General features: G+C 61.4%; 67 protein-coding genes (2 of these 67 cut by a window edge). 41 read left to right on the forward strand and 26 right to left on the reverse strand.

Annotated elements, in window-relative coordinates:
* The 3 genes from rho to hemE form a co-directional block, all read right to left on the reverse strand.
* A protein-coding gene (rho, locus tag ACQY6C_RS05925) for a transcription termination factor Rho (protein WP_427966070.1) crosses the window boundary here: on the reverse strand, window positions 1-155 show its 5' portion. It extends 1111 nt beyond the left edge of the window; 155 of the gene's 1266 nt are visible here — the first part of the coding sequence; the start codon lies at window positions 153-155; the stop codon falls past the left edge of the window.
* 222 nt (window positions 156-377) lie between these two features.
* On the reverse strand, window positions 378-821 hold the full coding sequence (locus ACQY6C_RS05930; protein WP_427966073.1) for a CopD family protein: 444 nt from the start codon (window positions 819-821) through the stop codon (window positions 378-380).
* Window positions 822-862: 41 nt separating this feature from the next.
* Window positions 863-1882, reverse strand: a complete 1020-nt coding sequence (gene hemE, locus ACQY6C_RS05935) for a uroporphyrinogen decarboxylase (RefSeq protein WP_427966076.1) — start codon at window positions 1880-1882, stop codon at window positions 863-865.
* Window positions 1883-2228: 346 nt separating this feature from the next.
* Here hemE and ACQY6C_RS05940 point away from each other — a divergent pair, with 346 nt between their 5' ends.
* From ACQY6C_RS05940 to ACQY6C_RS05985, 10 genes are all read left to right on the forward strand, one after another.
* Entirely contained in the window at window positions 2229-3074 is an 846-nt protein-coding gene (locus ACQY6C_RS05940) for a pyruvate, water dikinase regulatory protein (RefSeq protein ID WP_427966079.1), read from the forward strand.
* Window positions 3071-3655 (forward strand): Maf family protein, encoded by a 585-nt coding sequence (locus ACQY6C_RS05945; RefSeq protein WP_427966082.1) that lies wholly within the window; start codon window positions 3071-3073, stop codon window positions 3653-3655. Before ACQY6C_RS05940 ends, ACQY6C_RS05945 begins: the two co-directional genes overlap by 4 nt.
* A complete protein-coding gene (aroE, locus tag ACQY6C_RS05950) occupies window positions 3649-4509 on the forward strand; it encodes a shikimate dehydrogenase (protein WP_427966364.1) in 861 nt (286 codons plus the stop codon). Before ACQY6C_RS05945 ends, aroE begins: the two co-directional genes overlap by 7 nt.
* Entirely contained in the window at window positions 4506-5099 is a 594-nt protein-coding gene (gene coaE, locus ACQY6C_RS05955; protein WP_427966085.1) for a dephospho-CoA kinase, read from the forward strand. Before aroE ends, coaE begins: the two co-directional genes overlap by 4 nt.
* A gap of 62 nt (window positions 5100-5161) precedes the next feature.
* The gene (dnaQ, locus tag ACQY6C_RS05960; protein WP_427966088.1) at window positions 5162-5860 is read left to right on the forward strand and encodes a DNA polymerase III subunit epsilon; all 699 of its coding nucleotides are present in this window, start codon (window positions 5162-5164) and stop codon (window positions 5858-5860) included.
* Between the two features lie 56 nt (window positions 5861-5916).
* Window positions 5917-6480, forward strand: coding sequence for a ribosome hibernation-promoting factor, HPF/YfiA family (gene hpf / locus ACQY6C_RS05965; RefSeq protein WP_427966091.1), 564 nt, complete (start codon window positions 5917-5919; stop codon window positions 6478-6480).
* Between the two features lie 134 nt (window positions 6481-6614).
* Complete coding sequence (locus ACQY6C_RS05970; RefSeq protein WP_427966094.1) at window positions 6615-7076, forward strand: PTS sugar transporter subunit IIA; 462 nt, start codon at window positions 6615-6617, stop codon at window positions 7074-7076.
* A complete protein-coding gene (locus ACQY6C_RS05975) occupies window positions 7066-7539 on the forward strand; it encodes a PaaI family thioesterase (protein WP_427966097.1) in 474 nt (157 codons plus the stop codon). The genes ACQY6C_RS05970 and ACQY6C_RS05975 overlap by 11 nt, the downstream gene beginning before the upstream one ends.
* Window positions 7540-7542: 3 nt before the next feature.
* A complete protein-coding gene (locus ACQY6C_RS05980) occupies window positions 7543-7878 on the forward strand; it encodes a DUF1491 family protein (RefSeq protein ID WP_427966100.1) in 336 nt (111 codons plus the stop codon).
* Between the two features lie 204 nt (window positions 7879-8082).
* Window positions 8083-8739, forward strand: coding sequence for a cell wall hydrolase (locus tag ACQY6C_RS05985; RefSeq protein WP_427966102.1), 657 nt, complete (start codon window positions 8083-8085; stop codon window positions 8737-8739).
* An 84-nt stretch (window positions 8740-8823) separates the two neighbouring features.
* Here ACQY6C_RS05985 and xth read toward each other — a convergent pair whose 3' ends face one another.
* Genes xth through ACQY6C_RS06000 form a run of 3 tightly spaced genes read right to left on the reverse strand, consistent with a single transcriptional unit; the run spans window position 8824 to window position 10439 of the window.
* Window positions 8824-9609 (reverse strand): exodeoxyribonuclease III, encoded by a 786-nt coding sequence (gene xth, locus ACQY6C_RS05990; protein ID WP_427966105.1) that lies wholly within the window; start codon window positions 9607-9609, stop codon window positions 8824-8826.
* A 37-nt stretch (window positions 9610-9646) separates the two neighbouring features.
* Window positions 9647-9976, reverse strand: a complete 330-nt coding sequence (locus tag ACQY6C_RS05995; protein ID WP_427966108.1) for a HesB/IscA family protein — start codon at window positions 9974-9976, stop codon at window positions 9647-9649.
* 31 nt (window positions 9977-10007) lie between these two features.
* On the reverse strand, window positions 10008-10439 hold the full coding sequence (locus tag ACQY6C_RS06000) for a CBS domain-containing protein (protein WP_427966110.1): 432 nt from the start codon (window positions 10437-10439) through the stop codon (window positions 10008-10010).
* A 123-nt stretch (window positions 10440-10562) separates the two neighbouring features.
* Between ACQY6C_RS06000 and ACQY6C_RS06005 the strand changes: the two genes are divergently transcribed.
* Entirely contained in the window at window positions 10563-10856 is a 294-nt protein-coding gene (locus ACQY6C_RS06005) for a hypothetical protein (protein WP_427966113.1), read from the forward strand.
* Here ACQY6C_RS06005 and ACQY6C_RS06010 read toward each other — a convergent pair.
* Genes ACQY6C_RS06010 through ACQY6C_RS06025 form a run of 4 tightly spaced genes read right to left on the reverse strand, consistent with a single transcriptional unit; the run spans window position 10853 to window position 13915 of the window.
* Window positions 10853-11236 carry a (2Fe-2S) ferredoxin domain-containing protein gene (locus tag ACQY6C_RS06010; RefSeq protein ID WP_427966115.1) on the reverse strand — a complete coding sequence of 128 codons (384 nt, stop codon included), beginning with the start codon at window positions 11234-11236 and terminating at the stop codon, window positions 10853-10855. The genes ACQY6C_RS06005 and ACQY6C_RS06010 overlap by 4 nt on opposite strands.
* Window positions 11237-11293: 57 nt before the next feature.
* Window positions 11294-11806 (reverse strand): DUF2497 domain-containing protein, encoded by a 513-nt coding sequence (locus ACQY6C_RS06015; RefSeq protein ID WP_427966118.1) that lies wholly within the window; start codon window positions 11804-11806, stop codon window positions 11294-11296.
* 40 nt (window positions 11807-11846) lie between these two features.
* The gene (locus tag ACQY6C_RS06020) at window positions 11847-13340 is read right to left on the reverse strand and encodes a TolC family outer membrane protein (RefSeq protein ID WP_427966121.1); all 1494 of its coding nucleotides are present in this window, start codon (window positions 13338-13340) and stop codon (window positions 11847-11849) included.
* A gap of 2 nt (window positions 13341-13342) precedes the next feature.
* Window positions 13343-13915: a protein-L-isoaspartate O-methyltransferase family protein gene (locus ACQY6C_RS06025; protein WP_427966367.1), complete on the reverse strand. Its 573-nt coding sequence runs from the start codon at window positions 13913-13915 to the stop codon at window positions 13343-13345.
* Window positions 13916-14082: 167 nt separating this feature from the next.
* Between ACQY6C_RS06025 and ACQY6C_RS06030 the strand changes: the two genes are divergently transcribed.
* The 3 genes from ACQY6C_RS06030 (at window position 14083) to ACQY6C_RS06040 (ending at window position 17708) form a co-directional block, all read left to right on the forward strand.
* The gene (locus tag ACQY6C_RS06030; protein WP_427966124.1) at window positions 14083-15603 is read left to right on the forward strand and encodes a fumarate hydratase; all 1521 of its coding nucleotides are present in this window, start codon (window positions 14083-14085) and stop codon (window positions 15601-15603) included.
* A 106-nt stretch (window positions 15604-15709) separates the two neighbouring features.
* A complete protein-coding gene (locus tag ACQY6C_RS06035; protein ID WP_427966127.1) occupies window positions 15710-16957 on the forward strand; it encodes a sensor histidine kinase in 1248 nt (415 codons plus the stop codon).
* Entirely contained in the window at window positions 16950-17708 is a 759-nt protein-coding gene (locus tag ACQY6C_RS06040) for a LytR/AlgR family response regulator transcription factor (protein WP_427966130.1), read from the forward strand. Before ACQY6C_RS06035 ends, ACQY6C_RS06040 begins: the two co-directional genes overlap by 8 nt.
* A 160-nt stretch (window positions 17709-17868) precedes the next feature.
* Here ACQY6C_RS06040 and ACQY6C_RS06045 read toward each other — a convergent pair whose 3' ends face one another.
* A complete protein-coding gene (locus ACQY6C_RS06045) occupies window positions 17869-18177 on the reverse strand; it encodes a UrcA family protein (RefSeq protein ID WP_427966133.1) in 309 nt (102 codons plus the stop codon).
* 208 nt (window positions 18178-18385) lie between these two features.
* On the opposite strand from ACQY6C_RS06045, the gene ACQY6C_RS06050 reads away from it, so the two are divergent.
* The 3 genes from ACQY6C_RS06050 to ACQY6C_RS06060 all read left to right on the forward strand — a co-directional run bounded on the left by ACQY6C_RS06050 (window position 18386) and on the right by ACQY6C_RS06060 (window position 19770).
* The gene (locus ACQY6C_RS06050) at window positions 18386-18652 is read left to right on the forward strand and encodes a hypothetical protein (RefSeq protein WP_427966136.1); all 267 of its coding nucleotides are present in this window, start codon (window positions 18386-18388) and stop codon (window positions 18650-18652) included.
* Between the two features lie 65 nt (window positions 18653-18717).
* A complete protein-coding gene (locus ACQY6C_RS06055) occupies window positions 18718-19461 on the forward strand; it encodes a metallophosphoesterase family protein (RefSeq protein ID WP_427966139.1) in 744 nt (247 codons plus the stop codon).
* A gap of 111 nt (window positions 19462-19572) precedes the next feature.
* Window positions 19573-19770: a hypothetical protein gene (locus ACQY6C_RS06060; protein ID WP_427966141.1), complete on the forward strand. Its 198-nt coding sequence runs from the start codon at window positions 19573-19575 to the stop codon at window positions 19768-19770.
* A gap of 86 nt (window positions 19771-19856) precedes the next feature.
* On the opposite strand, the gene rpsI is transcribed toward ACQY6C_RS06060, so the two are convergent.
* The 5 genes from rpsI to ACQY6C_RS06085 form a co-directional block, all read right to left on the reverse strand.
* Window positions 19857-20378, reverse strand: a complete 522-nt coding sequence (rpsI, locus tag ACQY6C_RS06065; protein WP_427966144.1) for a 30S ribosomal protein S9 — start codon at window positions 20376-20378, stop codon at window positions 19857-19859.
* Window positions 20378-20857 (reverse strand): 50S ribosomal protein L13, encoded by a 480-nt coding sequence (gene rplM / locus ACQY6C_RS06070; RefSeq protein ID WP_427966147.1) that lies wholly within the window; start codon window positions 20855-20857, stop codon window positions 20378-20380. The genes rpsI and rplM overlap by 1 nt, the downstream gene beginning before the upstream one ends.
* Before the next feature lie 173 nt (window positions 20858-21030).
* On the reverse strand, window positions 21031-21666 hold the full coding sequence (locus ACQY6C_RS06075) for a hypothetical protein (RefSeq protein ID WP_427966150.1): 636 nt from the start codon (window positions 21664-21666) through the stop codon (window positions 21031-21033).
* A gap of 107 nt (window positions 21667-21773) precedes the next feature.
* Window positions 21774-22094: a divalent-cation tolerance protein CutA gene (gene cutA, locus ACQY6C_RS06080; protein WP_427966153.1), complete on the reverse strand. Its 321-nt coding sequence runs from the start codon at window positions 22092-22094 to the stop codon at window positions 21774-21776.
* On the reverse strand, window positions 22091-23152 hold the full coding sequence (locus tag ACQY6C_RS06085) for a COX15/CtaA family protein (RefSeq protein WP_427966156.1): 1062 nt from the start codon (window positions 23150-23152) through the stop codon (window positions 22091-22093). Before ACQY6C_RS06085 ends, cutA begins: the two co-directional genes overlap by 4 nt.
* Before the next feature lie 126 nt (window positions 23153-23278).
* Here ACQY6C_RS06085 and ACQY6C_RS06090 point away from each other — a divergent pair, with 126 nt between their 5' ends.
* Window positions 23279-23662 (forward strand): MerC domain-containing protein, encoded by a 384-nt coding sequence (locus ACQY6C_RS06090; RefSeq protein WP_427966159.1) that lies wholly within the window; start codon window positions 23279-23281, stop codon window positions 23660-23662.
* Between the two features lie 17 nt (window positions 23663-23679).
* Entirely contained in the window at window positions 23680-24681 is a 1002-nt protein-coding gene (gene thiS, locus ACQY6C_RS06095) for a sulfur carrier protein ThiS (RefSeq protein WP_427966161.1), read from the forward strand.
* On the opposite strand, the gene ACQY6C_RS06100 is transcribed toward thiS, so the two are convergent.
* Entirely contained in the window at window positions 24678-25280 is a 603-nt protein-coding gene (locus tag ACQY6C_RS06100; RefSeq protein WP_427966164.1) for a class I SAM-dependent methyltransferase, read from the reverse strand. The genes thiS and ACQY6C_RS06100 overlap by 4 nt on opposite strands.
* 99 nt (window positions 25281-25379) lie before the next feature.
* On the opposite strand from ACQY6C_RS06100, the gene ACQY6C_RS06105 reads away from it, so the two are divergent.
* Entirely contained in the window at window positions 25380-25907 is a 528-nt protein-coding gene (locus tag ACQY6C_RS06105) for a hypothetical protein (protein WP_427966167.1), read from the forward strand.
* 15 nt (window positions 25908-25922) lie between these two features.
* Here ACQY6C_RS06105 and ACQY6C_RS06110 read toward each other — a convergent pair whose 3' ends face one another.
* Together ACQY6C_RS06110 and ACQY6C_RS06115 are read right to left on the reverse strand one after the other, a co-directional pair.
* A complete protein-coding gene (locus tag ACQY6C_RS06110) occupies window positions 25923-27884 on the reverse strand; it encodes an alpha/beta hydrolase family protein (protein WP_427966170.1) in 1962 nt (653 codons plus the stop codon).
* 85 nt (window positions 27885-27969) lie between these two features.
* Window positions 27970-29772, reverse strand: coding sequence for an AMP-dependent synthetase/ligase (locus ACQY6C_RS06115; protein ID WP_427966172.1), 1803 nt, complete (start codon window positions 29770-29772; stop codon window positions 27970-27972).
* 155 nt (window positions 29773-29927) lie between these two features.
* On the opposite strand from ACQY6C_RS06115, the gene ggt reads away from it, so the two are divergent.
* Window positions 29928-31670, forward strand: coding sequence for a gamma-glutamyltransferase (ggt, locus tag ACQY6C_RS06120; protein WP_427966175.1), 1743 nt, complete (start codon window positions 29928-29930; stop codon window positions 31668-31670).
* Here ggt and ACQY6C_RS06125 read toward each other — a convergent pair.
* Entirely contained in the window at window positions 31667-32719 is a 1053-nt protein-coding gene (locus ACQY6C_RS06125) for a quinone-dependent dihydroorotate dehydrogenase (protein WP_427966178.1), read from the reverse strand. The genes ggt and ACQY6C_RS06125 overlap by 4 nt on opposite strands.
* A 512-nt stretch (window positions 32720-33231) precedes the next feature.
* On the opposite strand from ACQY6C_RS06125, the gene ACQY6C_RS06130 reads away from it, so the two are divergent.
* The 13 genes from ACQY6C_RS06130 to ACQY6C_RS06190 all read left to right on the forward strand — a co-directional run bounded on the left by ACQY6C_RS06130 (window position 33232) and on the right by ACQY6C_RS06190 (window position 42095).
* Entirely contained in the window at window positions 33232-33402 is a 171-nt protein-coding gene (locus tag ACQY6C_RS06130) for a DUF885 family protein (RefSeq protein ID WP_427966181.1), read from the forward strand.
* 24 nt (window positions 33403-33426) lie between these two features.
* The gene (locus tag ACQY6C_RS06135; RefSeq protein WP_427966184.1) at window positions 33427-34368 is read left to right on the forward strand and encodes a helix-turn-helix domain-containing protein; all 942 of its coding nucleotides are present in this window, start codon (window positions 33427-33429) and stop codon (window positions 34366-34368) included.
* Window positions 34361-35263: a helix-turn-helix domain-containing protein gene (locus ACQY6C_RS06140; RefSeq protein ID WP_427966187.1), complete on the forward strand. Its 903-nt coding sequence runs from the start codon at window positions 34361-34363 to the stop codon at window positions 35261-35263. Before ACQY6C_RS06135 ends, ACQY6C_RS06140 begins: the two co-directional genes overlap by 8 nt.
* Window positions 35264-35384: 121 nt before the next feature.
* Window positions 35385-35795, forward strand: coding sequence for an SUF system Fe-S cluster assembly regulator (locus ACQY6C_RS06145; RefSeq protein ID WP_427966190.1), 411 nt, complete (start codon window positions 35385-35387; stop codon window positions 35793-35795).
* Between the two features lie 47 nt (window positions 35796-35842).
* Window positions 35843-37318 (forward strand): Fe-S cluster assembly protein SufB, encoded by a 1476-nt coding sequence (sufB, locus tag ACQY6C_RS06150; RefSeq protein WP_427966370.1) that lies wholly within the window; start codon window positions 35843-35845, stop codon window positions 37316-37318.
* Window positions 37315-37776, forward strand: coding sequence for a hypothetical protein (locus tag ACQY6C_RS06155; RefSeq protein ID WP_427966193.1), 462 nt, complete (start codon window positions 37315-37317; stop codon window positions 37774-37776). The genes sufB and ACQY6C_RS06155 overlap by 4 nt, the downstream gene beginning before the upstream one ends.
* A complete protein-coding gene (locus tag ACQY6C_RS06160; RefSeq protein ID WP_427966196.1) occupies window positions 37769-38278 on the forward strand; it encodes an endonuclease domain-containing protein in 510 nt (169 codons plus the stop codon). Before ACQY6C_RS06155 ends, ACQY6C_RS06160 begins: the two co-directional genes overlap by 8 nt.
* Window positions 38275-38469 carry a hypothetical protein gene (locus ACQY6C_RS06165; RefSeq protein WP_427966199.1) on the forward strand — a complete coding sequence of 65 codons (195 nt, stop codon included), beginning with the start codon at window positions 38275-38277 and terminating at the stop codon, window positions 38467-38469. Before ACQY6C_RS06160 ends, ACQY6C_RS06165 begins: the two co-directional genes overlap by 4 nt.
* 27 nt (window positions 38470-38496) lie before the next feature.
* Window positions 38497-39252: a Fe-S cluster assembly ATPase SufC gene (sufC, locus tag ACQY6C_RS06170; protein ID WP_427966373.1), complete on the forward strand. Its 756-nt coding sequence runs from the start codon at window positions 38497-38499 to the stop codon at window positions 39250-39252.
* A complete protein-coding gene (locus ACQY6C_RS06175) occupies window positions 39249-40022 on the forward strand; it encodes a SufD family Fe-S cluster assembly protein (RefSeq protein ID WP_427966202.1) in 774 nt (257 codons plus the stop codon). The genes sufC and ACQY6C_RS06175 overlap by 4 nt, the downstream gene beginning before the upstream one ends.
* On the forward strand, window positions 40019-41239 hold the full coding sequence (locus tag ACQY6C_RS06180) for a SufS family cysteine desulfurase (protein ID WP_427966205.1): 1221 nt from the start codon (window positions 40019-40021) through the stop codon (window positions 41237-41239). The genes ACQY6C_RS06175 and ACQY6C_RS06180 overlap by 4 nt, the downstream gene beginning before the upstream one ends.
* Window positions 41236-41748, forward strand: a complete 513-nt coding sequence (locus tag ACQY6C_RS06185) for an SUF system Fe-S cluster assembly protein (RefSeq protein WP_427966208.1) — start codon at window positions 41236-41238, stop codon at window positions 41746-41748. The genes ACQY6C_RS06180 and ACQY6C_RS06185 overlap by 4 nt, the downstream gene beginning before the upstream one ends.
* Complete coding sequence (locus ACQY6C_RS06190) at window positions 41745-42095, forward strand: HesB/IscA family protein (protein WP_427966211.1); 351 nt, start codon at window positions 41745-41747, stop codon at window positions 42093-42095. The genes ACQY6C_RS06185 and ACQY6C_RS06190 overlap by 4 nt, the downstream gene beginning before the upstream one ends.
* A gap of 138 nt (window positions 42096-42233) precedes the next feature.
* On the opposite strand, the gene ACQY6C_RS06195 is transcribed toward ACQY6C_RS06190, so the two are convergent.
* The 3 genes from ACQY6C_RS06195 to ACQY6C_RS06205 all read right to left on the reverse strand — a co-directional run bounded on the left by ACQY6C_RS06195 (window position 42234) and on the right by ACQY6C_RS06205 (window position 44386).
* Window positions 42234-43175, reverse strand: coding sequence for a hypothetical protein (locus tag ACQY6C_RS06195; protein WP_427966214.1), 942 nt, complete (start codon window positions 43173-43175; stop codon window positions 42234-42236).
* 91 nt (window positions 43176-43266) lie between these two features.
* Window positions 43267-43707 carry a hypothetical protein gene (locus tag ACQY6C_RS06200; RefSeq protein ID WP_427966216.1) on the reverse strand — a complete coding sequence of 147 codons (441 nt, stop codon included), beginning with the start codon at window positions 43705-43707 and terminating at the stop codon, window positions 43267-43269.
* Window positions 43697-44386, reverse strand: a complete 690-nt coding sequence (locus ACQY6C_RS06205) for an EI24 domain-containing protein (protein ID WP_427966219.1) — start codon at window positions 44384-44386, stop codon at window positions 43697-43699. The genes ACQY6C_RS06200 and ACQY6C_RS06205 overlap by 11 nt, the downstream gene beginning before the upstream one ends.
* A gap of 125 nt (window positions 44387-44511) precedes the next feature.
* Between ACQY6C_RS06205 and ACQY6C_RS06210 the strand changes: the two genes are divergently transcribed.
* Entirely contained in the window at window positions 44512-45507 is a 996-nt protein-coding gene (locus tag ACQY6C_RS06210; RefSeq protein WP_427966222.1) for an adenosine kinase, read from the forward strand.
* A gap of 29 nt (window positions 45508-45536) precedes the next feature.
* On the opposite strand, the gene ACQY6C_RS06215 is transcribed toward ACQY6C_RS06210, so the two are convergent.
* Together ACQY6C_RS06215 and purD are read right to left on the reverse strand one after the other, a co-directional pair.
* Window positions 45537-45905: a c-type cytochrome gene (locus tag ACQY6C_RS06215; protein WP_427966225.1), complete on the reverse strand. Its 369-nt coding sequence runs from the start codon at window positions 45903-45905 to the stop codon at window positions 45537-45539.
* A 66-nt stretch (window positions 45906-45971) separates the two neighbouring features.
* A complete protein-coding gene (purD, locus tag ACQY6C_RS06220; protein WP_427966228.1) occupies window positions 45972-47270 on the reverse strand; it encodes a phosphoribosylamine--glycine ligase in 1299 nt (432 codons plus the stop codon).
* Here purD and xseA point away from each other — a divergent pair.
* Genes xseA through ACQY6C_RS06240 form a run of 4 tightly spaced genes read left to right on the forward strand, consistent with a single transcriptional unit; the run spans window position 47269 to window position 50904 of the window.
* Window positions 47269-48756: an exodeoxyribonuclease VII large subunit gene (gene xseA, locus ACQY6C_RS06225; protein ID WP_427966231.1), complete on the forward strand. Its 1488-nt coding sequence runs from the start codon at window positions 47269-47271 to the stop codon at window positions 48754-48756. The two genes, purD and xseA, sit on opposite strands and share 2 nt — an antisense overlap.
* 36 nt (window positions 48757-48792) lie before the next feature.
* On the forward strand, window positions 48793-48996 hold the full coding sequence (locus tag ACQY6C_RS06230) for a DUF2093 domain-containing protein (protein WP_427966234.1): 204 nt from the start codon (window positions 48793-48795) through the stop codon (window positions 48994-48996).
* Complete coding sequence (locus ACQY6C_RS06235) at window positions 48993-49880, forward strand: M23 family metallopeptidase (RefSeq protein WP_427966236.1); 888 nt, start codon at window positions 48993-48995, stop codon at window positions 49878-49880. The genes ACQY6C_RS06230 and ACQY6C_RS06235 overlap by 4 nt, the downstream gene beginning before the upstream one ends.
* A 34-nt stretch (window positions 49881-49914) precedes the next feature.
* On the forward strand, window positions 49915-50904 hold the full coding sequence (locus tag ACQY6C_RS06240) for an esterase-like activity of phytase family protein (protein WP_427966239.1): 990 nt from the start codon (window positions 49915-49917) through the stop codon (window positions 50902-50904).
* A 69-nt stretch (window positions 50905-50973) separates the two neighbouring features.
* On the opposite strand, the gene rpmB is transcribed toward ACQY6C_RS06240, so the two are convergent.
* Window positions 50974-51261 carry a 50S ribosomal protein L28 gene (gene rpmB / locus ACQY6C_RS06245; protein WP_427966242.1) on the reverse strand — a complete coding sequence of 96 codons (288 nt, stop codon included), beginning with the start codon at window positions 51259-51261 and terminating at the stop codon, window positions 50974-50976.
* A gap of 151 nt (window positions 51262-51412) precedes the next feature.
* Between rpmB and ACQY6C_RS06250 the strand changes: the two genes are divergently transcribed.
* A complete protein-coding gene (locus ACQY6C_RS06250; protein WP_427966245.1) occupies window positions 51413-51880 on the forward strand; it encodes a nucleoside deaminase in 468 nt (155 codons plus the stop codon).
* A 71-nt stretch (window positions 51881-51951) separates the two neighbouring features.
* On the forward strand, window positions 51952-52111 hold the beginning of the coding sequence (locus ACQY6C_RS06255) for a hypothetical protein (protein ID WP_427966248.1). 368 nt of this gene lie beyond the right edge of the window; only the first 160 of its 528 coding nucleotides appear in the window; the start codon lies at window positions 51952-51954; its stop codon lies beyond the right edge, outside the window.

The raw sequence follows: 52111 nt of genomic DNA on the forward strand, positions 1-52111 counted from the left end.
ATCTTGTCTTCATACTCTTCGTCTTCGGCCAGTTCGCGCAGGATGCTGAACAGCAGGTCCTGTCGCCGCATGGTGCTGGCGCCTTCGACGCCCAGTTCTTCGGCCATCGCGACAAGCTCGGCCGGGGTTTTCTGTTTGAGTTCCTTGAGATGCATTTCTTTATTCCGTCTAGGAGATGGCCGGCAGGTCGTTACCTCTGTGGACGAGGCGCCCCAAACGATGTGGTGTCGAAAAGGGCTTGGGCTTGGAGAAAGCAGACCGGGCTACGCAGAAATGCGGAGCCTGAACCGGAATTGGAGTGACAAAATACGGGCCTGCGGCAGCGCCGTCAATCGAAGAGTGAAGTGTTTGACCGAAGCAGCGATGATCCGCGCCGATCAGAAGGGCTTCACCACCACCAGCACCACGATCAGTGCGGCAGCGAGACCCGGCACTTCGTTGAGCAGGCGCAGCGTCTTGCCATCCAGAGAACGCTCACCGCGCGCCAGTTTCTTCGCATAGGATGCGAGCCAGCCGTGATAACCCGAGAGCAACAGCACCAACAGTAACTTGGCGTGAAACCAGCCCTGGCTGAATGCACCGGTCGTCATGGCCAGCGCCAGCCCAAGCACCCAGACTACGATGATCGAGGGCAAAAGGATGATCTTGAGCAGCCGCTGCTCGCGTTCGGTATAGCGCGCCGCCTCTTCCGAACCTTCGGGCGCTTCCTGGTGATAGACGAACAGCCGCGGCAGCATGAACAGGCCCGCCATCCAGAAAATCACGAAGATGATGTGGCCGGCCTTGAGCCAGAGATAGATCATGGCGAGAGCGTCCTGCATTGCTCCGTGCATTTAGGAAGGCCCAGGGCGTTCGTCACCCCCTAACCTCCGCGAACCGTCGCAACCAGCGCCTCGACATGCGCGATGGGCGTATGCTGGCCGATCCCGTGGCCCAGATTGAAGACATGCGGACGCTCAGCAAAGGCGTGCAGGACCTCGCGTGTCCGGTCCACCAGCCGGTCCCCGCCAGCCAGCAGCAAGAGCGGATCGAGATTGCCTTGCACCGGCATCCCTTCGGGCAAGGCTTCATTGGCCCAGACCGGATCGACGGTTTCATCCACACCCACTGCATCGACGCCCGTTTCGCGGGCATAGGCGGGCAATTTCTCGCCCGAACCCTTGGGGAATCCGATCACGGGAACACCGGGATGCGACTCCTTCAGCGCCGCGGCGATGCGGGCATTGGGCGCGATCACCCAGCGCGAGAATTCGTCGGGCGCCAGGCTGCCAGCCCAGCTATCGAACAATTGCACCGCTTCGGCTCCAGCATCGATCTGGCCGCGCAGATAGGTGATCGTCACATCGGCAATCGCATCGATGATTGCCTGGAAAAGCGCGGGATCGCGATAGGCCAAGGCACGCGTCTCATGCTGGTCACGGCTACCTTCGCCAGCGACCATATAGGTCGCGACAGTCCAGGGGCTACCGGCAAAGCCGAGCATGGTCACATCGCTTGCCAGCTGCGAACGGCACAGGCGTACCGTCTCATAGACCGGATCGAAGCGTTCGGGCGCAGCAGTGAAACTCTCAAGCCGCGCGTCGAGCAATCGTGGCGAGAGCTTGGGTCCTTCGCCCGCAAGGAACTCAAGCCCCTGCCCCATGGCATGCGGCACGATCAATATATCGGAGAACAGGATCGCGCCGTCGAAACCGAACCGCCGGATCGGTTGCACAGTAACTTCGGCAGCAGCCTCGCTGTCATAGACGAGATCGAGAAAACCGCCCTTCTCCGCCCGCAAAGCGCGATATTCCGGGAGGTAGCGCCCAGCCTGGCGCATGAGCCACATGGGCACCTTGTCCGATCGCTTTCCTTTCAGCGTTTCGAGGAGCAAGCCAGGCATTCGAAGGGTCCAATCAATAAAATAAGTAAATTTATAGAAGGATGATGGAGTCTGTTGGCCCTGTGGATTTCGGGGACAGCGGCCCTCTGCCCGATTTCTCCCGCGATGCAAAGTACCATGCCTTGACGCGAATCGCCGGATTGCGTGAGTCGAGTCAAACTTATTCGCCTTGTCCCCAGCCTGTCGAAAACCACCCCGCCATGTCGAGAAACACATGGGGGAAAGGGCTGATAGTGGGCATGGCTTTCCTCCCCGAACTTGTCGGCAGGTTTCTCCCGTGGTTTATGCCGGTTGTTCTCCACAGGCGATAAAGGCCAAAACTCCGCAATGAATACATAAGCTCTCCATGTATCGGCTGCACCTCCATCTGGTTTCGGATTCGACCGGCGAAACACTCGAGATGATCGCCAAGGCGGCGCTTGCTCAGTTCGAGGATGCCGACGTCACGCGCCATTTTTGGCCGATGGTGAGATCGCGTCAGCATCTCGACCGGATCGTGCCCGATCTTGCCGCTAACCCCGGCCTCGTTCTTTTCACTCTGGTCAATGCCGAAACGCGCGCTCGGCTGGAAGAACATTGCCGCCAGATTGGCCTGCCCGCAGTGCCTGTGCTCGACGCCGTGACAGAAGCTCTCGAATCGCAATTGGGGCAAGAGGCGCATGGGCGCCCGGGCCGCCAGCACTTGATGGATGAAGCCTATTTCAAGCGTGTCGAAGCGATCCAGTTCACCATCGCGCATGATGATGGCGTGGGCTGGGAGAATTGGGAACAGGCCGACCTGGTGCTTGCTGGCGTGTCGCGCACCTCGAAAACGCCCACCAGCATCTATCTTGCCAATCGCGGCTACAAGACCGCCAATATCCCGATCGTGGTTGAAAGCCCGCCGCCCGAAGCGCTGTTCCGTTTGCGCCGGCCGCTGGTGATCGGGCTGACTACCGCGCCGGAACGTCTGGTGCAGATTCGCCGCAACCGGCTGCTCAGCCTGCATGAGGATACGGAGACCAGCTATGTCGATGACGGGCATGTGCGCGACGAGGTGAAATATGCGCGCCGGATGTTTGCCGACAATGGCTGGCCGGTGATCGATGTGACCCGGCGCTCGATCGAAGAGACGGCTGCTGCTGCGATCCGGCTGCTGAGCCAGCGCGGATCGGATGAGAATCCCTCCTTGCTTGGTTCCAAGCCGATATGATTATCCTGGCGTCAAAATCGCAGTCGCGCCGGGCCATGCTCGACGCGGCAGGCGTGGCCCATGATGCAATCCCTGCAGCGCTGGACGAGCGAGCGGTTGAAAGGGGGCTTGAGGGTTGCGTAGCGGCAGAGGTGGCCGAAGCGCTGGCTGTCGCAAAGGCACAGGCGGTCGCAATGGAACATCCGGGCCGGCTGGTGCTGGGGAGCGACAGCCTGGTGGTGTGCGAGGGTCAGCGTTTCGACAAGCCAGCAAACCGCGCCCAGGCAGCAGAGCATTTGCGCTTCTTCTCCGGCAAGGTGATGGAGCTGCATAGCGCGGCAGCTCTGGTGCGCGATGACACTTGCGAATGGAGCCAGGCCGCACTCGCGCAGCTGCATGTGCGGGAGCTTTCGGAGAGCTTTGTCGAGCATTATCTCGATCATGAATGGCCGGAAGTCGGCCATTGCGTCGGCGTGTTCCGGATCGAAGCCATGGGCGTGCAATTGTTCGAACGAATTGAGGGCGACCAGTTCACCGTGCTCGGCATGCCCTTGCTTCCAGTGCTCGGCGCCTTGCGCGAGCTGGGGGTGCTTGAATCGTGACGCCCTACGCAGAAGTCATCGGCGATCCGATTGCTCAATCGAAATCGCCCGCGATCCATAATTTCTGGCTCGGCAAGCTGGGGATCGAAGCGGAATATCGGGCGTGCCACGTTCCCAGTGACGGACTGGCTGGCTACCTTGCCGAATGCCGTGACGATTCCGATTGGCGTGGCTGCAACGTCACCATGCCGCACAAGCAGGCGGTGATGGAAGCGCTCGATGCGATCGATCCGCTCGCCCGCGCTATCGGTGCAGTCAATACGATCGTTCCACTCGGGGGCGGGGAGCTCAAGGGATACAACACCGATGCCGGGGGTTTTCTCGAACCACTGCGCAAGGAGTTGGAGAAGCAGCACCTTTTCCGCATGGCGCGCGTTCTCGGCACCGGCGGCGCGGCACGGGCGATCATCACTGCGCTTGCCGGCGAAGGCTTCACGCTGGTCCTCGCCGGGCGAAACCCGGAAAAAGCCCGTGCGCTGCTCGATGAACTGGCACCCGATGGCGAGCGTCATGCGATCGACCTCGCCCATTTTGCCGACCCGACCGATTTTGCCTTCGACGACCGCGAGGGCTGCCTCGATCTTGTCGTCAATGCCAGCCCACTCGGCATGGCGGGCCAGCCACCGCTGGAGCTGGACTTCAGCCATGTGCCGCCCGGTTCGATCATCTATGATATCGTCACCTATCCGCTCGAAACTCCGCTGCTTGCTGCCGCCCGCGCCGCAGGATTTGAGACGGTGGACGGGCTCTCCATGCTGATCGGCCAGGCGGCGATCGCTTTCGAAAAGTTCTTTGGAGTCGCTGCACCTCGCAACGATGGGGATCGGGAGTTGCGCGAGATTTTGACGCGATGAGCCATCCCAAGATCCTCGGCCTCACCGGCTCGATCGGCATGGGAAAGTCGACCGTCGCCGACATGTTCGAGCGAGCAGGTGTGCCGGTGTTCGACGCCGATGCCGAAGTGAGGCGAATGCAGGGACCGGGCGGTGTGCTGCTCCCGGCGATCGAAGCGGGTTTTCCCGGATCCACGGGGCCGGACGGAGTGAAGCGCGAGGAACTGGGTGCGCAAGTCTTTGCCGATCCCGCTGCGCTCAAACGTCTGGAGGAGATCGTCCATCCCGCCGTTGCCGCTGAGCGCCAGGCCTTCATGATCGAACACGCTGGCGCGCCGATGGTGGTGTTCGACATACCCCTGCTGTTTGAAAAGGGCGGGTATGAGCAGGTCGATGCGGTGATCGTCGTATCCGCTCCTGCTGAAGTTCAGCGCAAACGGGTGCTTGCGCGCGAAGGAATGACGCCTGACAAATTCGCGCATATCCTCTCGATTCAGGTCCCCGATGCAGAAAAACGCGAGCGTGCCGACTATGTTATCGACACCGGAACCCCACTTGCCGAGACCGAAGCGGCGGTCAAAGAGCTGATCGAGAACCTGCGCGATAAATAATTCATCGGAATCGACCTTTGAATCCCTTGCGCCAAGGCAATTGAAGGCCGATATGGGAATCAATGCGTGAGATCGTGTTCGACACCGAGACCACCGGATTGGATCCCAAGACGGGAGACCGGCTGGTTGAAATCGGATGCATTGAACTCTTCAACAGGGTTCCGACCGGCTCTACCTATCACGCCTATTTCAATCCGCAGCGCGATATGCCCGCCGCCGCTGAAGCGGTGCATGGGCTTTCAAGCGCTTTCCTGGCCGACAAGCCGCTGTTCCCTGAGAAAGCCGCCGAACTGCTCGAGTTCCTGGGCGATTCGCCTTTGGTCGCGCATAATGCCGGGTTCGATTTCGGCTTTCTCAACACAGAGCTGGAACTGGCGTCGATGGAAGCGGTCTGCACCAGCCGCATGGTCGATACCGTTGCCATTGCGCGCAAGAAGCACCCGGGCGCCAAGCTTTCGCTCGACGCCTTGTGTACCCGTTATGGCATCGATCGGAGCCATCGTGTGAAGCACGGCGCGCTGCTCGATGCCGAATTGCTGGCACAGGTCTATGTCGAGCTGACCGGCGGAAGGCAGATCGGACTGGGGCTCGCGGAGGATGATACCGCCACCGAACGCGCCAACGAGGGCGCAAAGGACAAGATCCTCTCTCGCGCGACGGGCGAGCGGCGCGAACCAAGGCCTCACGCGGCGAGCGAGGAAGAACTGCAGCGGCACGCAACATTTATCGGGAAGATCGAGAATCCTCTCTGGAACAACTGAATTTCCGGGCCTGTTTGACTGGCCCGGCAACAACAAGAAGCAAGGAAAGGACCGACATGGATATTCGCGTATCTGGGCATCAGATGGAAACCGGCTCTGCATTGCAGGAGCATGTCGCTGACCGGCTCGGCGGGATCGTCGACAAGTATTTCGACCGTGCCCTATCCTCGCATGTCACCTTTGGCAAAGCGCCCGCAGGGGCATTCAGTTGCGATATCGTCACGCACGTCATGCAGGGCATGATCGTAAAGGCGCAGGCGCAGGCCCACGACGCTCACCAGGCGCTGGACGGCGCGGCGGAGAAGATCGACAAGCAGCTGCGCCGCTACAAGCGCCGGATCCAGGACCGTCACCAGCAATCCACCTATGCGATGCAGCAGGAAGAGGCCGCCTATACGATCTTCGCTGCCGATGAGACGGACGAGGAAGTCACGTCCGACGCTCCGCCGATCATCGCGGAGACGAGCACGGACATCCCCGAAGCGAGCGTGGCCGATGCGGTCATGATGCTGGATTTGCGGGATACACCGGCGCTGTTTTTCAAAAACGCTGGCACTGGGCGCCATAATATGGTTTACCGCCGCGCCGATGGGTCGATCGGGTGGGTCGAACCGAGGTAATGCCTCATGGCTCTCTATGGGCCGGAACGGGAAGGCATCCACAGCGAAAACGCCAGAGACGGCGCCGATTCGAGGCGTTGAAGCCGCTTGTCGCTCACTGCATGTAACTGGAATCAAGATCGAATAAGCTTGCCATGAACGTTAATTTCCAACTGCTACCCGAGGCGGTAAAGACGGCGCGCCTGCAAGCGAAACCTGAAGTGCTGACCAGGATCGCGGAGATCTTTGCCGATATCTACGGCATTGACGCCGAGCGGGCGCTCGATGGATTCGAAGAGCGAGAAGCGCTCGGATCTACCGGGTTCGGGCGGGGAGTCGCCATTCCGCACGCACGATCGGATGAAGTAAAGCGACCTTCGGTGGTCTTGCTCAGGCTCGAAACTCCGGTCGACTTCGATGCTGCCGACGGCATGCCCGTCGACCTGGTGTTCGGTATGCTTTCGCCCGAGAATGCCGGGGCGACCCATCTGCATGCCCTGGCAGCGCTTTCGCGCACGGTTCGCGACGATTCGATCCATGATGCGCTGATGGAAGCGCCCGACAGCGAAGCGATTTACGCGCTTCTCTGCAACCAATTCGAGCGCGATGCCGCCTGAGGCAGGCGAATCGAGTGGTGCGAAGCTCCACTATCGCGCGCTTGAGCGACTTTATGCCTCGGCGCCGATCAACCAATTGTTCGATTCGCAACTGGCGATAACCGGCGAAGGTACTTCGCGCATCACCTTTGAGGTCGACGAGCGCTATCACCACGCCGCCAGCGCGGCCCATGGCACGATCTATTTCAAGATGCTGGATGACGCTGCTTTCTATGCCGCGAATACGCTCGCGACCGACCGCTTCCTGCTTACCACCAGCTTCAACCTTCACTTCACCAAACCCGTGAAAAGCGGGAAAGTGGTGGCGGAAGGCCGCTGGATCAGCGGTAAACGGCGCGTTTTCGTGGCCGATTCGCGGCTGGTCGATGCGGAAGGCGATGAAATCGGTCGGGGGACCGGCACCTTCATGCGCTCGCGAATCCCGCTTTCCAGCCTGCCCGGCTATTCGCCGGGGACGGAATAGGTCTTGGAAGGGCGTCTCCCGGCACATCTTGAGGTTGCCGGCCTGATTCGGATGATTCAGGACAAGGGTGGCTTCGCAACAGTGATTTCGCGCGGCGAAAGGGATGCCGGGACGGTTCTGATCTTAACTATGTATCGTGGCGAAGAGGTTACACTTTTCGAAAGGATGCCTCAATTGGACGGCTCCCGACCGTTTATTGCTGCAAAGCGGCAAAATGATGAAAATAAAGAAGAATTTGGCGAATACCTTGAGCGGAGAAAGCGTCAGGACCCCGATATCTGGATTATCGAGGTAGACATCGCTGATGCAGAACGGTTCATCGCATCCCTGCCGCATTAACTTGACGAAAATGCCTTGATCCCTATGTGCCGCGCCAGCTTCCAGGTGCGCAGGCGGCTCTGCATGGCAATAAGGCCAGAGAGTTAGCACGCAGACGGGGGGCGGCCGGCAGGCCTATAGATGGACCAACCTCTCTAATCGCAACAACCGCGAACAGGTCCCAGCCTGCGTCTGAGCTCGTCAACCGCACGTTTGTACGGGAATATGAGTCGTAAGACCCATAGCATCACTGCTGCTGCGCTTATCGCAGCTACCAGTCTGACTATTGCAAGCGCCGAAACTTCCGGCGCATTCGCCCAGGATTCCGATCTGGGCGAAAGCATGATCGAAATGCAGGCCCAGGCTTCGGCCAATGTGGCGCCGGTGTTCGTTTCAGAAGAAGTGGTCCAGGCCCTGCCGGAAGAACCGGCGGAAGAAGCCGAGACCGTCACCGAAACCTCCGCTGAATCATTGCGCGAACTGGTTGCGCAGACTTCGAAGGATTATGCCCTCAGCGACGAAATGCGTTGCCTGGCAGGTGCAGTCTACTTCGAGTCGCGCGGTGAGCCCCTGGCCGGGCAGCTCGCCGTCGCTCAGGTTATCATCAACCGCACCGAATCGACGCAGTTCCCATCAAGCTATTGCGGCGTAGTCCACCAGCGCGCGCAGTTCTCTTTCGTGAAGAACGGCCACATGCCCAGCATTCGCACCGGTTCTTCCGCGTGGAAGCGGGCCAAGGCGATCGCTCGCATTGCGCATGAAGGTCTGTGGGAATCCGCAGCGCAGGATTCGCTTTATTTCCATGCGAAATATGTGCGTCCGAGCTGGAGCCGCAAGAAAGTCGCCCGCGCGACCATCAGCACGCATATCTTCTATCGATGACATTCGAACGTCGGCCTGACCGGCCGGCATCCAGTCACGCTTGCGGGCGGGGTTTCTCCCGCCCGTTTTTGCATCAAGTGAGCGCTAGTCGCGCAGTCTGACCCAGACGGGAGCATGGTCGCTCGCCTTTTCCCGCCCGCGATGCGTGCGGTCGACACCCACCGCTTCGAGCCTGTCGGCCAATTCGGGCGTCAGAAGGATGTGATCGATCCGGAACCCATGGTCCCTCTGCCATGCGCCTGCCTGATAGTCCCAATAGGTCCACACACCGCCGCGCGGATTGAGCGTGCGCATGGCGTCGGTCCAGCCGTCACCCAGCAGGCGGGCATAGGCATCGCGCGATTCAGGCTGCATCAGTGCATCCTCTTCCATCGCCTTGACTGCCCAGACATCGTCGTCATGCGGGATGACGTTGAAATCGCCCAGCACCGCGCACGGCGTCTCCGACTGCCAGATCTCATTCATGCGAGTGCGCAAGCGCTCCATCCAGGCAAGCTTGTAGTCGAACTTCGGCCCCGGTTGCGGATTGCCGTTGGGCAGATAGATGCAGACGATCCGAACGCCGCCCGCATCGGCTTCGAGATAGCGCGCCTGTTCATCTTCATTGTCGCCAGGAAGGCCACGCAGGACCTCGATAGGTCCGGATAACCCGGCCTTTTCGTCGACCAGGATCGCGACACCATTGAAGCTTTTCTGGCCATGCCAGATGGCCCTGTATCCGATTGCCTCGAATTCATGCGCAGGGAAGTTCTCATCCATGCACTTGATTTCCTGCAGGCAGGCAACTGAAGGGCGCGTTTCCTCCAGCCATTCCTTCAAGCGCGGCAGGCGGGCCTTGATCCCGTTGATGTTGAATGTGGCGATCTTCATCTGGGCTTAGTGCCCCAAGAAAGACGCGGGGTCTAACCTAAATCCCGAAGCTCGATCCGCAGCCGCAACCGGCCGCCGCATTGGGATTTTCTACCCGGAATGCTGCACCGCCCAGCGATTCGACGAAATCGACAATGCTGCCGCCGACCAGATCGAGACTCACGGGGTCGACTACCAGCTTGACGCTATCGGTCTCGCTCACGCTGTCATCGCCTTCTACCGAGGGCGCGAGATCGAATTTGTACTGGAAGCCCGAGCACCCGCCGCCCTCGACCGAAAGACGCAGGATTGCGGGTTTCGCCTGCTTTTCGGCGATCCATGCGACGCGCTTGGCCGCTGCGGGGGTCAGGACTAGGGCTTGTGCCATGGCCCAAATCTAGGAAGTGCAGGCCCGAAGCTCAAGCGGTCTGGATATATTCGCGCATTGCCTCGGCTTCGTGCTGGATCTCGTCGAGCCGGGATTTCACGAGATCCCCGATCGAGATGAAGCCGACCAACTGCTCGTTTTCGACCACGGGCAAGTGGCGGATCCTGCGCCGCGTCATCAGCGAAAGACCTTCCAAAACATTGGTCCGCGGATCGACCGTGATGGGCGGTGCCGTCATCACTTCGCCCAGTGGCCGCGACAGGCAGATGTCACCCTCGTCCGCCAGGCGATAGATTACATCGCGTTCGGAGAAAATGCCGACTACGCGGCCCGCGTCCATGACCGGCAAGGCGCCGATCCTCTTGCTGGCCAGGACCGCTATGGCGTCGCGCATCGTTGCAGAGACATCGCAGGAGATTATCTCTCCCGCACTGCGATTGGCGATGAGCTGCGCAATATCCATGGCGTTCCTCCGGTTTACCGTCCCAAGAATGCCATTCTGCGGGCGAAAAGGCGAGTCGGCAAGTGTGCTCGGTCTGGCGAATCTCCCATTGCAACCACCACGCCGGGGGAGCATGGGGGCGGCATGGTTCCCAAATCACCGCTTGAAGACCCGCAAAGTGCCGCCCATGCCTGGGCCCGCTACCGCCGCCTGATGCGATTTATGTTCGGCGTGACTGTGGGCGTGGTCGCGATTGCCCTGGCGCTGCTCTACAAGACCGAAGGCAGCGTTTCGGTGCATTTCTACATCGCCGTGGCGCTCGGCATCGGTTTCTCGATGCTGCTGATGAGCGCGTTGATGGGGCTGGTATTCCTCTCCAACGGTACCGGTCACGACGCCTCGGTCGACAATCGCCTGCCCAAGAGCGACGAGGACTAATCCTCAGTTTCGGCCTTGAGGCGGTATTCCTCCACCACTTCGCCGCCGATGAGATGCTGCTGGATGATGCGTTCCAGCACTTCTTCATTGGCTGAGTGATACCACACGCGATCGGGCCAGATCAGCGCGATCGGCCCCGAAGCGCAAATCTGCAGGCAATCTGCCTTGGTCCGTTGAACACCGCCGGTTCCATCCGTACGTTTCGGCCCTGCCAGGCCGAGCTGGGTAAGCCGCTTCTTGAGGTATTTCCACGACCGCTCGCCTTGTTCGCGTCGGCAGCACTGCTGCTTTTCGCTCATGGCGCAAAGGAAGATGTGCCGTTCGATAGTCTCGCCGCCGATCTTCGACAATGCGCGTTGGGCGGCTTCGAGCTCTGTCACACGGCTTTCCCTAATGGCCCCATCGCTAAACGATCTGCTGCGCCGGGGCGGGACCTGTCAACGGCGCTTGCCGGCAATCCGCGCAATTTCGGCCTGAACCATCTTCTCGACCATGCCCGGCAGATTCTTGTCGAGCCATTCGGCCAGCATCGGGCGCAGCATGTCGCGCACCAGACCCTCGAGCGAGGTTTCGCCCGAACGCACGATCTGCGGCGGAGCGCCTGGCTCGGAAAGCATGGCTAGTGCAGCGAAATTTTCGCGCATCGAATCGCGTACTGCTTCATTGGTCAGCGGTGCGTCGATCGGGCCGCCTTCGTCTTCGTCCTCGAAACCGTCTGCGTCTTCGTCAAAATCTTCGGCGAACTCCATCTCGCCCAGATCGAGCACTTCATCGTCATCCGGCATACCCGCTGCAGAACCTTCGGAATCGCCGCCCTGTGACGTGCGAATCACGCCTTCGGTCTCACGGCGGCGGCGCATTTCCAGCGCGCTGTCGCGATTGTCGCGCGCGATCACTTTCTTGATCGATTCGAGGATTTCCTCGACGGAAGCTTCGTTTTCCTGCGGCAACGCCCGTGGTCCCCTTGTGCCTGTCGGCTGCGCAGTGACGTCAATCGCCAGTGACGTCAGCCGATTCTTGCTGCACTTCAATTGTCGCGTCGGGGGCCGGGATGTCAACGGTCCTGGTTGAAATGGCTTGCGGTTCAGGGTCGCGATCCCAGTCGAAGATCTTGCCGCGTACCCGTTCATAATTGACCTGCGGGTCATAGAGTGGGCCGCCCGTTTCGAGGTTGAGGTCGCGCGCCTCGGCGCGGCCCATCGCCGCCAGCAGGCTGAATCCCGCGACATAGGCATTGCGCCGTGCTGTCACGAGCTGGACCTGGGCCGAGTTCAGTTCCTGCTCGGCATTGAGCACATCGAGAATCGTCCGATTTCCGATCGAATTCTCTGCCCGCACACCTTCAAGGCTGAGCGCGGCGGCGTCGACCGCAACCTGTGAGCTGGCGATAATGGCATTGGCAGCCTGCCAGCTGGACCAGGCGGCGCGGACCTGGGCGATGACGCTGCGTTCGGTAGCGTTGACCTGCTCCAGCGCGGCGCTTTCGCGGGCATAGGCCTGGCGTTGCTGCGCGGCGGGGCGGCCACCCTGAAACAGCGGGATGGTAAGCTGCACGCCCGCCTGGGCGGTTGTTTCGCTTTGCGAGAAATCGGACGAGATGGGCCCACCAAGCGTGCCGAAATAATCGGTGTAGTCCAGACCGGCGAAGACGCCGAGCGTCGGCAATCTGCCCGACCCGGCAACTTCCGAATCATAATTTGCGGCCTTGGCGCGTTCTTTCGCGGCAATCAGGTCGGGATTGTTCTCGAGCGCACTGACCACCGCTTCGCCAACAGTCTCGGGCAGGCCCGGCAGTGGCGGTGGCGGTTCGAGGTCAGTCGGTGCCCGCCCAACCAGCTCGATATAGGTCTCGCGCGCACCAATCAGATTGGCGCGTGCTCCGCGCAAATCGCCTTCGGCCACCGCGAGGCGCGATTGCGATTGCGCCACATCGGTCCGCGTCAAATCGCCGATCTCGAACCGGTCTGTGGTCGCTTCGAGATTGACCTTGAGGAATGCGACTTGTGCTTGGGAGAGTTCAACCACGGCTTCGGTGCGCAGCACATCCATATAGGCGGCCACGACCTGCGCGAAGATGGCGCTTTCGGTGCCGCGCAGATCGGCCTGACCGGCACCGACGCGCTGCTTGGCGGCCTTGACCGAGTTCTTGACCGACCCGCCCGAATAGATTGGCACCTGAAGATCCGGCCCGATCTGGATCCGTCGTTCGGGCGCAGTGAAGCTGTTAGGCGAATTGCGCAGGAACTCGATATGCTGCGCGGTCGCGCTCGCATTGGGCAGTCCCTGCGACTTCTGGATCGGTACATTTTCGTCCGTGGCGCGCTGCTGCGCACGCGCGGCCTGGAGATTGGGATTGGTGTTGTAGGCGCCGACCAATGCTTCTCGCAGGGTTTCCGCATGTGCCGCCGCTGGCAAACCTGCCAGCATCGTGCCAATGGCGAGCGCGGCCATAAGCCGCCCGGAAATCCCTGCGGTAGCGGCCATGCTCAGAAGTTCCACTCCTTGGGCCGGTCGAACTCGTGGAGCACGGGGATGCCGATTTCGGCCAGTGGCTGTAGTGCTACCTTGCCGGCGACCTTGCGTCCGCTGGCGAGGCGGGTGACGCCGCGCAGCACCAGGCCGGTAACGATCCGGCCATTGTCCCGCAGTAGAGCGGCCAGCCCTTCAGGCAGATGCTCGATCGCGCCTTCGACCAGAATCAGCGAGTAGGACTTGCCAAGGCTCGGCTTGCCTGCCGCTTCTTCCGCGGAGATGCTATCGAGCTGCGCAACCAGCGGGCGCGTCAGTTCGGCCAGGTACGAAGTGCCACCTTCGACCACAAGCACACGGTCGCCTGCGTCCGGCGCGGCTTCGGACAGGATCTTTCCATGCACCAGCGGGGCAGGAAGGAAATGTCCGTCACCTAAAGGCACGGCGCGATCCATATAGGCTACGCTCTTCGCTGCTTCGGGCACGAAGTCCTCGCGCGCGACGGCGCTCATGCGGGAAAGCACGAATGCTTCGTTGACGCCGCTGGTACGCAACTGGCTGTCGATCATGGCTTTTCGGGCTGCTGACATATCACTCACGGTCTTGCTTCCGGGCTGTATTACACTGATAACACACTTGGTCAATCACCTATGGGATCGTGCCCTAGCGATTGCAATGCCAACCGCCAAGCGCTTTGACGCTAGCTCCCGGTCCTGCTTAAGGGACTTCGGATTCGATCGACAGGAGCGCTTCATCGATGAGCGACATGACCACAATTCGCGAAGACGATCTGATTGAGACCGTTGCGGATGCCTTGCAGTACATCTCTTACTACCATCCGATGGATTACATCCAGGCGTTGGGCAAAGCCTATGAGGCGGAACAAGGGCCTGCCGCGAAGGATGCCATCGCGCAGATACTGACCAACAGCCGCATGTGTGCGGAAGGGCACCGGCCGATCTGTCAGGACACGGGCATCGTCAATGTTTTCGTCAAATGGGGGCAGGAATGCCGCCTCGATTCGAAGCGGAGCCTGCAAGAGGTGGTCGATGAAGGCGTACGCCGGGCCTACAACCATCCGGAGAACAAGCTGCGCGCATCGATCCTGGCCGACCCGGCCTTCACCCGCCGCAACACGCGCGACAACACGCCCTGCGTGCTTTCGGTCGAGATGGTGCCTGGCAGCAAGGTCGAAATCGACGTTGCAGCCAAGGGCGGAGGCAGCGAGAACAAGTCCAAGTTCAAGATGATGAACCCCAGCGACAATATCATCGACTGGGTGCTGGAACAGATTCCCTCGATGGGTGCCGGCTGGTGTCCGCCAGGAATGCTGGGAATCGGGATCGGTGGCACGGCGGAGCATTGCGTCAAGCTCGCCAAGCAAAGCCTGATGGATCCGATCGACATGGGTCAGCTCAAGGCGCGCGGAGCCCAGACCGACATCGAGCAGTTGCGGATCGACATCTTCGATGCAGTCAACGCCCAGGGCGTCGGCGCTCAGGGATTGGGCGGTCTGTCGACCGTGCTCGACGTGAAGATCCTGGATTGGCCCTGCCACGCCGCAGGCAAGCCCGTAGCGATGATCCCCAATTGCGCCGCCACCCGCCACGCGCACGTGGTGATGGACGGTTCAGGACCGGCCTATATTCCGCAACCGGACCTCGATCAGTGGCCCAAGGTCGAATGGAAGCCCGATGCGGAAGCGAAGCGGGTCGATCTTGACAATCTGACACCTGAGGAAGTCGCGAGTTGGAAGGCGGGCGATCGCCTGCTGCTCAATGGCGCCATGCTGACGGGGCGCGACGCAGCGCATAAGCGCATCCAGGAAATGCTCGACAAGGGCGAAGAGCTTCCGGTCGAATTCAAGGGACGCGCGATCTACTACGTCGGACCGGTCGATCCGGTGATGGGTGAAGTTGTGGGTCCGGCCGGGCCGACCACCGCCACGCGGATGGACAAGTTCACCGATATGATGCTCGACCTGGGCTTGCTGGCGATGATTGGAAAGGCCGAGCGCGGCCACGATGCGGTCGAAGTCATCAGTCGCTTCAAGGTCGCCTATCTGATGGCGGTGGGCGGTGCAGCCTATCTCGTCAGCCGGGCTATCAAGGAAGCCAAGGTGGTCGGTTTCGAGGATCTTGGAATGGAAGCGATCTATGAGTTCACGGTGAAGGATATGCCGGTAACTGTCGCGGTCGATTCCGAAGGAACCAACGTCCACACCCTCGCTCCGGCACAGTGGAAAGAGCGGATCGCAAGCGATGCGCTGCTGGCTTGAAGCAATTTGCCAAACCTCGTTTGCTCGATGAACTTTCGATGAACGGCAGACCGTGCCCGACGACGGATTCGCCATGTTTGCGCGCGCGCGGTATTCGGCGACCATAATGAATACAAATGCAACCAAACAGGGACGCGATTCGGGTCCGAGCGTTCCATTCCGGACGGTGGTGCTGTCCATATTCGCGCTGTGGCTGGTCTATTTCGCGATCACCACCATGCGCGGCTATATCGTTGGCTTCGAGTTCCAGTACGAGATGCTCTGGCGCCGGGGCGTCGTTTCGCTGGTCGGCGTCGCCATGACAATGGTGCTGTGGCTGCTGATTCGGCTGTTCGACCGCCGGCCTTTCTGGATGCGCGTGATAGTGGTGCTGGTGCTGGCACTGCCGATCGCCGTTCCGATTGCCCAGGTCAACCAATGGGTGTTCGAGGAACTTCAGGCCAAGGAAGAGCAGCGCGTGGGCCGCGAGGCTGGCAGCAATCTGCGCCGCGACGAAGCGGGCAATCTGATTGTCGATGTGCCGGTCAAGCGGGTCCAGAAATTCGAGAATACCGGAGACCTTTTCGCCGAAGAGGACGTGGTTTCCGAAAGCGTGATCGTGGTGCCTGCACCGACAGATCGCGAACAATGGGTCATGATCCTCGACATTGCGCTTGGCCGGTATTTTCTGCTTCTCGCCTGGGCTTCGCTCTATTTCGCCATGCTGGCAGGCTACCAGGCTCGTACCGCGGAGCGGCGAGCCGGTGAATTTCGCAATGCTGCGAAGGCGGCAGAGCTGCGTTCGCTGCGCTACCAGGTCAATCCGCATTTCCTGTTCAACACGCTCAACTCGCTTTCCGCGCTGGTCATGACCGGCAAGGCCGACCGCGCCGAACGCATGATCCAGACGATCTCGCGTTTCTACCGGCATAGCCTGGCCGACGATCCGACTTCGGATGTGCAGTTGCAGCAGGAATTCGACCTGCAGCGGCTCTATCTCGATATCGAATCGGTCCGTTTCCCGGAACGACTGCGCTGTGTATTCGATCTGCCCGAGGAGCTGGTCGATGCCCGCGTGCCGGGCATGATCCTGCAGCCATTGGTCGAGAACTCGGTCAAATATGCGGTTTCGGCATTGAATCGCCCGGTGACCATCACGATTGCTGCACGCGAGGAATTTGACCGGCTTGTGATAAGTGTGAGCGATGACGGCCCAGGCGTCCCGGAAGGTGCCAGCCATGGATTCGGTATTGGCCTGGCCAATGTCAAAGATCGGCTCGAGGCGCGTTTTGGATCGGATGTAGTCTTGACTTCTGCGCCTGTGCCGGGTGGTTACAAGAGTGAGATCCGCATTCCGCTGACACGCAATGGCTGACGACGACACAACAGATTCACCTTTGCGCACTCTGATCGTCGATGACGAACCGCTCGCTGTCGAGCGGATGCAAGTGCTGTGCGCCAATGTTCCCGCCATCAACGTGGTTGGAACCGCCAGCGATGGTGCGGCGGCCTTGCGTCTGGTCGATGCCCTGTCGCCCGATCTGGTCCTGCTCGACATGACCATGCCGGAGATGGACGGATTGGCGGTGGCGCAGGTCCTTGCCGGAAGGGAAAAGGCACCCGCCGTGATCTTCGTGACGGCGCATGAGGATTTCGCGGTCGATGCATTCGACCTTGAAGCGATCGATTACGTGCTGAAACCGGTTGCGGCCGACCGGCTCGAACGGGCGATTGAACGCGCGGTCGCGAGACGCGGCACACGAAGGGAAAGCAGCAGTCAGTGGCTCGAAGAGCTGTGGGTGCCGCATCGCTCCGAACTCCTGCGGATCGATGTGAACGAAGTGGCGCGGATCGATGCAGAGCGTGACTATGTCCGCCTGCATGTCGGCCTGCCGGGGGACGGTGGCCGATCCTATCTGCTGTTGCAGACGATTGCGGGACTGGAAGAACGGCTCGATCCGGCGGAGTTTATCCGTATCCACCGCTCGACCATATTGCGTAAGGAGCGCATTCGTGGCCTGAGGCACGATGGGCTCGGCGTATGGTCGGCGGAACTGGAAGATGGCGAGGCAATGCGTATCGGGCGCACCTACCTCCCCAAAGTGAAGGCCATGGCTGGCCGCTAATCACCCTCCAAGGGACATTCGAGTCACCCAGTTAAGGGACTCGAAATTGGTTTCATATGCAATAAAAAGAAAGGGCGGTCCGGACCCCGGGACTGGGTTGGGTCCGAACCGCCAGATGCACCAGCGCTAAGAGCACCGGGTAACGGTGGCTGATCTTGCGTCAGCCGCCACGTTGTTGGTTGGCAATCAATGTCGCCATTTGCGATTTCGCGGTTGCGCGCGCCTCGGCGAAGCATTGCTTGCTTGCGCGCGACGGAAGCCGGGTTCCGGTGCGCCGCTCATTCAGCTTGCAGATCTGGCTTGCCGCAGCATCGATGCGTCGTTCGAGCTTTTCCTGCCCTTCGGGGGTGTCGAGGTCGAGATCGCGATATTCGATCTTCACTCCGGGCGTTTCCGAGGTGTCAGCGGCAGCGGGGGTAGCGGCCAGCATGAGGCCAAGTGCCGCAGACGTCAGGGTAGTCTTGATCATTGTTTCCTCCATGCGCGACAATCTCCATTCGGGGGGATCGAGATGTTGTCGGCACAGAAATAGCTAGGCCGTTCGGGGGGATACCGCAGCACAGGGTCGACGATTACGAGGAAATGCTCGATCAACGGGCAACCGGTCGGACCGGCGGCATAGACCGCCCGACGAACGACTATTTCCAACCGACGGGCGGCAGCGTAATATTATTGCCATGGCGATCCTGTTCATCTTCTTTCTGGGAATTGGCAATTTCGCCCTGCACAAGGCGGTGTTGGAGAGCGGCCATCCACTGCTGGGCCAGATGCCGTGGTTCGTGCATATGCTTGGCGGGCGCCTGACCATGATCACAGAGTTTCTCGTGCTGCTCGCGGCCATGCTGCTGGCCTATGGCGGTTGGCCGGGTCTGGTGTGGGCCTATCTCGCCTATAGCGCGCTCAACGCCGTCGCCGCCTGGCTGATACTGACCGACCGCGTCTGAATTGGGGCTCGGCAGGGCAAGATAGTTCTTGCCAAGGCCAGGTGATCCCGCTTGGCATTGAGAATATGACGACACGCATCTTCCATCTTAGCGATCCGCATTTCGGAGTCGAAAACCGGCCGGGATTGGCGGAGTTCGCCTCGGCGGTGCGGGCAGAGCGGCCCGATCTGGTGCTGTGCACGGGGGACCTGACACAGCGCGCGACGCACGGCCAGTTTGCCGAGGCAGGCGAATATTTCGCAGGATTGGGCACTCGCGTGGTGCTTTGCGCCGGCAATCACGACATGCCCTATTACAATCTGTGGGAGCGGTTTACCGACCCCTATCGCAGGTTCCGCCAGCTCTATGCGGAAGTGGGAAGCGAATTCGCGTCTGACGATCTCGTGCTTGTCCCGCTCAAGACGACGGTACGCGTGCAGCCGCGCTTTCCCTGGTCGGATGGTTTTGTGAGGGCCGATGCTCTCCAAGCGACGATCCAACACCTGGGCAGGTTGACCGGCGATACGCGTTTGAAGATCGTTACCTGCCACCACCCCCTGCTTCCGGCGCGTGAAGGGGAGCGCAACCCGACGATCGGCGGGAATGACGCCTTTGCCGCGATCGCGGATGCGGGGGCCGATGCAGTCGTCTCGGGCCACGTGCATATTCCCTTCGACCTGCGGCGCAGCGCAAATGGGGCCGCCGTGCGCATGATCGGGGCCGGGACGCTCTCAACGCGGCTGCGCGGCGCGCCAGCGGGCTATAATGTTCTCACATGTTCACGCGACAGCGGTATCGAAGTCGAACAGCGCGTGGTCGGCGAAACCTGATCCGGCGCGCGCCAGCTTATCAGATTCTTAACCGCCATCGGTATAGCGTCACTAAGGAAGTTAACTCAGGAAGCCGACAGCCTTGGGCTGCGGTAGAACGGGGAATGAATCATGGAAGCGATCAAGGCCGCCGGTCTTGGGGGCGTACTTACCTGGGTGATCTCGCTGATCATCGGCTCGCAAGGGTCGCATGGCGGTCAGCTGTCGATTCACCTCATGCATGCCGGGCAGTACCAGGTGTATTGGTCCTGGCCGCTTTTCCTGGCCGCATCCGGCCTGGCTTTCGGCATTATGGTGATGCAGCGCTGAATCTTCGCTGACTGCGAATGCCAGTACATAAGAAAAGGGCGGCCCATTGCAGGCCGCCCTTTCGCATTTGGTTGTAGTCGAAGCGATCAGCGCTTCGAGAACTGGAAGCTGCGGCGTGCCTTGGCGCGGCCGTACTTCTTGCGCTCCACCACGCGGCTGTCGCGAGTGAGGAAGCCGGCGGCCTTGACGGTCGCACGCAGGGCCGGCTCGTATTTCGCCAGCGCCTGGCTGATGCCGTGCTTCACAGCGCCGGCCTGGCCGGACAGTCCGCCACCGCGCACGGTTGCGACGACATCGTACTGGCCCTCACGTTCGGTGATCGCGAAGGGCTGGTTGATGATCAGGCGCAGCGTGGGGCGGGCGAAATAGACGTCCTGCTCCTTGCCGTTCACCGTGACCACGCCCTTGCCCGGCTTCAGCCAGACGCGGGCGACTGCGTCCTTGCGACGGCCGGTTGCATAGGCACGGCCATGCTGGTCCAGCTCCTGCTCGCGCAGCGGGGCAGTGCTTACCGCGATCGTAGCAGCGTCACCTTCGGGTGCGTCGCCGGCGATGTCCTTCAGATCGGCGAGATCCGTGACAGTTTCGGTGTTCTGTTCGTCAGCCATTATGCGGTGACCTTGTTCTTGCGATTCATGGAAGCAACGTCGAGCACCTCGGGCGCCTGGCCGTCATGCGGGTGCTCGGTGCCGGCATAGAGGTGCAGCGCCTTCATCTGCTGGCGCCCCAGCGGGCCGCGCGGGATCATCCGCTCGACCGCCTTTTCCAGCACGCGCTCGGGGAAGCGGCCTTCCAGCACCTTTGCCGGGGTCGTTTCCTTGATGCCGCCGGCATAGCCGGTGTGCTTGTAATACTTCTTGTCGGTCGTCTTCTTGCCGGTGAATTTCACCTTGTCGGCATTGATGACCACGACGTGATCGCCGCAATCGACATGCGGGGTAAAGCTCGGCTTGTGCTTGCCGCGCAGGATGTTGGCAACGATCGTGGCAAGGCGGCCGACGACCAGCCCTTCCGCGTCGATCAGGAGCCACTTCTTTTCGACCTCGGCCGGCTTGATCGACCGGGTCTGCTTGCTGAGCGCCTTCATGGGTACAAAGTCCTAAAATTGAACAGCCGCGACACCCAGTCGCAGCCTACGAATCGCGATGCCGCCGCACGCAGCGGATCGCCGAAGCGCGCGCCATTTGTCGCTTCAGGGCGTTCAAGTCAAGCAAAACCGCGGGTTTCAGCGGAGGTAAAATAATACCGTGGCCCCGTGCGCTAGGTACCGTTGCCGGTGCTTCCGGAGGATTCGACCGGTACCATGCGCCAGATTTCACTGGACACTCTTTCGCTGTTGCCAAGCCGCGTCACGATGTCCCGGCTTGCCCGTTCGAGCCATGATTCTCCGGCCAAAGATGACGAAGCATAGACCAATTCGATTTCGCCAGTTGCACCATCCGGCAGAGCGATATCCCTGTGCTGGCGCATCTCCCTTCCGCTCGGATAGAACAGGTCCGGGGGAAGCGTCTCCAGCAGCGATCCGCCTGCGGCCTGGATCGCGCCGAGGTATTGGACGGCCTCGGATTTCTGCGTCGGCGTCCGGTTCGATTTCGCGATCAGGCCTTCTGCAATCTGCACGGCCTTGGCGATATCGTCAGCATCCTGACCCGAACCTGCGCCGACGATCCGGCCATCTGCAGATAGAAGGATGGGGAACATGCCATTGGTATCGCGCTGCTCCTCCAGTTCGGCGAGCGGTCTCAGCTTCTCGGGAGCGTCGACGCTCGCGCTGGCCTGCTTGCCTTCGACTGCGATTCCGCGCCCGTTCGGGACGAACCGGACCAGCCAGCTCCGCCTGACCACTATAGCCTTGCCATCGGAGAGCTCGCGCCGGATCTCACGGGAAAGCAGCATCGGCCCTTCGGGGAGCGGAACCCCGGGCGCAGCTGCAGCAGGACTGGCTAGGCAGGCTGCAAGCCCTGCCGATCCCAATATTACATTTCGCCTGCTGATCCCGTCCATCATGGCTCCCCTGTGTTGATCCCCGCGAGCCAGTCCCGTGTTGCGCGAGGCGCCGCCTGGCAATCCCATCCCAGAATCGCCGGTGTGTCGTATGGATGCAATGCGCTCAACCGTTCACAAGCCGCCTCCAGCAATGTCTGATCGGTCTTGAAAAGCACCCCAACCTCGCGCGCTTCGCCGCATTCGCCCTTCCAGACGAACAGCGCTTCAACTTCGCCCAAAATGTTGGCGCAGGCAATGAGCTTCTCCTCAAGCATGACCCGGGAGGATTGCCGGGCGCTTTCCCGGTCTGGAAAGGGGCAATAGATCATTGCAGTCATCGGTGCTTGCCTGCGGCATGCATGCCCCAGGCCGTCGCTGCGACCAGCAAGGCGCCGACCAGCTGGTGAGCAACGGCCAGCCACAGCGAAACGCCCGTCATGACCGTCGCTATGCCAAGCAGGATCTGCGTTCCAAATGCGCTGTGGATGGCGATGGAGGCGGGCCGTTCCGATTGCCGCACGCGCCGCGCCAGCCAGATCAGCATCCCTACAACAACCCAGGCCCACCAGCGATGGAGAAAGTGAAGCAGAAAGGGATCATGCGTCATCGCCCAACCCATTCCCTTGCTGGTATCGAACTCAGGGATGAAGCGGCCCTGCATCAGCGGCCAGGTGTCGGATGCAAGCCCTGCGTTGAGCCCGGCAACCCATGCGCCAAACAAGAGCTGCACGAACAGGACCAGCGCCGTGGCCGTGGCGAGTCCGGTCAGCTTCGCGGGCCTCGCTTCCGGATCGCGGGCCAGCATGCGCAGGTCCAGCGCGGTCCAGATCAGGCCACCGAGCGTAAAGAAGGCGGTGAGCAAATGGACCGAAAGCCAGAAATGGCTCACATCGGTCATTTGCCCGCTGAGCCCCGACCGAACCATCAGCCAGCCGAACGTTCCCTGCAGGCCGCCCAGCGCCAATAGCGCGAGCAGGCGGGGCTTGTACCCCGCGGGAATTGCGCCCTTGATCCAGAACCAGGCGAGTGGCAGCGCAAAGGCCATGCCGATCAGCCGCCCGATCAGGCGGTGGAACCACTCCCAGAAGAAGATGAACTTGAAGTCGGACAGCGTCATGCCCGCTGGACCGGATTCATAGATGAACTCGGGCGTCTGGCGGTACAGGTCGAACTCGGCCTGCCATGCCTGATCGTTCAGTGGAGGCAGCACACCCGTCACGGGGTTCCACTGCGTGATGGAAAGCCCGCTTTCGGTCAGCCGCGTTATGCCGCCCACCAAGACGATCAGCACGACCATCGCCGCCACAACGAACAGCCAGTTGGCGATCGCAAGCGGCCTCGTGGTGGGAGGGGGCGCCGGAATGCCGGAGAAATCTGCGTCGCTAGTGGCGTTCATGACTGGGTTAACTGTGCTTCCCAAAGCCAAAGTGCAAGCCAAATCCTGGCCGATTCCAGGCCAAATTCAGGCACTCGGCAGGCAGAGCTTGCATGATGTTACACCGTAACATACATAGCCCTTGCAATGGAAAGCGTTTCCTCCTCGATTCGCGGCGCGCTTGATCGCGCGGGTATCTGGCTCTCGAGCCTGTGCCTGCTGCATTGCCTTGCGAGCATCATCATTGTTTCTGCGCTTGGATTGGGCGGCCAGTTCCTGCTTGCACCGGAGATTCACCGTTACGGCCTGGCCTTCGCCTTGATTATTGCGGCGGTCGCAATCGGATGGGGCGCGCTGAGGCACCGCAAGGCCGCACCCTTTGTAACGGCGATGATGGGCCTCACCTTCATGGGGGGAGCGCTGGCGGTGCCGCATGGCGTGCAAGAGGCGGTATTGACCATTATCGGCGTCACGCTGGTTTCGACCGGACATATACTCAATCTGCGGGCCCACTTGCCTCGCACGCATTGAACGCTATTGCGCGCGGGATGAGCGCAACGATCGAACTGACCGTCAACGGCGAGCAGCGCCGCACTTCCACCTCCACTATTGCGGCCCTGGTGGCCGAGCTGGAGCTCGACCCGGCGAAAGTCGCGGTGGAGCGCAATGGCGAGATCGTGCCGCGGTCCCGGATCGCAGATGCGCCGGTCCAATCGGGAGATGTGCTGGAGATCGTCCACTTTGTAGGGGGCGGCTCCGGCAAGACTGACGATAGCCGGCCAAACGATAGCTGGAGCGTTGCCGGGCGGACCTTCCATTCGCGCCTGATCGTCGGCACTGGCAAATACAAGGATTTTGAACAGAACGCGGCAGCTGTCGAAGCGAGCGGGGCGGAAATCGTCACGGTTGCAGTGCGCCGGGTCAATGTCAGCGATCCCAAGGCGCCGATGCTGACCGACTACATCGATCCGAAGAAGATCACCTACCTGCCCAACACGGCGGGCTGCTTTACCGCGGAAGAGGCGATCCGCACCTTGCGGCTGGCGCGCGAAGCGGGCGGCTGGGATCTGGTCAAGCTGGAAGTGCTAGGCGAAGCGCGCACGCTCTATCCCGACATGCGCGAAACACTGAAAGCGACGGAGATTCTCGCGAACGAAGGCTTCCTGCCGATGGTCTATTGCGTCGATGATCCGATCGCGGCGAAGCAGCTGGAAGAAGCGGGCGCGGTTGCCGTCATGCCGCTGGGCGCGCCGATCGGTTCCGGGCTCGGCATCCAGAACCAGGTGACGATCCGTCTGATCGTCGAAGGCGCCAGCGTGCCTGTGCTGGTGGATGCGGGTGTCGGGACCGCGAGCGATGCGGCGGTCGGCATGGAGCTGGGCTGCGACGGCATATTGATGAACACAGCCATCGCCGAAGCCAGGGACCCGATCCGCATGGCGCGGGCGATGAAGCTGGCGGTCGAGGCCGGGCGCGAAGCCTATCTCGCGGGCCGCATGGGGCGGCGGAAATATGCCGATCCATCGAGTCCGTTGGCTGGATTGATCTAGTCTGCCTTGCGTAGCATGATCATGATGAAGCGCGATTTTCCACCTTCATAACCTCGCCCCTCGCCGGCAAAGGTTTCGATGTCAGACCATGTTCCGGCCGATGCGTAGTAGGCGCGGAGTTCTGCTTCGCTAGGGTAATTGTAATAGCGACCCAATCGATCGCGCCCTTCCCTACTCGCAGTCTTGTAAGTGGCCGCATGCAATCCGCCGGGTTTCAACGCGCGCCAAATTCTTGTCAGTACGCTGGCCAGCCCTTCTCGCGGAACATGGAGGAGGGAATAGGCGGCAACTATCCCGTCATATTTCTCTTCCGCCACCAATTCATCGAATCGCATGATCCTGACGGGGCACCCAAGCCGAGCCTCGGCTTGCGCTGCCATTTCCGGGACCCCGTCGGTCGGTTCGACCTCAAACCCGAGCTCTTGCATGTGTGCGGCATCACGCCCCGACCCGCATCCGAGTTCGAGGATTGACGCGCCAGGAGCCAGCTGTTCGAGGAATGGATCGAGATGCAACCCGATACCGCCGGGCCCTCTTGCGGCATAATCAGGCGCCTCGCCGGCATAAAACGCCAGGGTTTCGGTATCGAACTCGCGCATTCGTTTCACTTGGGTCGATCTCCGCATATTTCCAGCAATGATGGTTACCCGATATTAACCACGCTGCGCGACACTGCTCCCACAACAGGGGGCAAGACAATGGCCGTAACGAACAGTGCATCGATGACGATTTCGGAAATGCGCGAGTTTGCCGGTTTCGAACCGGCCGAGCAGCGCTACATCAAGCGCAGCCTCGACATCGGTCTGGGCCGTCAGGATGCCTTCAAGCTGTGGGCACGCAACGAAGGCGAAAGCGCCGCAATCCGCAGCCAATATGTCGCTTATCAGGAGCTCAAGACCCTGCGCGCAGCGATTCCGCAGGAAACCGCGCTGAGCCAGATCGAAGGCTTCATCGGCAAGCTTACGCGTGTCGCCGCTTTCGACCTCGCGCAAGAACGGATCGAATGCTTCTCTGCCTTCCGCTTCCTCTATGAGCGTTTGCTGGGGGCAGATGTACGGCCCTGGCTGCCGAGCGCGTTCTGCGCTGCTGCCGCGCTGCCGCAGATCCGGCCCGAACGCCGCAAGATCCTGCTCCAGAGCCTGAGTGAAGCTGCCGCGACCGCACCCGGCTGGTCCGATCGTGCACCGAGTTTCTACCCGGAGTTCATCGACGCCGAAGCGGCGTGATTTCGCTCTGCCCGGCTAGTCGGGCGGATTGTGCTTCATCACGAATCCCACGGCCGCCTTTAGCATGGCCTTTCGCGTATCGCTGAGAGAAAGCCAGTGGTCCTCGCCTTTCAGTTCGACAAATTCATAGGGTTTGCCAGCGTCTTTCAGCGCATCGGCCATCTTTTGGCTTTGCTGGTACTCGACCACGGTGTCGTCCCGTCCGTGAATCAGCAGGATTGGTGCATCGGCCCTGTCCGCATTGAAACGAGGTGAGATTTCCCTGTAGCCTGAGCGCGGACCCAACTCCTCTTCGAGCGAGCGCCTGGCAATCTTGCTATTGCCGCGTTCGCGATTCTCGATCCGTGACATTAGGCTGAGATCGGACACACCCGCCACCGATACCGCACATCGATAAAGGCCTTGCTGCAGGGTAACCCCCGCCAATGCAGCATATCCGCCATAACTTGCTCCGACGATACAGGCCCGCTTTGGATCGATGATCCCCTTCTCCGCCAATGCGGCCATCCCGTCCGAAATGTCAGTCTGCATCTTGCGGCCCCATTGGCCATAGCCGGCCTGAATGAAAGGCTCGCCCCGATTGGTCGATCCGCGGAAATTGGGCTGGAAGACGGCAAATCCACGCGAAGCAAAGGCCTGCGCCCACCAGTCGAAGCCTTCCGTATTATGGCTGTGCGGGCCGCCATGCGGGAGCAAAACCAGCGGCAGATTCTTCGCCTCCTTGCCAGGTGGAAGCGTAAGGATGCCATCCATTTCCAACCCGTCATTCGCCTTGTAGGTCACCTTCGAGACTGCGCCAACGGCGTCCGGTCCGATCGCCAGTCTTTCATAGGCGATGGCGTCGGCCCGATTGGTGGTCAAATCGACGGCGAAATAGGTTCCGCTGTCATGGTTTCCATCGGTTCTGACCAGGACGTGGCCGAAGTCTTCCGTCCAGTCGATCATCCGGTTGCGGTAGGTCGCGAAGGCCTGCTTGATCGCCTTGGCGCGTTTGGTTGCGGTTGCATTGAAGAAGAATGGTTCTTCCTGCTCGGTCTCCGTCACATACCCGATCATATGTCCGGTTTTGCGATCCCTGTATATTCTGACGATGTCCACATCGTCATAAATAACTTCGGAAGGACGGGAGCCATCGATGGGAACCTCGTACCAATGCGTTATGTCGGTCGTTTCGTCGCGCGAGCCATAGATGATCGTCGAACCATCCTTGCCGATCGATACCAGGAACACATCGCCCGCCGGGTTCCGGCCCGATGCGATCTTGCCGTTCGGCCCATCGATCGACCAGCGCCCGGAGTTCTTTGAAATATCGAGCGTTGCAATTACCGATCCCGAGGCACCAACCAGCCAGTGGCGTGTAGAGTATTCGGGAGGCCAGGTTGCAACATGTCTACTATCGTTGCTGAGGAGGTCGACCGAGTAGAGCGCAGGCCTGCCGTGCTGGAATTCGTAGCCGGTATTGCTTCGATCCGACCGACGTAGCTCGATAGCGCCGAAGAAAGCGACAGGGCGGCCATCGATCCATCGTGTGCCGTAGTAGCCGAACACCGCGTTCACCAGCGAACGCCGGTCACCGAACACCAGTTGCATTTCGCCGCCCTGCTGCACCGGGATCAGGACGGCCTGATAGAATTCAAACTTGTCCTGGGCGAAATCGTGGCCGAGCTTCTCGGTCGAACTCCGTTGAAGCATGATCAGGTCATCTGTCACGAAATCGAAGCTGCGGACCTTTACGTCGCCCACCGCGATCGACTTCAGCACCTTCTTGTCCGGGCCGACGATCAGGAGTTGCCTCGCACCTTTCGCCGACATGAGAAAGGCGTATCTCTGGCCGGACGGGGAAATGGCTGCATCCTCAACTTCGGGCAGGCTGCCATATGCTTCAAGGGGTGGTGGACTGGCCAGCGAAGGCGTTGCAATTGCACCCAGCAAGGCCATGCTCAGCGCAAGGCTCAGGTTTCGTAGCACGGTGATCATCCAGGCCCCATCCCCATGAAATCTTTGGGAAAGAGACTAGCGACCGACTAGCGAGATGCAAGCGGTGAACTGGCGGGCACCCCGGCTACCCCTTGTAGAGTCCGTCGATCCGGTCCTGGTAACGCCCGCGAATTACATGTCGCCGGATCTTCATGCTCGGCGTCATTTCCTCGTTCTCGATGGCGAAGGCTTCGTCCGCAAAGGCGAACTGGCGCACTTTCTCGACCACTGAGAGATCTTTGTTCACACGGTCTATCGCCGCGCGAATCGCGCTCTTGAACGCGGGCAGGCCCTGCAGCGCCTTGAGGTCGAACTTCTCGTCATTGGCACGCGCCCATTCGAGCGCCCATTCCGCATCGGGAACGATCAGGCCGACGATGTAGGGGCGCTTGTCGCCGGCCACCATGGCCTGCGCAATCTCGGGCTGCAGCGTCAGCATGCCTTCGATCTTCTGCGGCGCCACATTGTCGCCCTTGTCGTTGACGATCATGTCCTTCTTGCGGTCGGTAATGACGATCCGTCCGGCTTCATCGAGATGGCCGATATCGCCCGTGTGGAGCCAGCCGTCCTGAATGGTACGCTCGGTCTCGGCGCGGTTGCGCCAATAGCCACGCATTACAAGTTCGCCGCGGCACAGGATTTCGCCGTCTTCGGCTATCTTGATCTCGACCCCGCGCATTGGCGGCCCGACCGTATCCATCTTGAGCCCGGTCTTGGGCCGGTTGCAACTGATCACCGGGCCGGCCTCGGTCTGGCCATAGCCCTGCAGCATGGTCAGCCCCATGGCTTCGAAGAAGGTCCCGACATCGGGATTGAGCGGTGCGCCGCCCGAGACCATGGCCTTGATCCGCCCGCCAAAGCGCTTGCGGATCTTGGGACGGAGCGTGCGTTCGAGCAGGAAGTTCATCGGCAGGTCGCGCTTGCGTTTCTTGCCGCCGAACCCCTTCTCGCTGATCGTCAGGGCGCGATCCATCAGGTAATTGGCGAAACGGCCCTGCTTTTCGACCTGCTTCATGATGCGCGTGCGCAGCACTTCGAACAGGCGCGGGACGACCACCATGATCGTGGGCCGGACTTCCTCGATATTGCTGGCGAGCTTCTCCAGCCCTTGCGAATAGTAGATTTCCGCACCGACGCTGATCGGCAGGAACTGGCCGCCAGTGTGTTCATAGGCGTGGCTGAGGGGGAGAAAGGACAGGAAGCGCTCGTCCTTGATCCCGAAATCCTCGATCAGAATATCGGCGGCACCCGCGACATTGCACAGAATCGCGCCGTGGTGCTGCATCACCCCGCGCGGCGCCCCGCCCGTGCCACTGGTGTAGATGATACAGGCGGTTTCATCGCGCCCGATGCCGGCCATGCGCGCATCGACTGCTGCCCGCGCGGTGCCGGCATCGCCTTCGAGCATGGCACCCCACCCGTGATAGTCGAAGGTTCCCGACTGGAAGCGGCGCAAATCCTCGATCCCGATGACATGCTCGGCCATGCCCGTCGCCTGAATTGCGGCATGAAGCGGCTTCAACAGTTTCTCGGACGATACGATGATTGCGCGAGCGCCGGAATTGTCGAGGATATGGACGTGATCGCGCTCGGTATTGGTGATGTAGGTCGGCACTGTAATGCAGCCCGCCGCCATGATGGCTAGATCGGCGATGCACCATTCAGGGCGGTTTTCAGATACGAGCGCGACGCGATCGCCTGCTTCAAGTCCAAGCCTGCGCAGGTTTTCGGCCAACAGGCAGACCTGATCCGCCACTTCGTGCCAGCTTTGTGTGACCCATTCATCGCCAAGTTTGCGGCCCAGGAAGGGGGCGTCACCCTTCTTGTCTGCGCAGCTGAGAAACAGCTCGACCAGATTGTTGGCGGAATCGATATCGTGCAGCTGCAAGGCGGCGCTCCTGCTCCCGGGGAGGGCATCTCGTGAAACCCGTTGGAAGGTCTAAGCTGCCTCTGCGCCAGCGGCAAGACGCCTCGTGCCGCCTTGGTGCGAACCGGGCACAGCTGCGTTGCAAGCAGGGCACCGCGACTCTAGAGATAACCAACATGAAATTCCGAACACTTTGGGCAGCCTGCCTCGCTCTCGCGCTCACATCATGTGCGGCAGCCGGGCAAACAGTTGATTCGTCCGAGTCTCCGACCGTTGCAACCGCGTCGGTCGAGCCATTCGTCATTGCAGCAAATCCGCTTGCGGCGAAGGCCGGGATGGATGTGCTGCAACGGGGCGGCAACGCAGCCGATGCTGCGCTGGCCGTCCAGGCGATGCTGTCGCTGGTCGAGCCGCAATCCTCCGGCATGGGAGGCGGGGCCTTCCTCAACTATTTTGACGCGGCCACGGGCAAGATCACGATCTACGACGGGCGCGAGAAAGCTCCGGCACAAGCGAGCCGGACCATGTTCCTCGATTCGGCGGGCCAACCGCTGGCGTTTCGCGATGCCGTGGTCAGCGGCCGGGCAACCGGTGTTCCGGGTGCCGTCGCGGCGCTGGCGCAACTGCACGAGGACCATGGCGCTCTGCCGTGGAATGGGCTGTTCGACGCGGCGATCGAGACCGCAAAAAGCGGCTTTATCATCAGCCCGCGGCTGGGCCGGTTCTTGCAGCGGCCCTTTCCGCAGCTATCTCAGCCCGACGCTGACGCCTATTTTTCGCGCGAGGATGGTACGCGGATGCAGGCGGGCGACCGGCTGACGAACCCGGCCTATGCCGCATTCCTGCGCCGCCTTGCCGATCAGGGTACGGACGCGCTCTATCGCGGGAGCACCGCGGCGCAGATCGTCCAGCGCACGCGCGCTGCGCCGCTCGGCGGTACGATGACGATGGAGGATCTGGCCAGCTATCGTCCGGTCAAGCGCGAGCCGGTTTGCAGGCCTTATCGCGAATGGCAGGTCTGTGCTCCGCCACCGCCGTCGAGCGGAGCGGCTTTCCTCGAACTGCTTGGCCTGCTTGAACGGACCGACATTGCCGAGCGCGGGCCAGGCGATCCACAGGCCTGGTATCTCTTCGCTGAAGCCAGCAGGCTGATGTATGCCGATCGCGATGCCTATTTCGGTGACGGGGATTTCGTCCACGTTCCCGTCGAAGGCCTGCTCGACCCGGCCTATATTGACCGGCGTGCAGCGTTGATCGGCCCGCATGGCGCAGGCAAAGTCACTGCCGGGAAGCCCGAAGGCGCGGACAGGCTGATCGCTGACAAGACAAGGGAGCCAGCAGGCACATCGCATTTCATTGTCCGCGATGCGCATGGAAATGTGCTGTCGATCACCACCACGGTCGAATCGATCTTCGGCAGCGGGAGGATGGTTGACGGGTTCTTCCTCAACAATCAGCTGACCGATTTCTCCTTCAATCCCTATCAGGAGGACGGTCAGCTTGCGTCCAATGCGGTCGCACCGGGCAAAAGGCCACGTTCGTCGATGATGCCTCTGATCCTTCTCGACAGGAATGGAGAATTCGCCGGAGCGATCGGTTCGGCCGGCGGAAGTTCGATACCTGCATATGTCGGCAAGTCGCTGATCGCTTCGCTCGATTGGGGCATGTCGATGCAGGATGCACTGGCACTGCCCAATCTGGTCGCACGAGGTGATGTGGCGAGAGGCGAAGTCGACAAGTTCGATGCCAGCATTCTGGCAGGCCTCGCCCAACGCGGAATCCTATTAAGGCCGGGCCAGGGTGAGGATTCGGGAGTCCACGGCGTCCTTATCCGCGACGGATCGATCGACGGCGGATTCGACCCGCGCCGCGAAGGCGTGGTGCTGGTGAGCCAACCTCCGGCTCTTCCCTTCCCCTAAGTGACTGGGGGTTCGGTCCCGACAGCTTCGGCAATGCTGCTGAAGCCGTCGCGCTCCATCAGTTTCTCGAGCTCGCGCACAATCTGCGCCCCCAACAAGGGGCCTTCATAGACCATCGCGCTATAGAGCTGGATCAGGCTCGCCCCGGCCCTGATGCGCGCCCATGCATCTTCGGCCGAGGATATGCCGCCCACGCCGATCAGTGGCAGGGCGCCGCCTGTGGCCTTGCGAAAATCCCTCAGCCGCTGGTGCGCAAGCGGACGCAGTGGCGCGCCGGACAGACCGCCTGTCTCGCCCGCATGGTGCGATTTCAGCTTCGGGCGCGAAATCGTCGTGTTCGATACGATCAGCGCGCCCAGCTTCCGGTCGATCGCGATTCGCGCGATGGCGTCGATATCGGCGGGCTCCAGATCCGGCGCGACCTTGAGGAAGATCGGCGGAGCATTTTCGCCCATGACCTCGCCCCGCGCTTCGATCACGGCGTCGAGCAGGCCGGTGAGCGCGCCCTCATCCTGGAGTGCGCGCAGACCCGGCGTGTTGGGGCTGGAGATATTGACCGCAAGATAGGTTGCGTGCGGCGCCATCATCCGCGTCATCGCTGCATAGTCGGCCACGCGATCGGATGAATCCTTGTTCGCGCCGATATTGATGCCGAGGACGCCTGGCCTCCCCGCGCGCTTTTCAAGCCGCGCCAGTGCTGCCTGTGCGCCGCCATTGTTGAACCCCATGCGGTTGATGACGCCGCGGTCCTCGACCAGGCGGAACAGCCGCGGCCTGGGATTGCCTGCCTGCGGAAGCGGGGTGATCGATCCGGCCTCAGTGAAGCCGAAGCCCAGCCCCAGCAGCGCATCGGGCACTTCGGCATCCTTGTCGAAGCCGGCAGCCACTCCGACCGGATTGGGGAAGCGAATCCCGGCGACCTCTACAGCGAGCTTGCCCGGTTTCGGCGGCCTGCCGCGCGGCTTCATCCGCAAACCGTCGATCGCGAGCCGATGGCCGGTTTCCGAGTCGAGAGCGAAGAGCGCAGGGCGCAGCAGACGGAAGAACATTGCCCGCGCCTATGCCAAGTGAGCGAACGCCTGTCGAGCGGCGCGCGCCAGGGCCTTGGAAAATCGTTTCATTTCAGTTTTGTGACAGCCATGCTGCTTTTTGTTCCGGCTATGTCGCTTGCATACAATTACTCCCGCGAAGAATCGGCTAGCACACTCCTGCGACCCGAAGGGCTCGGAGCAGCGATGCGAAGAGTTCCTCAACTTCAGAGGGCGGTCTCTTTAAGGGGCCGCCCTTTTTTTATCCGCGTTCCGCGACTAAGGCGACGCATCCCTCTCCTGCTGGAGATATCGATGCGTTTCGAGCGACTTATCCTGACGGGTCATATGGGCGCCAGCCTTGCAGTTGGCGGTTGTGCGACCGCTCAATCGACTGCAAAACCGGGGCCTCCAGCCGACTGGTGCGGAGGCTCCTGCCGAATCACTTGGCACTTTGTTCGGGCGCTGCGAGGCCGCACAACTGGCGCTTTCACCAGAATTGAGGCACTATCGTGGGGTGTGCGATACCGATTATGGCAAGTGGGGCGGCCATTCCGACGAATCGGAGCAGCGCGCGCGGCGAACTCGGGAACAATTTCAATATTCGCGGCTTTCATGATGCAATCCTGAGTTCGGGGCCGGTCCCGCTCGACATCCTCGAAGAGAAGGTCGATGCTTGGAACGCCAAACAGAAGTCGGGGTAGCAAGAACAGAAGGGTCAGGGGGCAATGGCCAAGCGGATGGAAGATGCCGAAGGGCGAACCGGAGGGGGCGGAGAGGCAGGCCTCGCCCTCACGCCGCGTTCGCTGTTCTCGCTCGAATATATCGCGCCGCCGGCGGCGGTGAGCGACTATATTACGACGCTCTACCACTTCCGCTGTGACGAGCCGGAAATACGCGACATCCAACCCGCCGCAGTCGGGCACTTGTCGATCTTCCCATATGGTACCGGCGAGATGCATTTCCGCGACGGCCACGCCGAACCCAGCCATGAAGTCAATCTGATGAGTCCGTTCTCAGTGGCAGCGCCCTTTGTTGTCGATGGACCATTCCACTCGATCGGGGCGGCCCTGTCCGTGCTCGGTTGGGCGGCGCTTACCGGGCGCGATGCGGGCGAATACGGCAATCGCTTCGTCGCTGCATCGGATTGGCTGGGCCCTGAAGCCGCGGATTTGGGCCGCGATTTGTGCGAAGCTTATCGTGCGGGCACCAAGTCCGGTCACGACTGCGCCATGGCGCTGTGCGACTATATCGCGGCAAATGTGAAACCGGTCAGCACCCGCCACATCGAACTCATTCGCACCACCAGCCGCTGGCTCAATACTTCGCTCAACCCTCTGGTTCCGGATTTGATGGCGTCGCTCGCCTATTCCGAACGACAGGTGCAGCGCCTTGTCGAACGCTATTTCGGCCTTCCGCCGCGCGCGTTGGCGCGCAAATATCGCGCCCTGCGCACCGCCGCACTGCTTTCGTTCCCCAAGCTCTCGCCCGAATATGAAGCGGAGCTGGGCGAGGCGTTCTATGACCAGTCGCATATGATCCGCGAAATCCAGCTCTTCGTCGGGCGCACACCTGCAAGGCTCGGTGGCCAAGAGACGCCCTATCTCACCGAAATGCTCACACCCAGGAACCTGCGCGAAATTCGGATGCCGCGTTACCCGGATGAGTGAGCGCGCGCGCCATGCGTTCGAGTTTGTCCCCGCGCCAGAGGATCTCGCGCCTTACCTGAATTCGCTCTACATCCTGCGGATTGCTCCGATCGGTCTTGAGGAGATGCTGCCGGCCTATTCCGGCCAGCTCCTGATCTCGGATGGAGCGTCCGGGAGGATCGATTTCGGCCAGGGATTTGTGGAATCCCCACCCCATGCAGCGGCCGTCGGCCCGCTCAGCCATGCATATCCTCTGAAGATCGACGGCCCTGCCACTTTGCTCGGCGCATCCATGTCTTTCTACGGCTGGGCGGCAATCACTGGCCTGCCTGCTACCCAGTTTGGAGACCGCTTTCTCGATGTGGCGACGGCGTTGGGCCAGGTCGCGAGCGATGCGGCGATGGAGCTTGCCGGCGATCTGCAGGCGGGCAGGATCGAGGCGAGGGCGGGGCTGGACAGGATGGCGGATATACTGCGGCCATGCGCCGCCCCGCTCCCCGAACGACACCGCGAATTGATCGAAGCAGCGTTTGACTGGATCAGCAGCGGTCTCAATCCCCCCACCGCAGAGCTTTATGGCAGGCTGCAATTCTCGAACCGGCAGGTGCAGCGCCTCGTCAAACGGTTCTTTGGCTTGACCCCTTCGCGGCTCAAGCGCCGATACCGCGCCATTCGCGCTGCAACCCTGCTGGCGGATTCGCAACTGGACGAAGCGCTGAGGCTGGAAGTGCTCAATGCCTTTTACGATCAGGCGCATCTGATTCGCGAAATCCGCGAGTTTACCGGCAATACGCCTCGCGTGATTGCCAGCAGCGACGATTCGATCATGCCGGCGACGCTGCGGCAGGACGGATATGGCGCAGTCGATGTGTTTGGCGGTAATGAAGCCAGACAGCTCGCAAAATACCAGGATTGAGCGTCACAGGCGGCCATTAGTTGCTAACGACTCGCAACAAGTGATTTTGCATTGAAATGATCCAAAGTCATGCATAGGTGCAAATCAGACCGATTTCATCTGATTTGAGTTTTAACCGCCGATGCGCCTCTCCAATCTGGCCGATTATGCCGTCGTTACGATGAGCGCCGCCGCGCGCCATTGTGGCGGTGCGCGTACCAGCGCGGCGGAACTGGCGGCCGAAACGGGCCTGCCTGCTCCCACTGTGCAGAAGCTGGTCAGCATGCTCAGCAAGGCGGGGCTGCTTCGCTCCGTGCGCGGGTCTGGCGGCGGATTGCAGCTGGCACGGCCCGCTGCCGCGATCAACGTCGCTGAAATCGTCGAAGCGGTAGAAGGGCCGATTGCGCTGACTCAATGCATGGATGGGCATGATTGCTGCGTCGACCACAATTGTGCGGTCAAGCCGCATTGGCCGGTGATCAACAATGCCCTGCGCGGCGCGCTGGCGGATATCCCGCTGACGCAATTGACCAGGATTGAAGAACCCGCATGAGCGAAGAGATCGACATCCCCAACGCCGATATCCAGGACCATTATGAAATGGACAGGCCTGAAATAGACAAGGATGCGCGCGAAGCCGCTGCCAATGCGGCCGAGTACGAGCATGGCTGGTCTTCCGACATCGAAACCGAATTCGCCGAAAAGGGGCTGTCGGAGGATACGGTCCGTTTCATATCGGCCAAGAAGGGCGAGCCGGAGTGGATGCTCGAATGGCGGCTCAAGGCCTATCGCCATTGGTTGACCATGCCCCAGCCGGACTGGGCGAAGGTCAGTTTCCCGCCGATCGATTATCAGAACGCCTATTATTACGCGGCGCCGAAAAGGAAGCCCAAGCTGGCTTCGCTCGACGAGCTCGATCCCGAGATCAAGGCGGTTTACGACAAGCTCGGGATTCCGATTGCGGAGCAGGAAGTGCTCGCCGGGGTCGAAGGCGCGCGTAAGGTCGCGGTCGATGCCGTGTTTGACAGCGTTTCGGTCGCCACCACCTTCCGCGAAGAGCTGAAGAAGGCGGGCGTGATCTTCCTTTCGATCAGCGAAGCGATCAAGGAACATCCGGAACTGGTGAAGAAGTGGCTCGGCAAGGTCGTGCCGCAGCATGACAACTTCTTCGCTGCGCTCAATTGCGCAGTCTTTTCCGACGGCACTTTCGTTTACGTGCCGGAGGGCGTGCGCTGCCCGATGGAGCTCAGCACCTATTTCCGCATCAATGCCGAAAACACCGGCCAGTTCGAACGCACTCTGATCGTGGCCGAGAAGGGGGCCTATGTCTCCTATCTCGAAGGCTGCACCGCGCCGCAGCGTGACGAGAACCAGCTTCACGCCGCTGTGGTTGAGCTGGTCGCGCTGGAAGATGCAGAAATCAAATATTCGACAGTGCAGAACTGGTATCCCGGCGATGCCGAGGGCAAGGGCGGGATCTACAATTTCGTGACCAAACGCGGGCTGTGCCAGGGCGCCCGGTCCAAGATAAGCTGGACACAGGTCGAAACCGGCAGCGCGGTTACGTGGAAATACCCTTCATGCGTCCTTAATGGCGAGGATTCGGTCGGCGAGTTTTACTCGGTTGCGGTTACAAATAACCACCAACAGGCCGATACGGGAACCAAAATGTTTCATAACGGCAAGGGCAGCCGCTCGACGATCATCTCCAAGGGGATTTCGGCGGGCAAGAGCAACAACACCTATCGCGGGCTGGTGCGTGTGGCGGCCAATGCCGATGGCGTGCGCAATTTCACCCAATGCGATTCGCTGCTGCTCGGCAGCGAGTGCGGGGCGCATACCGTGCCCTATATCGAGGTGAAGAACCCGAGCGCGCAGATCGAGCATGAGGCGACCACCAGCAAGATCAGCGACGATCAGCTGTTCTACGCCATGCAGCGCGGGCTGGGAGAGGAAGAGGCGGTGGCGCTGATCGTCAACGGCTTTGCCAAGGATGTGCTCAAGGAACTGCCGATGGAATTCGCGGTCGAGGCGCAGAAGCTGCTGGCGATTTCGCTCGAAGGGAGCGTGGGATGATGCGCAGCATGATTATTCTTGCGGTCTCAATGGCCTCACCGGCGGTAGCGGCCGAGCGCTTTACACTAAAGCAAGCGATGGAAATGGCTGAACCCTACCTACAGTGCCGTACGCTCTTCGACCTACGCATGATTGCAATCGAAACCGAACTCTACGGCAGCAGCCTGCAACCACACGACTCTCTACGAGAGTCCAACGAATCCGATCCGCGCGCGGAAGAGCTGCGGCAGATTGATCTGCAAGCGATGCGTGATTGTGATTTAGTCGCCCTGCAGAACGATATCCTCTCGGCGTTGCCGACTGACAGGGGTGACAGGTATCAATTCACGATTGAGCTTATTGAAGGCGCGGAAGCAATGCGTCGCAGCGAACTCATCTTTGAAGAAGGCCTCTATTCAAGGCCCATTCCTCGCGTAGTTCTTCCGCCATCAATGCCGTCGGTTCAGATCAATGACTGACCGCAAGACCCTCCAGATCCACACTCCGTCGGAAGAGGCCGAAGCCCCGGCACTCAAGAAGAAGGGCCGTGGGTGGGAAATCTCGGACAAGCGGCTCGATGTGCTGCATGAACAGGCGCGCGACCTGCGGCGCCACTCGTCCGAGGCGCACAAGGCGCTGGCCGAGCGTTTCGCCAAGGCCGACCTGGGCCGCTACAAATTCACCCGCCATGCGGTGGTCGGAAGCGCGATCGTCGATTTCAACTGCCACAACCTAGGCATGGCCATCGCCATCGATGAGGAAGGCCAGAACGACACGCTGGCCAAGCGCCGCGACAAGAGCCTCGAAAGCGTCGGCATCCGCGTGATGCGGATCAAAGCCTCCGACATTCTCGAGAATATGGACGCCGTGCTGGCGCGGATCACCGCCGGAATGCGAATCCGCATCGCGGACAAGCAGGATGCACGGCGCGAACACCACCGCCGCAGTGCGCCGCGCAGCGACAGGAAGGAACAGCGATGATTCCCGGTCTCGACGATCTTCTTGCGCCGGACATGCAGAAGATTCTGCTGTTCCTTCTGCCTGCGCTCGCAGCACTCAGCGCGCTGGTAATGAATATGAGCCGCGGTTTTTCGACCGCCGGCAATGTCGTGATGGTCCTCTTCACGGCGATCGCGATCTATTTCGCCCCCGGCATGATGGAGGTGTTCTGATCGCGCCCCGATTGGATGAAAGACAAGATGCTCACAATTGAAAACCTGCACGCCGAAATCGACGGCAAACCCATTCTCAAGGGCCTCACGCTCACTGTGAACGCCGGCGAAGTCCATGCGATCATGGGCCCCAATGGATCGGGCAAGTCGACGCTCGCCTATGTGCTGGGCGGGCGGCCCGGCTATGAGGTGACCCAGGGTTCGGTCAGCTTCCGCGGCAAGGATCTGCTCGACATGGAACCGCATGAGCGCGCCGCTGCAGGCCTGTTCCTCGGCTTCCAGTATCCGGTCGAAATTCCCGGCGTTTCCAACGTCCAGTTCCTGCGCGAAGCCTTGAATGCCCAGCGCAAGGCGCGTGGCGAAGAGCCGCTTTCGGGCGGCGAATTCCTCAAGCTCGCCAAGGAAAAGGCCGCGCTGCTGGGGCTCGACATGGAGATGCTCAAGCGCAATGTGAACGTCGGTTTTTCGGGCGGCGAGAAGAAACGCGCCGAGATGGTCCAGATGGGCATTCTCGATCCGGCATTTGCAGTGCTCGATGAAACCGACAGCGGGCTCGATATCGATGCGCTGCGCGTGGTGGGCGAAGGGATCAATGCGATCATGCTCTCACCCGAAAAGGGCGTGCTGCTCATCACGCATTACCAGCGCCTGCTCGACTATGTGAAGCCGGACAAGGTTTCGGTCCTCGCAGCAGGACGGATCGTTCGCACGGGCGGGCCGGAGCTGGCGCTGCGGCTTGAGAGCGAAGGCTATGACGCGGTGATGGCGGAGGCTGCGGCGTGAGCGAAACCGCAATCCTTGAACGCCCAACCACGCGGGACGAGGATTGGCGCTATGCCGATGCCGACTATCTCTCGGTTTCGAGCGTCGACACACTCACGCATTGGACCGAATGGAGCGTTGCCCCCGGCGAGGCCCGGCGCGAATATGTCTCGCTGCTTTCTGGCGATGGCGCCGAAGGATCGGTCGAGCGCTTGCGCGTCCATGTCGGCAAAGGTGCAAGGCTGGAGGTCTTCGCCACCATCGCGGGCGGGAGATACCGGCGCTACGAGCTGGAAGTGACGCTGGAGGATGGCGCCCATTTCGAATTCGGTGGCGTGACCATCGGCGGGGGCGACAAGGTACAGGAATTCGTCACCCGCACGATCCATGCCGCGCCCAATGCTACTTCCAACCAGGTCGTCCGCGCTGTGCAATGGGGCCGGGCGGTGGGCAATTTCCTCGGCCGGGTCGAAGTTCAGCGCGATGCGCAGAAGACCGATGCAGCACAGAACTTCCGCGCGATCCTGCTGGAAAAGGGCGCCAGCGCCAATACCAAGCCCGAGCTCGAGATCTTTGCCGACGACGTGCAATGCGCGCATGGTGCCGCAATCGGCCAACTCGACCAGCAGGCTGGTTTCTATATGGCCGCGCGCGGTATTCCGCCCGAGGTCGCGCGCAAGCTGCTGGTCCAGGCCTTCATCGGCGATGCCTTTGTGGCCATCGAGGATGAGACAATCCGCGAGCGGATGCTTTCGGAAGCGCTCGAACAGCTTGACGAGGCTGCGCTATGAACGCGCCCGCATCCCTTGAGCGCGATCTGCGCAGCGACTTCCCCGGCCTTTTGACGAAGAATGGCGAACCCTGGCACTATCTCGATACCGCCGCGACGGCGCAGAAGCCGGGTGTTGTGATCGATGCCATGGCGCGCGCGCTGGGCGAGGATTACGCCACCGTCCACCGTGGGGTCTATGCCCGTTCGGCCGAGATGACGCTGGCCTATGAAGCGGCACGGCGGCGCGTCGCGCAATTCATCGGTGGCGCTGAGGAAGAGGTAGTCTTCACACGCGGCGCGACCGAAGCGATCAATCTCGTCGCCTATAGCTGGGCAATGGCCAATCTGCAGGCGGGCGACCGCATCCTGCTGTCCATGTTGGAGCACCATTCCAATATCGTGCCGTGGCAGATTGTGGCGGAGAAGACCGGAGCGCAGATCGATGTCTGCCCGCTGACCGATGATGGGCGGATCGATCTCGACGCAGCGGAAGCGATGCTGACGGGTCAGCACAAACTTGTCGCTTTCGCACATGTCTCCAACGTGCTCGGTTCCGTGCTCGATGCGCGCCGCGCTGCCGATCTGGCACATGGCGTCGGTGCGAAGCTGTTGCTCGATGGCTGTCAGGCCGTGCCGCGCCTTGCTGTCGATGTCGGTGCGCTCGATTGCGATTTCTACGCGTTCAGCGCGCACAAGCTCTATGGCCCCACGGGCATAGGCGCCTTGTGGGCGCGGAGCGAGATTCTCGAGAGCATGCCGCCTTGGCAGGGCGGCGGATCGATGATCGATCGCGTGACCTTCGCAAAGACGACCTATGCCCCGCCACCGCAACGTTTCGAAGCGGGAACTCCGGCGATTGCCGAAGCCGTCGCGCTCCATGCCGCTATCGACTACGTCACCGGGATCGGCCTGGACGAAATTCATGCGCGAGAAACCGCATTGGTCGCGCAGGTGCACGATGAGCTTGGCCGGATGAACGATGTCACGCTGTTCGGCCCGGCCGATAGTGCGGGGATCGTCAGCTTTGCGATCGACGGCATTCACCCGCACGATCTCGGCACCATATTGGACGAGGAAGGCGTTGCGATCCGCGCCGGGCATCACTGTGCGCAGCCGCTGATGGATCATCTGGGCGTGCCGGCCACGGCGCGCGCCAGCTTCGGCCTGTATTCCGGCGAAAGCGATGTTGCCGCGCTGATCCGCGGCATTGAAAGGACCAAGAGGATTTTCGGATGAACGAGCAGAGGAGCGAGAAGGACTTCGTGGCCGCACCGCCTCCCAATGCGGAGGTTGTGAGCGGTGCTGCCAAGCCGCCGCGCGCGCGAGTGGAGGACGCCGTCGATCCCGGCGAATCCGCAGCTGAAAAGCTGGAGCGCAAGCGCGATTATCTCGAAGGATTTCTGCAGCAGAAGCCTGAGGGCATTGGCGCGGGCGAGCCTGGCGGTGAACTCTACGAAAACGTGATCTCCGCGCTCAAGGAAATCTACGATCCGGAAATCCCGGTCAATATCTATGACCTCGGCCTGATCTATGGAGTCGAGATCAACGATGAAAGCGATGCGATCATCACCATGACGCTTACCACGCCGCATTGCCCCGTGGCGGAGAGCATGCCCGGCGAAGTCGAGTTGCGCGCTGCCAGCGTGCCCGGCGTGCGCGATGCCGAAGTCAATCTGGTATGGGATCCGCCCTGGGGTCCTGAAAAGATGACCGACGAAGCGCGGCTGGAGCTGGGAATGCTATGAGCAAGACACGCGAAATCCCCGCCGCCGTCACGCTTACCCCGGCGGCCGAAGCGCGCATTGCGGAATTGATGAGCAAGGCGCCGGAGGGCGCGATCGGCGTCAAGCTCTCGACCCCGCGTCGCGGCTGTTCGGGCCTTGCCTATTCGGTCGATTACGTCACCGAGGAAGCCGGGTTCGACGAGAAGATCGAAACGCCCGGCGGCACCTTCTATATCGACGGTGCGAGCGTGCTCTATCTCGTCGGCAGCGTAATGGACTGGGCCGAGGACGATTTCACCGCCGGTTTCGTGTTCGAGAACCCCAACGCGAAGGGCGCCTGTGGCTGCGGCGAGTCCTTCATGGTCTGAATTGCGCTGGCTTCGGCTGCAAATGCACCGCTGCTGCGCTTCCGGTGCTCACATGCGTTGAAGCACGCTGCGCGCCGGTTCTCGCATCCGCATATATTCGTTCGAAGCTGACGGAAATCAGCCTCATAGCTTCAGGTGTCAGCCCTCTTCGATGATCCGGCTGAGCAGCGCGCGTTCCAGATCGTCGACCTGGCCATCGGCGTCGATCATCTTCTCCAGCCATTCCTGCTCGAAATCGTCGACAAGGTTTCCGGCCGCTTCGGCTTCGATATAGCGAGTGCCGCTTTCGTTCTTGCCGAAGATCTGGCCGAAATGGTTCCGCACATTCGGCATTTCGCGCGCCATGGCGCCGAAGAATCGGCCCACGCTGGGGCTGTTGTCGGCAATGAAGCCTTCCAGCTCCTTCACGCGTTCATGGCTGAGCTGCGCGTTTTTCAGCTGGAAGCCCTTGAGGAAGTTCGCCACGCCGTCGACGAACAGATCGTCCCACTGCGGTGCGTTCTCTTCCTGCAGCGTCTCGTCCTTGAGGCGGAACAGCATTTCGGCGTCATAGCGGCTGACTGCCGCCGGGCCATATCCTCCGCTGGCGAAAATGAGGCGGCGCAGAATCCGGCATTCGGCAGCGCTGATATGCGTAGCGGACAGATCGCCGCCGTGACGCGTCGGGCCGGTTCCGGTCAGGACGGCCTGTTCGACCTGGCGCAAGGCGTAGTTCTTGAGCAAGTCGGGGACGTTCTGAGCGCGCTCGACCACGCGAACCAGCAATTCCAGCTCGCCCATACTCTCGAGCTTGCCATCCTGATCGAGCGACTGGATCAGCCATTTGGCTTCGTCCTCGCTGCACATATTGCGCGGCTCGCTGCCGTTGAGCACGAATTCGCCAATCGCTTCGACAAAGAAATCGACCCACTCGGCGGTCGGATGCTGGATTGAACGGTTGATCGCGAAGATAGCTTCGGCTTCCTCGCGGTAGATCTTGCCGTCGCCCCAGCCCAGCTGGCGCAGCGATTGCAGTTCGGACGGCGTAATCTGCCCGTCTTCGGCGACCTGTTTGGCCAATTCATCGAATTGATAGCTCATGACACGTCGGAGCCCCCTTCTTTTCAGGGACCTGCTTGAAGCAACAGCCTTAAATTCAGGTTACCAGGCCGGGATTTGCCTGTGAGCGGCGCTATTTGCGGGACAATGCCCTGACGCAGGCTGCCCGATCGACCGCTCGCCCGTCGCTGGCTCGGCGCGCTTCGACATGCGTAGCGCTCGGCACTGCGCCGGGGCGCAAGGGATAGAGATAGATATCGAGCACGCAGGGGGTGTCGCTGAACTGCAGTTTGCGCGCATCGCCTTCCGTCACGTCGAGCTGCGCCTTGCCGAATTTGCGCTCGAGCTCACTCGCGCTTGACCCGATCACCTGATCGAGGCCGGGCAGCCGCATCACTTGAGGCGGACGGAACTGATTGCTGGGCGGGGCGGGAACCACCTGCGGTGGGGGCCGCATGGGTGCCGGGACGCTGGTCTGCGCCGGGCGCGACCCCGTTTGTGGCGAGGCTTGCGGGACTGCGGCGCAGGCGCCCAGCAGCAGGCAGGCGGTGAGGGCTAGGGATCTATTTCGCATTGGCTTTTCGGCATGTGTGAAGGAGGTGCGTGCCAGCGGCCGCGCCGAGGATAGGGGCGAGAAGATTGAGGAAAGGAATCACCATCAATCCCGCGACCGCCGCGCCCAATGCAAAGCGTTGCGCCGGGCTGACCGGACTTCCCGTTTCAGGTTCAAATTGATGCCTCAACCATGCCATATCGGTTAACTCACGACCCAGCAAGATGGCGTTGGCCAGAAAGAATACCACCGCCGGTCCGATTGCAGTGAACAGCAAAATCAACGCCACCGGCAGCGCCACCAGATTGACCAGCAGAGTGCGGACAATCCCGCGCAGACTGTTGGACAAGTCCTCGCGAAAGGGCAGTGCGCGGGCCTGTTGCGCTTCGACCGGATAGTGCTTTCGCTCGACCGCCAGGACCACTTCATCGGCAAAGAACTGCAATACGGCGATAGCGACGATGCGGAACAGGAACCAACCGGCAGTCAGCGTGAAGATCAGGGCTGCGATCGAGCTGAGTTCGGCGCTGAAACCTACTCCCCAGGCGATCAGCGCATGATAGAGCGCATAAAGCGTTGCGCTGCCACCGATGGCGAAGATCGCCAGCGTAATCGCCATGCTCTTCGCCAGGATACGCAACACTGCGGGATCGCCAAGCTGGCCGAAAGCCTTCAACAGGGAGGTGATTACAGCACTCATCGTCACGCCTGCATTTCGATGCAGCGCGGCGGCAAGTCAACGCTTTCGCGCCATATGCACTTGGCGCTGCGCATTCGAGCGGCTAGGCGCTCACTCGTCTTTTTTGCTCTGCAACAGGAATTCATGTGACCGAACCCCGTTATGATGTGATCGCGATCGGCAATGCCATCGTCGATGTGATGGCCCCGGCAAGCGACGAGTTGATCGAAGAGCTGCAACTCAACCGTGGTGGCATGACTCTGGTTGACGATGTTCGCGCAAGGGAACTCTACGATGCGATGGGCCCCGCGCGCGAGATTTCTGGCGGATCGGCGGCGAATACGCTGGCCGGGCTTTCGGCACTCGGTGCGCAATGCGCCTTCATCGGCCAGGTGGCGCAGGATCAGCTGGGCGAGGTCTTCGCGCATGATATCCACGCCGTGGGGATTGATTTCGACACGCCCCCGCGCGCCGGCGCACCTTCGACTGCGCGCTGCCTGATCTTCGTCACGCCCGATGCGCAGCGGACCATGAACACCTTCCTTGGGGCGAGCCAGTTCCTGCCGGCCGATGCTCTCAATGAAGAAGCCATCGGCGGTGCCCGCGTGCTCTATCTCGAAGGCTATCTGTGGGATCCGGAAGAGCCGCGCGCGGCCATGCGCCGGGCAATCGAAACCGCGCGCGATGCGGGCCGCGAAGTCGCGTTCACGCTAAGCGAAGTCTTCGTGATCGATCGTCATGGAGACGATTTCCGCGCGCTGATCGACGATGGGTTGATCGATATCCTCTTCGCCAACCATCTCGAGCTGGCGGCATTGACGGGCGAAGATGACATGGAAGCCGGCATCGCCGCGATCAAGGACAAGATCCCGACGCTGGTGGTAACCCGCAGCGCCGATGGAGCGATTGCAACGCGCAATGGCGAACGGGCAGAGGTCGCAGCCGAACCGATCGATGAAGTGGTCGATACGACTGGCGCAGGCGATCTCTTTGCTGCGGGCTTCCTTTACGGGCATGTGAAAGGCGAACCGCTGGAGACATGCCTCAAGCGTGGTGCCATCGCCGCCTGCGAAATCATCTCGCATTATGGTGCGCGCACCGAAGTCGATCTCAAGGCGCTGATGGAGAAGAAGCTCGGCTAATTGCTCGCCGCAGGCCGGGCGTTCGCAAATCAGTCCGGCAGGCGCTTGTAATCCGGGCTTTGCAGCGTCAGCAGATATTCCGCGATCATATCGACCTGATCCCCGTCGAGGTCGAAATCCATAACTTCGGGATAGTTGTGCGCATCTCTGAGCCAGTTGGCGAGCGTATCCTCGTTCAGACCTTCGCGGTTGGCAATATCGACCCAACGCGGCGCTTCGGGATTGGGAGAGAGCGCTAGCCCCTCCACCGCGTGGCAATCGCCGCATGCTGCCTGCACGAAGGCGAGCGTGTCATGATTGGCCGCAGGCGCGGTGCTGGCGGCTTCAGTCTCGGCGCCGGCATAGGTGCAGGCCGCGCTGGACAGCGAAAGCGCTGCGATCAGGAATATACGGCGCATTGATGTCTCCCTTGTCTCGCAATTTCTACCTGATCGACAGGATCGCCGCGAGCGGTTTCTGAGCGATCAGGCTGGGCTTTCCTGCTCGCCTTCCCGCGCGACTTCGCGCCAGCCGATGTCGCGGCGATAGAATCCGCTCGGGAAGGCAATCGCATCGACTGCGGCATAGGCGGCGGCTTGCGCCTCGGTCACATTGGCGCCACGCGCTGTGACGTTGAGCACGCGTCCGCCATTGGCGACCAGCTTGCCTTCTTTCAGCGCAGTACCTGCATGGAAGACCTTGGCACCGTTCGCTTCGGCGGAATCGAGATCGATCGCGCCGCCCTTTTCCGGCGTGGAAGGATAGCCCTTTGCTGCCATCACCACGGTGAGGGCTGTCTCGTCGGCAAAGCGGGCTTCGCATTCGGCCAGGCGACCTTTGGCACAGGCCAGCATGATCTCGCCCAGATCGCTCTCCAGCCGGCTCATCAGCACCTGGCATTCGGGATCGCCGAAGCGGCAATTGTATTCGATCAGTTGCGGGCCGCATTCAGTCAGCATCAGCCCGGCATAAAGCACGCCCGAATAGGGCATGCCCTCCGCGCGCATGGTGGCGACCGTCGGCTCGATGATCTCGCGCATGGCGCGCGCCTGCAGTTCTTCGCTTAGGACAGGTGCGGGAGAATAGGCACCCATGCCGCCAGTGTTGGGGCCGGTATCGCCTTCGCCCACGCGCTTGTGATCCTGCGCGCTGCCGAAGGGAAGGATTGCGGTGCCATCGGTCAGGGCGAAGAAGCTCGCTTCCTCGCCTGTCAGGAACTCTTCGATCACGACTTCGGCGCCCGCTTCTCCAAAGGCCCCGCCGAACATGTCGGTCAGCGCCTCCTCCGCCGCTTCGCGCGTCTCGGCGATCACCACTCCCTTGCCTGCGGCCAGGCCGTCGGCCTTCAGCACATAGGGTGCGGCAAAACGGTCGAGCGCCGCCAACGCCTGATCGAGCGAAGGAGTGCGGACATAACCCGCGGTGGGGATATTGGCGCGCTCGCACAAATCCTTGGTGAAGCCCTTGCTGCCTTCAAGCTGCGCCGCCGCTTTGGATGGGCCGAATACGGCGATCCCATCGCTCCGCAGGCTGTCGGCGAGACCATCGACCAGCGGCGCTTCTGGCCCGACTACGACCAGACCGATCGCATTCTCGGCGCAAAACGCTGCCACTGCCTTGTGATCGCCAATGTCCAGCGCCACGCATTCGGCATGTTCGGCGATGCCCGGATTGCCCGGACTGGCGAAGAACTTGTCCCCGTCTGCGGCCAGCAAGCGGGATTGCGCCAGCTTCCACGCTAGCGCATGTTCGCGTCCGCCCGAGCCCAGAAGAAGGATATTCATGGCTGCTTCCCCGCCTGATGATGGAAATGGCACTGGTGATTCCGGGGGGCTGGTAGCGCGCTCGGGCAGAGGCGACAACGCCGAGCCCTATTCGATCACCGAGATTTCCGCGATGCTCAAGCGGACGGTAGAGGACCGCTTCGGCTTCGTGCGCCTGCGCGGCGAGCTTTCCGGGGTCAAACGGGCGGCATCGGGCCACCTTTATTGCGCGCTCAAGGACGAGAAAGCGGTGATCGACGCGGTGATGTGGCGCGGCAATGCTTCGCGCCTGCCCTTCGCGCCCGAAGACGGGCTGGAAGTGATTGCCAGCGGCAAGCTCACCACCTATCCGGGCCGTTCCAAATACCAGATCGTGATCGACAGCCTCGAAATAGCAGGCGAGGGCGCGCTGCTGGCATTGCTCGAGAAAACGCGCAAGCGGCTGGAGGCGGAGGGCCTGTTCGCGCGCGAACGCAAGCGCCCCCTGCCGTTCCTTCCGCGTGTGATCGGGGTGGTCACATCACCAACCGGATCGGTTATCCGTGATATCCTTCACCGCCTTGCCGACCGCTTCCCAAGCCATGTGTTGGTCTGGCCCGTGCTGGTGCAAGGGCAAGGCTCGGCAGAGCAGGTAGCGCAAGCCATCCGTGGCTTTTCAGCCCTTTCGGCAGAAGACACGCTGCCCCGGCCCGATCTTCTGATCGTTGCGCGCGGCGGCGGGTCGATTGAGGATCTGTGGGGCTTCAATGAAGAGGCGGTGGTCCGCGCCATCGCAGAATGTACCATTCCGGTTATATCGGCAGTCGGCCACGAAACCGACACAACGCTGGCAGACTACGTGGCCGACAGGCGCGCGCCGACACCGACCGCTGCTGCCGAAATGGCGGTGCCAGTGCGTGCGGATCTGCTCGCTACCCTGGCCGATTTTGCCAATCGCCAGTCGCAGGCGGCACTGCGACCGGTCGAATTGGGGCGCGAACGGCTGGAAGCGCGCACTCGCCGGATGCCTCGGCCCGAACAATTGCTTCAGCCGCAAGCGCAGCGGCTCGACGAACTGGGCGAGCGCCTGCGTCGCGCGCTGATGGACCGGGCCGGGCGTGGGCGTGAGCAGCTTGCCGGAATATCCTCGCGCCTGTCACCACGCGTGCTTGAACGCGGACTGCAGGATGGCAGGCGGCGGCTGGAAACTGCGCGCCTCACTCCAGCCTTGGTCACCCGTCCGCTGGACCAGAAGCGCGAATCGCTGGCGGCGCTTGCGCGCCTTGCCAGTCAGTTCCATCCAGAGAAGCCGCTTGAACGCGGCTATGCCATCGTCCGCAGCCGTGATGGCGTCGCGCTCACCAGCAAAGCCGCCGCCGCGAAGATCGACGAGCTGAGCCTGCAATTCGCCGATGGCTCGCTGGACGTGACGCAAACCGGCGGTGCTTCAGCTCCCCCAGTCAAGAAGCCTGCAAAGCGAAAGAAGACGTCGGGCGGTTCGCCTGCGCAGGACGATCTATTCGGTTAATTGTCGGTCCAGCCTCGACTTGCTAAAGGCAGGGTCATGTTGATGTCATCCAGCGACGATGGGGCGAAGCTCCAATACGGACCCAACGGCTTTCGCGTGCTCCGGCCGGGCCAGCATGTCTATTGCGCCGTCACCGGCGAAGCGATCCCGCTTGAGGAATTGCGCTATTGGAGCGCCGAGCATCAGGAGGCTTATGCCACGGCCGAGGCAGCAACCAGGCGACTGACCTCGGAAGCATGACGCTGGCAGGCCTTCCTGGCGCTTTTGCCGCGCTCCTTCTCCTCTCCAATCTCGTGCCGGGCACATTGCTGGCCGAAGGGGCGAATGCCGAGTCGCATCCTCGTTCCGCCAAGCCTGCCGCAAATGCCGGGCGTTTCCTGTGGCATGGCGAGCAAGAGCAAGGCGGCTGGATTCGCGGCCTGGTTCCTGAAGGCACGGTTTCGGCCAGCCTCGGGGAGCAGAAGCTTGCGCTTGCAGTGGATGGGCGCTTCTTCGCCGCCTTCGATCGCGATGCGCCTGCAGAATTGGAACTTGTTGCCCGGCTGAAGGATGGCAGGACCATCCGCCAATCGCTGGCGATCGCCCCGCGCGCATGGAAGCTGGAACGTATCAACGCGCCATTGCGGCCCGGCAAGTCGAGCGAGGCCTTTCTCAAGCGCCGCAAGCCCGAACTGGAGCAGATCTGGGCGGCGCGCGCGAAGGATTCGCAGGTCGACGGCTGGAAACAGGAATTTGTCTGGCCGGTGAAGGGCCGCATTTCGGGCCGCTTCGGATCGCAGCGTATCTATCAGGGCAAACCGGGAAGCTATCACACCGGGCTCGACATCGCGCCGGGCGCGGGCACGCCGTTCGTGTCGCCGGCCGATGGCGTGGTTGTGCTCGCGGCGAAAGTGCCCTTCTCACTCGAAGGCCATCTCATCATCATCGATCACGGCCAGGGGCTCAACAGCGCCTTCCTTCATTGCGCGACGATCAATGTGCAGCTGGGACAGAAGGTTAAGCAGGGCCAGCGGCTGGGTACTGTGGGCATGAGCGGACGCGCGACGGGGCCGCATCTCCACTGGAGCCTGAAATGGCGCGACGCGCGGCTTGATCCGCTGCTGTTCACCGGCCCGATGGGTTGAACGGTCCAGTCGGCGGGGCAAGGGCTGGGGCACGATGCGAAGGCTGATTGTCATTGCGGTGGTCGCGCTCGGGCTCGCTCCTGGTACCTGGTTGCGCGATGCCCCAAAGGCAGATGATTTGCGCCCGCTGCTTCACGCCGAAGACCTGGATGCGGGACGCGGCACTGCCGGTCAGCTTTCAGTTGAAGGCGTGTGGCACCTCACAAGCCCCAACACCAGGTTCCACGGCTATTCAGGGATCGCCGCGATCGCACCCGACGATCTTCTGGCCATAAGCGATATGGGCCACTGGCTCCGCTTCGCCCCTCCGGGGAACGACCGCCTGCCGCGCTTCGGCGATCTTGCGCGCGTCAAGATGGGCGACAAGCGGCAAGTCGATGCTGAATCGGTCACATATGATCCCGCGAGCCGGCATATCTGGATCGGATATGAGGGCACCAACACGATCGAGCGCAGCGGGCTTGCCATGGCTAAGCCGAAGCGCGCCAAACCCGAATCGATGCGCGGCTGGTGGAACAATAGCGGACCTGAAGCCATGGCGCGGCTGCCCGATGGGCGCTTCCTGGTGATCGGTGAAGGTTCCGAAGACTGGTTCGGTGGAGGCAAGCCGGCCCTGCTGTTCGATCGCGATCCGGTCGAGGATGGCGAGCCGCTCCAATTTGGATTCTCTGCACCTGAAGGCTTTAGCGCGACCGATATTGCCCCGTTGCGCGATGGCCGCGTTCTGATCCTGATGCGCAAGATCGAAGGCGTGATACCGCCGCGCTTCTCGGCCAAGATCGCACTGGCAGATCCTGCGCAGATCGAGCGGGGCAAGGAATGGCAGGGCCAGGTAATTGCGACAATTGAAGAGCCCATGCCCAGCGACAATTTCGAAGGGCTTACCGCCGTGCCACGCCGTGACGGTTCCTATACGCTATGGATGATCAGCGATGACAATGGTGCGGCCTTGCAGCGCACCCTGCTCTATCGTTTGCACTGGGCGCCGCAGCCACCAGCCGCCAAACGCCCGCCCGGAGGCTGAACGCAAAAAACGCGCAGGTTGCCCCGCGCGCCTTGCAATTCGAACAGCGCAGCCCTTGCGGGCGAGCAATCAGGCCGCTTCTTGCGCCTTCTTCAGCTCACGCTTCACCTTCAGCGCGTTGGCCGAAAGCTTTTCGTCCTTGGTCTTGAGCAGCCAATTGTCGAGGCCGCCGACATGTTCGACCGAACGCAGGCCCTGCGTCGAAACGCGGAACTTGAAGCTGCGATCGAGCTTTTCGCTGAGCAGCGTGACGTTCTGCAGGTTCGGCAGGAACACCCGCTTGGTCTTGTTGTTGGCGTGGCTCACATTGTGGCCAACCTGGCGGCCCTTGCCGGTCAGTTCGCAGATGCGCGACATGGTATCTCTCGTTCGTTACTGTTGCGGGCCACGATACGGATCGAAGGCCCCTCAAGTTTCGGGTTTTCCCGGAAAGCGGCGCGCTTAGCGGGGCAAGTGCGAATCGTCAAGCGAGTTGCGGCACACGCCGCCACCGGCTAGCGGGCGGCTTATGACACGCCAAGGAGCCAGATGGCCGATCCCGCAAGCGATGCAGCGTGCACTTGAAGTGGCAGGCGATGCAGCGCGCGAGGGAGAGGTGCCGATTGGCGCGGTGGTTGCGCGCGGGGAAGAGATTGTCGCGGTGGCGGCGAATCGCACGCGCAATCCGCCCGATCCCACTGGCCATGCGGAGATTCGCGCGCTGCGGATGGCAGCGGAATTGCTAGGGCAAGACCGGCTGACCGATTGCGACCTCTATGTGACGCTCGAGCCTTGTGCGATGTGCGCGGGCGCTATCAGCCATGCGCGAATCGCACGGCTCTATTACGCGGCACCCGATCCCAAGGGCGGGGCGGTAGAACATGGAGCGCGCGTGTTCGAACAGGCGCAATGCCTGCACCGGCCCGAGGTCTATTCGGGCATGGGGGAAGATGAAGCAGGTGAGCTGCTGCGCAGATTTTTCAAGGCGCGGCGCTAGAAACAGGAACGTCCGCTCACGGCCCAAAAGCGGACGTTGACATATAGGGCAATCAGTCTGAGAATTCATCCATGTCCGATAGTCCTATTAGAGGCAGAATATTTGCGTGGACGGTGGCAGTCGCAGTAACAACTGGTGCAATAGGGTTTTTCGGCTGGCAGCATGTCGCGCCGCGCTTCATTTCATACGATGCGTCAAACCATACCTACGCGCAGAACTTCGCAAATCTTG

The organism is Altererythrobacter sp. (genome assembly GCF_050299635.1).
GTDB lineage: Bacteria > Pseudomonadota > Alphaproteobacteria > Sphingomonadales > Sphingomonadaceae > Erythrobacter.

What these genes read in the sequence shown, in the direction of transcription:
- cutA (WP_427966153.1), bottom strand. Translation starts at nt 22,094, where the DNA reads ATGACTGCAATGATCTATTGCCCCTTTCCAGACCGGGAAAGCGCCCGG.
- ACQY6C_RS05985 (WP_427966102.1), top strand. Translation starts at nt 8,083, where the DNA reads ATGAGTCGTAAGACCCATAGCATCACTGCTGCTGCGCTTATCGCAGCT.
- ACQY6C_RS06100 (WP_427966164.1), bottom strand. Translation starts at nt 25,280, where the DNA reads ATGCGCGAGTTCGATACCGAAACCCTGGCGTTTTATGCCGGCGAGGCG.
- ACQY6C_RS06105 (WP_427966167.1), top strand. Translation starts at nt 25,380, where the DNA reads ATGGCCGTAACGAACAGTGCATCGATGACGATTTCGGAAATGCGCGAG.
- ACQY6C_RS05930 (WP_427966073.1), bottom strand. Translation starts at nt 821, where the DNA reads ATGCAGGACGCTCTCGCCATGATCTATCTCTGGCTCAAGGCCGGCCAC.
- ACQY6C_RS06240 (WP_427966239.1), top strand. Translation starts at nt 49,915, where the DNA reads ATGCGAAGGCTGATTGTCATTGCGGTGGTCGCGCTCGGGCTCGCTCCT.
- hpf (WP_427966091.1), top strand. Translation starts at nt 5,917, where the DNA reads ATGGATATTCGCGTATCTGGGCATCAGATGGAAACCGGCTCTGCATTG.
- ACQY6C_RS06250 (WP_427966245.1), top strand. Translation starts at nt 51,413, where the DNA reads ATGACACGCCAAGGAGCCAGATGGCCGATCCCGCAAGCGATGCAGCGT.
- ACQY6C_RS06025 (WP_427966367.1), bottom strand. Translation starts at nt 13,915, where the DNA reads ATGTCAGCAGCCCGAAAAGCCATGATCGACAGCCAGTTGCGTACCAGC.
- ACQY6C_RS05970 (WP_427966094.1), top strand. Translation starts at nt 6,615, where the DNA reads ATGAACGTTAATTTCCAACTGCTACCCGAGGCGGTAAAGACGGCGCGC.
- ACQY6C_RS06035 (WP_427966127.1), top strand. Translation starts at nt 15,710, where the DNA reads ATGAATACAAATGCAACCAAACAGGGACGCGATTCGGGTCCGAGCGTT.
- ACQY6C_RS05975 (WP_427966097.1), top strand. Translation starts at nt 7,066, where the DNA reads ATGCCGCCTGAGGCAGGCGAATCGAGTGGTGCGAAGCTCCACTATCGC.
- ACQY6C_RS05940 (WP_427966079.1), top strand. Translation starts at nt 2,229, where the DNA reads ATGTATCGGCTGCACCTCCATCTGGTTTCGGATTCGACCGGCGAAACA.
- ACQY6C_RS06185 (WP_427966208.1), top strand. Translation starts at nt 41,236, where the DNA reads ATGAACGAGCAGAGGAGCGAGAAGGACTTCGTGGCCGCACCGCCTCCC.
- ACQY6C_RS06075 (WP_427966150.1), bottom strand. Translation starts at nt 21,666, where the DNA reads ATGCTGCTTTCCCGTGAGATCCGGCGCGAGCTCTCCGATGGCAAGGCT.
- ACQY6C_RS06145 (WP_427966190.1), top strand. Translation starts at nt 35,385, where the DNA reads ATGCGCCTCTCCAATCTGGCCGATTATGCCGTCGTTACGATGAGCGCC.
- ACQY6C_RS06005 (WP_427966113.1), top strand. Translation starts at nt 10,563, where the DNA reads ATGGTTCCCAAATCACCGCTTGAAGACCCGCAAAGTGCCGCCCATGCC.
- ACQY6C_RS05995 (WP_427966108.1), bottom strand. Translation starts at nt 9,976, where the DNA reads ATGGCACAAGCCCTAGTCCTGACCCCCGCAGCGGCCAAGCGCGTCGCA.
- ACQY6C_RS06060 (WP_427966141.1), top strand. Translation starts at nt 19,573, where the DNA reads ATGGAAGCGATCAAGGCCGCCGGTCTTGGGGGCGTACTTACCTGGGTG.
- sufC (WP_427966373.1), top strand. Translation starts at nt 38,497, where the DNA reads ATGCTCACAATTGAAAACCTGCACGCCGAAATCGACGGCAAACCCATT.
- ACQY6C_RS06215 (WP_427966225.1), bottom strand. Translation starts at nt 45,905, where the DNA reads ATGCGCCGTATATTCCTGATCGCAGCGCTTTCGCTGTCCAGCGCGGCC.
- dnaQ (WP_427966088.1), top strand. Translation starts at nt 5,162, where the DNA reads ATGCGTGAGATCGTGTTCGACACCGAGACCACCGGATTGGATCCCAAG.
- ACQY6C_RS06160 (WP_427966196.1), top strand. Translation starts at nt 37,769, where the DNA reads ATGACTGACCGCAAGACCCTCCAGATCCACACTCCGTCGGAAGAGGCC.
- ACQY6C_RS06205 (WP_427966219.1), bottom strand. Translation starts at nt 44,386, where the DNA reads ATGAGTGCTGTAATCACCTCCCTGTTGAAGGCTTTCGGCCAGCTTGGC.
- purD (WP_427966228.1), bottom strand. Translation starts at nt 47,270, where the DNA reads ATGAATATCCTTCTTCTGGGCTCGGGCGGACGCGAACATGCGCTAGCG.
- ACQY6C_RS06020 (WP_427966121.1), bottom strand. Translation starts at nt 13,340, where the DNA reads ATGGCCGCTACCGCAGGGATTTCCGGGCGGCTTATGGCCGCGCTCGCC.
- ACQY6C_RS06055 (WP_427966139.1), top strand. Translation starts at nt 18,718, where the DNA reads ATGACGACACGCATCTTCCATCTTAGCGATCCGCATTTCGGAGTCGAA.
- rplM (WP_427966147.1), bottom strand. Translation starts at nt 20,857, where the DNA reads ATGAAGGCGCTCAGCAAGCAGACCCGGTCGATCAAGCCGGCCGAGGTC.
- ACQY6C_RS06000 (WP_427966110.1), bottom strand. Translation starts at nt 10,439, where the DNA reads ATGGATATTGCGCAGCTCATCGCCAATCGCAGTGCGGGAGAGATAATC.
- ACQY6C_RS06235 (WP_427966236.1), top strand. Translation starts at nt 48,993, where the DNA reads ATGACGCTGGCAGGCCTTCCTGGCGCTTTTGCCGCGCTCCTTCTCCTC.
- ACQY6C_RS06155 (WP_427966193.1), top strand. Translation starts at nt 37,315, where the DNA reads ATGATGCGCAGCATGATTATTCTTGCGGTCTCAATGGCCTCACCGGCG.
- ACQY6C_RS06090 (WP_427966159.1), top strand. Translation starts at nt 23,279, where the DNA reads ATGGAAAGCGTTTCCTCCTCGATTCGCGGCGCGCTTGATCGCGCGGGT.
- ACQY6C_RS06165 (WP_427966199.1), top strand. Translation starts at nt 38,275, where the DNA reads ATGATTCCCGGTCTCGACGATCTTCTTGCGCCGGACATGCAGAAGATT.
- xth (WP_427966105.1), bottom strand. Translation starts at nt 9,609, where the DNA reads ATGAAGATCGCCACATTCAACATCAACGGGATCAAGGCCCGCCTGCCG.
- rpmB (WP_427966242.1), bottom strand. Translation starts at nt 51,261, where the DNA reads ATGTCGCGCATCTGCGAACTGACCGGCAAGGGCCGCCAGGTTGGCCAC.
- ACQY6C_RS06085 (WP_427966156.1), bottom strand. Translation starts at nt 23,152, where the DNA reads ATGAACGCCACTAGCGACGCAGATTTCTCCGGCATTCCGGCGCCCCCT.
- ACQY6C_RS06110 (WP_427966170.1), bottom strand. Translation starts at nt 27,884, where the DNA reads ATGATCACCGTGCTACGAAACCTGAGCCTTGCGCTGAGCATGGCCTTG.
- rpsI (WP_427966144.1), bottom strand. Translation starts at nt 20,378, where the DNA reads ATGGCTGACGAACAGAACACCGAAACTGTCACGGATCTCGCCGATCTG.
- ggt (WP_427966175.1), top strand. Translation starts at nt 29,928, where the DNA reads ATGAAATTCCGAACACTTTGGGCAGCCTGCCTCGCTCTCGCGCTCACA.
- ACQY6C_RS06140 (WP_427966187.1), top strand. Translation starts at nt 34,361, where the DNA reads ATGAGTGAGCGCGCGCGCCATGCGTTCGAGTTTGTCCCCGCGCCAGAG.
- ACQY6C_RS06130 (WP_427966181.1), top strand. Translation starts at nt 33,232, where the DNA reads ATGGCAAGTGGGGCGGCCATTCCGACGAATCGGAGCAGCGCGCGCGGC.
- ACQY6C_RS05945 (WP_427966082.1), top strand. Translation starts at nt 3,071, where the DNA reads ATGATTATCCTGGCGTCAAAATCGCAGTCGCGCCGGGCCATGCTCGAC.
- ACQY6C_RS06135 (WP_427966184.1), top strand. Translation starts at nt 33,427, where the DNA reads ATGGCCAAGCGGATGGAAGATGCCGAAGGGCGAACCGGAGGGGGCGGA.
- ACQY6C_RS06180 (WP_427966205.1), top strand. Translation starts at nt 40,019, where the DNA reads ATGAACGCGCCCGCATCCCTTGAGCGCGATCTGCGCAGCGACTTCCCC.
- coaE (WP_427966085.1), top strand. Translation starts at nt 4,506, where the DNA reads ATGAGCCATCCCAAGATCCTCGGCCTCACCGGCTCGATCGGCATGGGA.
- sufB (WP_427966370.1), top strand. Translation starts at nt 35,843, where the DNA reads ATGGACAGGCCTGAAATAGACAAGGATGCGCGCGAAGCCGCTGCCAAT.
- ACQY6C_RS06050 (WP_427966136.1), top strand. Translation starts at nt 18,386, where the DNA reads ATGGCGATCCTGTTCATCTTCTTTCTGGGAATTGGCAATTTCGCCCTG.
- ACQY6C_RS06040 (WP_427966130.1), top strand. Translation starts at nt 16,950, where the DNA reads ATGGCTGACGACGACACAACAGATTCACCTTTGCGCACTCTGATCGTC.
- ACQY6C_RS06230 (WP_427966234.1), top strand. Translation starts at nt 48,793, where the DNA reads ATGTTGATGTCATCCAGCGACGATGGGGCGAAGCTCCAATACGGACCC.
- ACQY6C_RS06195 (WP_427966214.1), bottom strand. Translation starts at nt 43,175, where the DNA reads ATGAGCTATCAATTCGATGAATTGGCCAAACAGGTCGCCGAAGACGGG.
- hemE (WP_427966076.1), bottom strand. Translation starts at nt 1,882, where the DNA reads ATGCCTGGCTTGCTCCTCGAAACGCTGAAAGGAAAGCGATCGGACAAG.
- ACQY6C_RS06045 (WP_427966133.1), bottom strand. Translation starts at nt 18,177, where the DNA reads ATGATCAAGACTACCCTGACGTCTGCGGCACTTGGCCTCATGCTGGCC.
- thiS (WP_427966161.1), top strand. Translation starts at nt 23,680, where the DNA reads ATGAGCGCAACGATCGAACTGACCGTCAACGGCGAGCAGCGCCGCACT.
- ACQY6C_RS06200 (WP_427966216.1), bottom strand. Translation starts at nt 43,707, where the DNA reads ATGCGAAATAGATCCCTAGCCCTCACCGCCTGCCTGCTGCTGGGCGCC.
- ACQY6C_RS06125 (WP_427966178.1), bottom strand. Translation starts at nt 32,719, where the DNA reads ATGTTCTTCCGTCTGCTGCGCCCTGCGCTCTTCGCTCTCGACTCGGAA.
- ACQY6C_RS06190 (WP_427966211.1), top strand. Translation starts at nt 41,745, where the DNA reads ATGAGCAAGACACGCGAAATCCCCGCCGCCGTCACGCTTACCCCGGCG.
- ACQY6C_RS06030 (WP_427966124.1), top strand. Translation starts at nt 14,083, where the DNA reads ATGAGCGACATGACCACAATTCGCGAAGACGATCTGATTGAGACCGTT.
- xseA (WP_427966231.1), top strand. Translation starts at nt 47,269, where the DNA reads ATGGCTGCTTCCCCGCCTGATGATGGAAATGGCACTGGTGATTCCGGG.